General features: G+C 62.1%; 52 protein-coding genes, 1 tRNA gene and 1 other RNA gene (2 of these 54 only partly in view). 30 read left to right on the forward strand and 24 right to left on the reverse strand.

The features are described 5' to 3' along the window. Positions 1 to 207 carry the 5' end (the start) of a LysR family transcriptional regulator gene (locus tag K3555_RS07780; RefSeq protein ID WP_260008038.1) on the reverse strand. 729 nt of this gene lie to the left of the window's left edge, so only the first 207 of its 936 coding nucleotides appear in the window; the start codon lies at positions 205 to 207; the stop codon falls past the left edge of the window. A 120-nt stretch (positions 208 to 327) separates the two neighbouring features. Between K3555_RS07780 and K3555_RS07785 the strand changes: the two genes are divergently transcribed. The 4 genes from K3555_RS07785 to rnd all read left to right on the forward strand — a co-directional run bounded on the left by K3555_RS07785 (position 328) and on the right by rnd (position 4,305). Then, complete coding sequence (locus tag K3555_RS07785; protein WP_260008039.1) at positions 328 to 1,308, forward strand: MBL fold metallo-hydrolase; 981 nt, start codon at positions 328 to 330, stop codon at positions 1,306 to 1,308. 124 nt (positions 1,309 to 1,432) lie between these two features. Beyond that, positions 1,433 to 2,479 (forward strand): phosphoribosylformylglycinamidine cyclo-ligase, encoded by a 1,047-nt coding sequence (purM, locus tag K3555_RS07790; RefSeq protein WP_260008040.1) that lies wholly within the window; start codon positions 1,433 to 1,435, stop codon positions 2,477 to 2,479. Next, positions 2,476 to 3,072: a phosphoribosylglycinamide formyltransferase gene (purN, locus tag K3555_RS07795; RefSeq protein ID WP_260008042.1), complete on the forward strand. Its 597-nt coding sequence runs from the start codon at positions 2,476 to 2,478 to the stop codon at positions 3,070 to 3,072. Before purM ends, purN begins: the two co-directional genes overlap by 4 nt. A gap of 75 nt (positions 3,073 to 3,147) precedes the next feature. After that, positions 3,148 to 4,305 (forward strand): ribonuclease D, encoded by a 1,158-nt coding sequence (rnd, locus tag K3555_RS07800; protein ID WP_129371149.1) that lies wholly within the window; start codon positions 3,148 to 3,150, stop codon positions 4,303 to 4,305. 85 nt (positions 4,306 to 4,390) lie between these two features. On the opposite strand, the gene K3555_RS07805 is transcribed toward rnd, so the two are convergent. Beyond that, the gene (locus tag K3555_RS07805) at positions 4,391 to 4,903 is read right to left on the reverse strand and encodes a hypothetical protein (protein ID WP_260008043.1); all 513 of its coding nucleotides are present in this window, start codon (positions 4,901 to 4,903) and stop codon (positions 4,391 to 4,393) included. Between the two features lie 133 nt (positions 4,904 to 5,036). Between K3555_RS07805 and K3555_RS07810 the strand changes: the two genes are divergently transcribed. Further along, positions 5,037 to 5,447: a SufE family protein gene (locus K3555_RS07810; protein WP_260008044.1), complete on the forward strand. Its 411-nt coding sequence runs from the start codon at positions 5,037 to 5,039 to the stop codon at positions 5,445 to 5,447. A 61-nt stretch (positions 5,448 to 5,508) separates the two neighbouring features. Here the strand turns inward: K3555_RS07810 and K3555_RS07815 are convergent, their stop codons facing one another. Both K3555_RS07815 and K3555_RS07820 read right to left on the reverse strand, forming a co-directional pair. Beyond that, complete coding sequence (locus tag K3555_RS07815) at positions 5,509 to 6,219, reverse strand: DUF1638 domain-containing protein (RefSeq protein WP_260008045.1); 711 nt, start codon at positions 6,217 to 6,219, stop codon at positions 5,509 to 5,511. A 1-nt stretch (position 6,220) separates the two neighbouring features. Continuing rightward, the gene (locus tag K3555_RS07820; protein WP_129371145.1) at positions 6,221 to 6,919 is read right to left on the reverse strand and encodes a B12-binding domain-containing protein; all 699 of its coding nucleotides are present in this window, start codon (positions 6,917 to 6,919) and stop codon (positions 6,221 to 6,223) included. A 224-nt stretch (positions 6,920 to 7,143) separates the two neighbouring features. On the opposite strand from K3555_RS07820, the gene K3555_RS07825 reads away from it, so the two are divergent. Beyond that, entirely contained in the window at positions 7,144 to 8,223 is a 1,080-nt protein-coding gene (locus K3555_RS07825; protein WP_409201679.1) for a PA0069 family radical SAM protein, read from the forward strand. Positions 8,224 to 8,295: 72 nt separating this feature from the next. After that, entirely contained in the window at positions 8,296 to 8,574 is a 279-nt protein-coding gene (locus tag K3555_RS07830) for an acylphosphatase (protein ID WP_260008047.1), read from the forward strand. A 244-nt stretch (positions 8,575 to 8,818) separates the two neighbouring features. Here K3555_RS07830 and bmt read toward each other — a convergent pair whose 3' ends face one another. From bmt to K3555_RS07845, 3 genes are all read right to left on the reverse strand, one after another. After that, positions 8,819 to 9,838, reverse strand: coding sequence for a betaine--homocysteine S-methyltransferase (bmt, locus tag K3555_RS07835; RefSeq protein ID WP_260008048.1), 1,020 nt, complete (start codon positions 9,836 to 9,838; stop codon positions 8,819 to 8,821). A gap of 67 nt (positions 9,839 to 9,905) precedes the next feature. Next, positions 9,906 to 11,795 carry a phosphatidylglycerol lysyltransferase domain-containing protein gene (locus tag K3555_RS07840; RefSeq protein ID WP_260008049.1) on the reverse strand — a complete coding sequence of 630 codons (1,890 nt, stop codon included), beginning with the start codon at positions 11,793 to 11,795 and terminating at the stop codon, positions 9,906 to 9,908. Positions 11,796 to 12,024: 229 nt separating this feature from the next. After that, the gene (locus tag K3555_RS07845) at positions 12,025 to 12,342 is read right to left on the reverse strand and encodes a DUF1476 domain-containing protein (protein ID WP_259991696.1); all 318 of its coding nucleotides are present in this window, start codon (positions 12,340 to 12,342) and stop codon (positions 12,025 to 12,027) included. A 260-nt stretch (positions 12,343 to 12,602) separates the two neighbouring features. Between K3555_RS07845 and purC the strand changes: the two genes are divergently transcribed. From purC to K3555_RS07875, 6 genes are all read left to right on the forward strand, one after another. After that, entirely contained in the window at positions 12,603 to 13,364 is a 762-nt protein-coding gene (purC, locus tag K3555_RS07850) for a phosphoribosylaminoimidazolesuccinocarboxamide synthase (RefSeq protein WP_259991698.1), read from the forward strand. Positions 13,365 to 13,460: 96 nt separating this feature from the next. Further along, complete coding sequence (gene purS / locus K3555_RS07855) at positions 13,461 to 13,691, forward strand: phosphoribosylformylglycinamidine synthase subunit PurS (RefSeq protein ID WP_027258722.1); 231 nt, start codon at positions 13,461 to 13,463, stop codon at positions 13,689 to 13,691. Continuing rightward, on the forward strand, positions 13,691 to 14,359 hold the full coding sequence (gene purQ / locus K3555_RS07860; protein WP_260008050.1) for a phosphoribosylformylglycinamidine synthase subunit PurQ: 669 nt from the start codon (positions 13,691 to 13,693) through the stop codon (positions 14,357 to 14,359). The genes purS and purQ overlap by 1 nt, the downstream gene beginning before the upstream one ends. A gap of 36 nt (positions 14,360 to 14,395) precedes the next feature. Beyond that, on the forward strand, positions 14,396 to 16,168 hold the full coding sequence (locus K3555_RS07865) for an ATP-binding protein (RefSeq protein WP_134830032.1): 1,773 nt from the start codon (positions 14,396 to 14,398) through the stop codon (positions 16,166 to 16,168). 31 nt (positions 16,169 to 16,199) lie between these two features. Next, positions 16,200 to 17,537, forward strand: coding sequence for a sigma-54 dependent transcriptional regulator (locus K3555_RS07870; protein ID WP_259991703.1), 1,338 nt, complete (start codon positions 16,200 to 16,202; stop codon positions 17,535 to 17,537). A 585-nt stretch (positions 17,538 to 18,122) separates the two neighbouring features. Beyond that, on the forward strand, positions 18,123 to 21,197 hold the full coding sequence (locus K3555_RS07875; protein ID WP_260008051.1) for a ribonuclease E/G: 3,075 nt from the start codon (positions 18,123 to 18,125) through the stop codon (positions 21,195 to 21,197). 206 nt (positions 21,198 to 21,403) lie between these two features. Here K3555_RS07875 and K3555_RS07880 read toward each other — a convergent pair whose 3' ends face one another. Continuing rightward, a complete protein-coding gene (locus tag K3555_RS07880) occupies positions 21,404 to 21,637 on the reverse strand; it encodes a sulfurtransferase TusA family protein (protein WP_259992595.1) in 234 nt (77 codons plus the stop codon). 93 nt (positions 21,638 to 21,730) lie between these two features. Between K3555_RS07880 and K3555_RS07885 the strand changes: the two genes are divergently transcribed. The 3 genes from K3555_RS07885 to K3555_RS07895 all read left to right on the forward strand — a co-directional run bounded on the left by K3555_RS07885 (position 21,731) and on the right by K3555_RS07895 (position 25,198). Continuing rightward, positions 21,731 to 22,483 carry a cytochrome c biogenesis CcdA family protein gene (locus tag K3555_RS07885; RefSeq protein WP_259991707.1) on the forward strand — a complete coding sequence of 251 codons (753 nt, stop codon included), beginning with the start codon at positions 21,731 to 21,733 and terminating at the stop codon, positions 22,481 to 22,483. A gap of 112 nt (positions 22,484 to 22,595) precedes the next feature. Further along, on the forward strand, positions 22,596 to 23,846 hold the full coding sequence (locus K3555_RS07890) for a hypothetical protein (RefSeq protein WP_260008052.1): 1,251 nt from the start codon (positions 22,596 to 22,598) through the stop codon (positions 23,844 to 23,846). Further along, the gene (locus K3555_RS07895; protein WP_260008053.1) at positions 23,843 to 25,198 is read left to right on the forward strand and encodes a cytochrome P450; all 1,356 of its coding nucleotides are present in this window, start codon (positions 23,843 to 23,845) and stop codon (positions 25,196 to 25,198) included. The genes K3555_RS07890 and K3555_RS07895 overlap by 4 nt, the downstream gene beginning before the upstream one ends. Before the next feature lie 48 nt (positions 25,199 to 25,246). Here K3555_RS07895 and K3555_RS07900 read toward each other — a convergent pair whose 3' ends face one another. Genes K3555_RS07900 through fumC form a run of 4 tightly spaced genes read right to left on the reverse strand, consistent with a single transcriptional unit; the run spans position 25,247 to position 27,295 of the window. Continuing rightward, positions 25,247 to 25,474, reverse strand: a complete 228-nt coding sequence (locus K3555_RS07900) for an N-(5'-phosphoribosyl)anthranilate isomerase (RefSeq protein ID WP_260008054.1) — start codon at positions 25,472 to 25,474, stop codon at positions 25,247 to 25,249. Between the two features lie 23 nt (positions 25,475 to 25,497). Next, on the reverse strand, positions 25,498 to 25,716 hold the full coding sequence (locus K3555_RS07905) for a ribbon-helix-helix domain-containing protein (protein WP_129371131.1): 219 nt from the start codon (positions 25,714 to 25,716) through the stop codon (positions 25,498 to 25,500). Next, the gene (locus K3555_RS07910) at positions 25,713 to 25,901 is read right to left on the reverse strand and encodes a DUF4169 family protein (RefSeq protein WP_259991712.1); all 189 of its coding nucleotides are present in this window, start codon (positions 25,899 to 25,901) and stop codon (positions 25,713 to 25,715) included. Before K3555_RS07910 ends, K3555_RS07905 begins: the two co-directional genes overlap by 4 nt. Next, a complete protein-coding gene (gene fumC / locus K3555_RS07915; RefSeq protein WP_260008055.1) occupies positions 25,901 to 27,295 on the reverse strand; it encodes a class II fumarate hydratase in 1,395 nt (464 codons plus the stop codon). Before fumC ends, K3555_RS07910 begins: the two co-directional genes overlap by 1 nt. 218 nt (positions 27,296 to 27,513) lie before the next feature. Between fumC and K3555_RS07920 the strand changes: the two genes are divergently transcribed. Further along, entirely contained in the window at positions 27,514 to 28,080 is a 567-nt protein-coding gene (locus K3555_RS07920; RefSeq protein ID WP_311200030.1) for a hypothetical protein, read from the forward strand. Between the two features lie 72 nt (positions 28,081 to 28,152). On the opposite strand, the gene K3555_RS07925 is transcribed toward K3555_RS07920, so the two are convergent. From K3555_RS07925 to K3555_RS07950, 6 genes are all read right to left on the reverse strand, one after another. Then, positions 28,153 to 28,629, reverse strand: coding sequence for an SspB family protein (locus tag K3555_RS07925; RefSeq protein ID WP_259998769.1), 477 nt, complete (start codon positions 28,627 to 28,629; stop codon positions 28,153 to 28,155). 117 nt (positions 28,630 to 28,746) lie between these two features. Next, positions 28,747 to 30,018: a chromate efflux transporter gene (gene chrA / locus K3555_RS07930; protein WP_260008057.1), complete on the reverse strand. Its 1,272-nt coding sequence runs from the start codon at positions 30,016 to 30,018 to the stop codon at positions 28,747 to 28,749. Next, positions 30,015 to 30,830, reverse strand: a complete 816-nt coding sequence (locus tag K3555_RS07935; RefSeq protein ID WP_260008058.1) for a sulfurtransferase/chromate resistance protein — start codon at positions 30,828 to 30,830, stop codon at positions 30,015 to 30,017. The genes chrA and K3555_RS07935 overlap by 4 nt, the downstream gene beginning before the upstream one ends. Before the next feature lie 141 nt (positions 30,831 to 30,971). Further along, positions 30,972 to 31,535, reverse strand: a complete 564-nt coding sequence (locus K3555_RS07940; protein WP_260008059.1) for a nuclear transport factor 2 family protein — start codon at positions 31,533 to 31,535, stop codon at positions 30,972 to 30,974. Between the two features lie 167 nt (positions 31,536 to 31,702). Then, positions 31,703 to 32,055: a transfer-messenger RNA gene (ssrA, locus tag K3555_RS07945) on the reverse strand. A gap of 64 nt (positions 32,056 to 32,119) precedes the next feature. Further along, positions 32,120 to 32,851 (reverse strand): FadR/GntR family transcriptional regulator, encoded by a 732-nt coding sequence (locus K3555_RS07950; protein ID WP_260008060.1) that lies wholly within the window; start codon positions 32,849 to 32,851, stop codon positions 32,120 to 32,122. A gap of 168 nt (positions 32,852 to 33,019) precedes the next feature. On the opposite strand from K3555_RS07950, the gene K3555_RS07955 reads away from it, so the two are divergent. The 3 genes from K3555_RS07955 (at position 33,020) to acuI (ending at position 35,427) form a co-directional block, all read left to right on the forward strand. Further along, positions 33,020 to 33,160 (forward strand): hypothetical protein, encoded by a 141-nt coding sequence (locus tag K3555_RS07955; RefSeq protein ID WP_260008580.1) that lies wholly within the window; start codon positions 33,020 to 33,022, stop codon positions 33,158 to 33,160. Between the two features lie 76 nt (positions 33,161 to 33,236). Then, positions 33,237 to 34,331, forward strand: coding sequence for a dimethylsulfoniopropionate demethylase (locus tag K3555_RS07960; protein ID WP_260008061.1), 1,095 nt, complete (start codon positions 33,237 to 33,239; stop codon positions 34,329 to 34,331). 103 nt (positions 34,332 to 34,434) lie between these two features. Then, entirely contained in the window at positions 34,435 to 35,427 is a 993-nt protein-coding gene (gene acuI, locus K3555_RS07965) for an acryloyl-CoA reductase (protein WP_260008062.1), read from the forward strand. A 55-nt stretch (positions 35,428 to 35,482) separates the two neighbouring features. On the opposite strand, the gene K3555_RS07970 is transcribed toward acuI, so the two are convergent. Further along, the gene (locus K3555_RS07970) at positions 35,483 to 35,863 is read right to left on the reverse strand and encodes a VOC family protein (RefSeq protein ID WP_129372902.1); all 381 of its coding nucleotides are present in this window, start codon (positions 35,861 to 35,863) and stop codon (positions 35,483 to 35,485) included. Between the two features lie 243 nt (positions 35,864 to 36,106). On the opposite strand from K3555_RS07970, the gene K3555_RS07975 reads away from it, so the two are divergent. The 10 genes from K3555_RS07975 (at position 36,107) to K3555_RS08020 (ending at position 49,202) form a co-directional block, all read left to right on the forward strand. Further along, positions 36,107 to 37,330: an aminotransferase class V-fold PLP-dependent enzyme gene (locus tag K3555_RS07975; protein WP_260008063.1), complete on the forward strand. Its 1,224-nt coding sequence runs from the start codon at positions 36,107 to 36,109 to the stop codon at positions 37,328 to 37,330. Positions 37,331 to 37,354: 24 nt separating this feature from the next. Then, a complete protein-coding gene (locus K3555_RS07980) occupies positions 37,355 to 38,779 on the forward strand; it encodes a deoxyribodipyrimidine photo-lyase (protein ID WP_260008064.1) in 1,425 nt (474 codons plus the stop codon). 80 nt (positions 38,780 to 38,859) lie between these two features. After that, entirely contained in the window at positions 38,860 to 40,065 is a 1,206-nt protein-coding gene (locus K3555_RS07985) for a cyclopropane-fatty-acyl-phospholipid synthase family protein (protein ID WP_260008065.1), read from the forward strand. Positions 40,066 to 40,095: 30 nt separating this feature from the next. After that, the gene (locus K3555_RS07990; protein WP_259991738.1) at positions 40,096 to 40,536 is read left to right on the forward strand and encodes a TrgA family protein; all 441 of its coding nucleotides are present in this window, start codon (positions 40,096 to 40,098) and stop codon (positions 40,534 to 40,536) included. Between the two features lie 29 nt (positions 40,537 to 40,565). After that, positions 40,566 to 41,690 (forward strand): NUDIX domain-containing protein, encoded by a 1,125-nt coding sequence (locus K3555_RS07995; protein ID WP_260008066.1) that lies wholly within the window; start codon positions 40,566 to 40,568, stop codon positions 41,688 to 41,690. Between the two features lie 67 nt (positions 41,691 to 41,757). Continuing rightward, positions 41,758 to 42,792: a cysteine synthase A gene (locus K3555_RS08000; protein ID WP_259991741.1), complete on the forward strand. Its 1,035-nt coding sequence runs from the start codon at positions 41,758 to 41,760 to the stop codon at positions 42,790 to 42,792. After that, positions 42,789 to 45,257, forward strand: a complete 2,469-nt coding sequence (locus tag K3555_RS08005; protein ID WP_260008067.1) for a DUF3772 domain-containing protein — start codon at positions 42,789 to 42,791, stop codon at positions 45,255 to 45,257. Before K3555_RS08000 ends, K3555_RS08005 begins: the two co-directional genes overlap by 4 nt. Further along, entirely contained in the window at positions 45,244 to 45,969 is a 726-nt protein-coding gene (locus K3555_RS08010; protein ID WP_259991745.1) for an alanyl-tRNA editing protein, read from the forward strand. The genes K3555_RS08005 and K3555_RS08010 overlap by 14 nt, the downstream gene beginning before the upstream one ends. Positions 45,970 to 46,049: 80 nt before the next feature. Beyond that, positions 46,050 to 46,139 (forward strand) — tRNA-Ser (locus tag K3555_RS08015). An 828-nt stretch (positions 46,140 to 46,967) separates the two neighbouring features. Continuing rightward, positions 46,968 to 49,202: a Hint domain-containing protein gene (locus tag K3555_RS08020; protein ID WP_260008069.1), complete on the forward strand. Its 2,235-nt coding sequence runs from the start codon at positions 46,968 to 46,970 to the stop codon at positions 49,200 to 49,202. A 95-nt stretch (positions 49,203 to 49,297) separates the two neighbouring features. On the opposite strand, the gene K3555_RS08025 is transcribed toward K3555_RS08020, so the two are convergent. From K3555_RS08025 to K3555_RS08045, 5 genes are all read right to left on the reverse strand, one after another. Next, positions 49,298 to 49,879, reverse strand: a complete 582-nt coding sequence (locus K3555_RS08025; protein WP_260008070.1) for an NTP transferase domain-containing protein — start codon at positions 49,877 to 49,879, stop codon at positions 49,298 to 49,300. Positions 49,880 to 50,130: 251 nt separating this feature from the next. After that, positions 50,131 to 52,560 (reverse strand): FAD-dependent oxidoreductase, encoded by a 2,430-nt coding sequence (locus tag K3555_RS08030; protein WP_260008071.1) that lies wholly within the window; start codon positions 52,558 to 52,560, stop codon positions 50,131 to 50,133. 108 nt (positions 52,561 to 52,668) lie between these two features. Continuing rightward, a complete protein-coding gene (locus tag K3555_RS08035; protein ID WP_260008072.1) occupies positions 52,669 to 54,303 on the reverse strand; it encodes a hypothetical protein in 1,635 nt (544 codons plus the stop codon). Positions 54,304 to 54,316: 13 nt separating this feature from the next. Then, positions 54,317 to 55,627 (reverse strand): HlyC/CorC family transporter, encoded by a 1,311-nt coding sequence (locus K3555_RS08040; RefSeq protein WP_259991755.1) that lies wholly within the window; start codon positions 55,625 to 55,627, stop codon positions 54,317 to 54,319. A gap of 82 nt (positions 55,628 to 55,709) precedes the next feature. Continuing rightward, positions 55,710 to 56,367 carry the 3' portion of a site-specific tyrosine recombinase XerD gene (locus K3555_RS08045; protein ID WP_260008073.1) on the reverse strand. It continues 287 nt past the right edge of the window, so 658 of the gene's 945 nt are visible here — the last part of the coding sequence; its start codon lies beyond the right edge, outside the window; its stop codon occupies positions 55,710 to 55,712.

Below are 56,367 nucleotides of genomic sequence, written 5' to 3' on the forward strand. Positions count from 1 at the left end.
CGCGTGGCTGTAGATCAGATCGCCCGCACGGGTGGCATGAATGCCCTTGGCGGTGCGGTGCAGCAATTGCTGGCCTGTCAGGGTCTCCAGTTGCTTGATCTGCTGGCTGATTGCGGATTGGCTGATACCGCGGCGCTGGGCGGCCCGGTTCAGGCTGCCTTCGTCCAGGGCAATGGTAAATGTCTCAAGCAGGGTGAACCGGTCCATCGGATGCCTATCAGTGTTGCTTATAACTGCTATCGGATCTGCTGGGCTGTAAGTACCGGACCATCAGGGTTATTTCCGGCTCACAGGAAAATTCTCCTCAATTGGATATCGGAGTTTCTTATGACAATCAATCGCAGGGTATTTTTGAACGGGCTTGCGGCGGCTCCGGCGGCGGCACTGGCAGGCGGGTTTTGGGGCGGCGGCGCTGCTATGGCTGCGTCAGGGGCAGCAGAGGCGGCGCCAGTTACGCATTCTTTCACTTTGGGAGATGCCCGGATCACGGTTCTTCTGGACGGGCATCTTCCGCTGGGGACGCAGCTGTTCAATGATTACGACGCGGCTAAAGCCGAACCCGTTCTGGCGCAGGGGCTGCACCGGTTGCAGGACGGCGCGCTGCAGATCCCGGTCAACGGCTATCTGGTGGAGCGCGGCGGGCAGAAGCTGCTGATCGACACCGGCACTGCCCAGCTGATGGGGCCGGGGCTTGGCGCGCTGGGTGCTGGGCTGGCGGCAGCGGGCGTGACGCCTGAGAGCATCAATACGGTGCTGCTGACCCATATTCACCCGGACCATTCCGGCGGGCTGATCACCGCGGACGGAGCCGGGGTTTTTGCCAATGCCGAACTGGTGGTCGCGCAGCGGGAATGGGATTTCTGGCATGATGACGGGATCCTGGCCGGGGTGCCCGAGGCCAGCCGCGGCTTCTTTGACATGGCCCGCAATTCCGTGGCGCCTTACGCCGGCCGGCTGAAATTGCTGCAGGGAGAGGAAGAAGCGGCTCCCGGTTTCACTGCGCTGGAGCTGCCGGGCCATACGCCGGGCCACACCGGGTTCATGCTGGATGCGGGCGGCGAGGGGCTGCTGTTCTGGGGTGACCTGATTCACAGCGCCGCGCTGCAATTTGCCCTGCCGGACTGGACCGTCGCATTTGACACCGATCCGGCGCAGACGGCGGCGACCCGGCGGCGGATGCTGGACCGGGCGGCGGCGGATAATCTGCTGGTCACCGGCGCGCATCTGGATTTTCCGGCGCTGGGCCGGGTGCTGCGCCAAGGCGATGCCTATGCCTATCAGGCGGCACCCTGGCAGTTTGGTATCTGAGATTGGCGGTACTGTCGTGAAAACCACCCTGCTGCGCCGTCCGGGATGGCGCAGCAGATTCCCTAGTTCCCTTCTGATGCGCCTTGCGCTAAAGGCTGCGCAACCGATTTGAAGGAGCCAAGTGATGACCAGCGGCAAGAACGGCTTGACCTATGCAGACGCAGGTGTGGACATTGATGCGGGCAACGCCCTGGTTGACCGGATCAAGCCGGCCGCCAAGCGCACCAACCGCTCTGGCGTGGCCAGCGGGCTAGGCGGCTTTGGCGCGCTGTTCGATCTGAAGGCTGCTGGATACAATGACCCGATCCTGGTCGGCGCCACCGATGGTGTCGGCACCAAGCTGCGGATCGCCATCGACACCGGCGTGGTGGACGGCGTTGGCATCGACCTGGTGGCGATGTGCGTCAATGATCTGGTCTGCCAGGGCGCCGAGCCGCTGTTCTTTCTCGACTATTTTGCCACCGGCAAGCTGGAAACCGAAGTTGCGGCACGCATCATCGAAGGCATCGCCGAGGGCTGCGTGCGTTCGGGCTGCGCGCTGATCGGCGGTGAGACGGCTGAAATGCCCGGCATGTACCCGGAAGGCGATTTCGACCTCGCAGGCTTTGCTGTCGGCGCGATGGAGCGCGGCACGGCGCTGCCCGAAGGCGTGGCCGAGGGCGACGTGCTGCTGGGTCTGGCCTCTGACGGGGTGCACTCCAACGGCTACTCATTGGTGCGCAAGCTGGTAGAAGTTTCCGGCCTCGGCTGGGATGCGGACTGCCCGTTTGGCGAAGGCACCCTGGGCGCCGCACTGCTGACCCCGACGCGACTCTATGTCAAACAATGCCTGGCCGCGGTGCGGGCAGGGGGCGTGCATGCGCTGGCCCATATCACCGGCGGCGGCCTGACTGAAAACCTGCCGCGGGTTCTGCCTGAGGATCTGGGCGCCGACATCGACCTGAACGCCTGGGAGCTGCCGCCCGTGTTCAAGTGGATGGCAGAGACCGGCAATATCGCCGAAGCGGAAATGCTGAAGACCTTCAACTGCGGCATCGGCATGATCCTGTCGGTTTCTGCCGACCGTGCTGACGCGCTGACAGAAATTCTGGAAGGCGAAGGCGAGACCGTTGCGCGCCTGGGAACGGTCACCGCTGGTGCCGGCATGCGTTATACCGGCAAGCTGCTGTGAGCCATAAGAAGGTCGCCATACTGGTTTCGGGCGGGGGCTCCAACATGGTGTCCCTGGTTGAAAGCATGACTGGCGATCATCCGGCCCGGCCCTGTCTGGTGCTGTCCAATGATGCCGAAGCGGGCGGTCTTAAAAAGGCCGCCGCCGCCGGAATTGCCATCGCAGCTGTGGATCATAGGCCTTTCGATGGCGACCGTGCTGCCTTTGAGGCGGAGCTGGTGAAGCCGATTCTGGAGGCTGGTGCCGATATCGTCTGCCTCGCAGGTTTCATGCGGGTGCTGACCGCCGGGTTCGTGTCGCAGTTCGAAGGCCGGATGCTGAACATCCACCCCTCCTTGCTGCCGAAGTACAAGGGCCTGCATACCCATGCCCGCGCGCTGGAGGCCGGCGATGTTGCGCACGGCTGCACCGTTCATGAGGTGACGCCGCGCCTGGATGACGGCCCCATTCTGGGCCAGGCACGGGTGCCGGTTCTGGAAAACGACACGCCGGATGCGCTGGCGGCCCGGGTTCTGGTGCAGGAGCATCTTCTGTATCCGGCCGTGCTGCGCCGCTTCGCCGCGGGAGATAAGACGCCGGTTCAGCTGGGCTGAAGCCCGGCTGATTGCATTGCCCGGGACAAGCGCGTATCACGTCCCGGCCCACATGAGATTGAAAAGCCGGAATTTATGAAAACTCTGACCACCACCGAAGACCTGCAGGCCTTTTGCGAAACCGCCGCACAGTATCCTTATGTCACGGTGGATACCGAGTTTTTGCGGGAACGGACCTATTATTCCAAGCTCTGCCTGATCCAGCTGGCCTTTGCCGGCGACGGCGAAAATGATGCGGTTCTGGTTGATCCGCTGGCCGATGGTATTTCTCTGGAGCCGCTTTATACGCTGTTCCGTGACGAGAACGTGGTCAAAGTGTTCCACGCTGCCCGTCAGGATCTGGAAATCTTCTGGGTCGATGCGAACGTCTTTCCCAAGCCGCTGTTCGACACTCAGGTGGCGGCGATGGTCTGCGGCTTTGGCGATCAGGCGGGCTATGAAACTCTGGTGCGCAAGATCGTCAAGCTGGGCGTCGACAAGACATCGCGCTTTACCGACTGGTCGCGCCGCCCTCTGAGCGAGGCGCAAAAGACCTATGCGCTGGCCGATGTGACCCATCTGCGCAAGATTTATGAGTTCCTGGCCGCGGAATTGCAAAAGAGCGGACGCGCCCATTGGGTAACCGAGGAACTGCAGGTGCTGACCGATCCGGCGACCTATGACATTCAGCCCCAGGACGCTTGGAAACGGGTCAAAACCCGGACCTCCTCGGGCAAGTTTCTGGCGGTTGTGCGCGAATTGGCGGCGTTCCGCGAAACCTATGCGCAATCCAACAATGTGCCGCGCAACCGGGTGTTCAAAGATGACGCGCTGGTGGAGCTGGCCTCGACCAAACCGCGCAATCCCGGCGATCTGGGCGGATCCCGCCTGCTGCTGCGCGAGGCGCGCAAAGGTGCGATTGCCGAAGGCATCCTGGCGGCCGTGGCCAAGGGGGCTGACTGCCCGCCCGAAGACCACCCCAAGATGGACCGCAGCAAGGAAAAGCTGCAGGTAAACCCGGCGCTGGCGGATCTGCTGCGGGTGCTGCTGAAGGCCAAAACCGAAGCGGAGGGCGTGGCGGCCAAGCTGATCGCCCCCAGCGCGGACCTGGACGCAATTGCGGCGGGGCTGCGCGATGTCCCGGCCCTTAACGGCTGGCGGCATGAGGTGTTCGGCGCCGATGCGCTGCGTCTGTGTGACGGTAAGATCGGTCTCGCCGCCAAGGGTCAGGACGTAAAGGTTGTGGAACTGTAAGGCGCTATAGCCGCTGCAAGCAATCCGCTCAAAGAAAAACGCCCGCAATTCCTGCGGGCGTTTTTCTTATCGGTCGGTCTTGAAGTCAGCGGCGGCGGCTTTCGCGGGCATTCTGCGCGCCATTCACACGCACGGTGCGGATACCGGCCAAGTCCTGATTTGTGACCGTGCGGGCGGCATGGATGGTGCGGCTGAATTCACTGCCGGTTGCGGTGCTGGTTTCCGGGTAGACCACCCGGAAATCCAAGCTCAGGACGCCCTCTTCACTGCCGTCGGCGGGGCGCAGAACAACGTCATAGGCGCCCTGGCGGCTGGCAATGGCCGTTGCATAGATGATGGCGCCGGATGCGGTGCGTTCGATCCGCATTTCGGTGATCTGGCCGGCCAGGACAGTGGTGTCCTTGGGCTCAGGCCGGGCAAAGATGCCGCGGGCATTGCTGTCTTGCGGCAGCAGCGGGTTGGTGTTTTCCGCCACCGGCGCTTCGGCAGGCACGGAGCTGCCGAACCAGTTGGAGGGGTTGATCCGCGACTGTTTCCAGCCGCCGCAGCCTGCCAGCATCAGCGCGCAGGCCAATGTAAGAGCCAATGGTTTATGCATCTGTCCCCGCCCATTCAAAATGTCTTTGCAACGGATTACCCGATTGGCCGCGGCTTGAAAAGCGGTTGAAATGGGGCGGGCAGGGGCTTAGGTGCTGATCTGCACCGGATGCGGGTTTTGAGGATGGACGATAATGGCCACTGCCGCCTTTGAAGAGATCGTGGAAGACTTTGAGTTCATGGAGGACTGGGAGGACCGCTACCGCCATGTCATCGATCTGGGCAAGGCGATGCAGCCGCTGGACGACGCGCTGAAAGTGCCCGCAACCAAGGTCGACGGCTGCGCCAGCCAGGTCTGGCTGCATGCCACGATCGACGGCGGAGAATTCCGGTTCGACGGCGACAGCGATGCGATGATTGTGCGCGGACTGATTGCTGTGCTGCGCTGCCTGTACAATGGTCTGGGGCATAAGGACGTGGTGGCCGTGGATGCCAAGGCAGAGCTGGGACGGCTTGGGCTGAACGATCATCTGTCTTCGCAACGCTCAAACGGGCTGCGGTCGATGATCGAGCGGATCCGCGAAACCGCGATGGCCCAGGCCTGAGGCAGCAGGGCGAGGGGCCGGCCCCTCGCGCTCCCCGGAGTACTTCAGGAAAGATGAAAGGCTAGCCTGTCCAGCCTGAAAGCGTGGTTTCCAGATCGCCATAGCCGGTGTGGCGGTGTTCGAATTCCAGACCCATGCGGTCCGCGCAGTCGCGCGCCTTTTCCACCAGCTTGGGGTCGCTGATCTGCGACTGGTAGACCAGTTTAGTGTAATTGCCGAACACCATGTCCCGCAATTCGGGGTTCTTGTCTATGCCCATTGGGCGCCAGATAAAGGCATCGAATTGCTTGACCAGGAAATCGGTCAGGTAAAAGGCAGTGATTTCGCCTGCATCCGCATGGGCGGCGAAGGCCTCATTGCCTTCAAAAAAGGAATAGCAATGCGGGCCTGCCACCATTTCAACGCCCAGCTCTGCGCATTTGCGCTCCAGCGCGCCGCCGGTTCCGCAATCAGCATAGACCACGAAGATCTTGTCATAAACGGCTGAGTGTTTGGCTACGGCGCCGTCCACGGCATCGACAATCTGGTCCGGATAAAGGTGCAGCTTGGCGGGCAGGCAAGTGAGGTCGATGTGATCCAGCCCGTTTTTCTCCTTGATATCAAGGATCTCGCGCGCAAGCGCGCCGCAAGCGATCAGCAGGATGCGGCCGGACTTCTTTTCAGGGGCAGCCAGGCCCTGTTCGGTGAGGGATGTTTCCTCAAGTGTCCGCCCGGTGGGGGGGCGGAAGGCAGCCCGCTCGGTCAAGCGGGCTGCGCGTCCTTTACGTGCCAAATCAGGCGCTCATCGAGTTGTGCTTGCGTGCAACCATATCCTTGGCCATTTCCACAGCCACGGCGGCGTCACGGCAATAGCCGTCGGCGCCGATTGCCTTGCCGAACTCTTCGTTCAGCGGCGCGCCGCCAACCAGCACGATGTAATCATCACGCAGGCCTTGCTCGACCATGGTGTCGATCACCACTTTCATGTAGGGCATGGTGGTGGTCAGCAGAGCTGACATGCCAAGGATGTCCGGCTTGTGCTCTCCCAGGGCTTCCAGGTAATTTTCGACCGGGTTGTTGATCCCCAGATCGACAACTTCAAAGCCCGCGCCTTCCATCATCATCGAAACCAGGTTTTTGCCGATGTCGTGGATGTCGCCTTTGACGGTGCCGATTACCATTGAGCCGACCTGCGGGGCGCCGGTTGCAGCCAGTAGCGGTTTCAGGATGGCCATGCCGCCCTTCATCGCGTTGGCCGCCAGCAGAACCTCGGGGACAAACAGGATGCCGTCGCGGAAGTCGGCGCCAACGATGGTCATGCCGCCCACCAAGGCCTTGGTCAGAACATCATACGGCGCCCAGTCGCGCGAGAGAAGAATGCCAACGCCTTCTTCGATTTCCTCTTTGAGACCATCATAGAGGTCGTCAAACATCTGCTGAACAAGTTCCTCGTCATCGAGTTCCGACAGGATGATGTCTTCTTCGTCCGACATTCGCATATTCCTTGCTTACGGGGCGGCGTGCCTCGTGTTGGCCTAGTTTTGGGACTTTTGTGACAGAATGACGCCCCGGGACTGCATTGTTTGCGACATAGCTATTGTCCGAACCGACGTATAAGAGGAAATTCGATGATTTGGTAATGCGGATTATGCATGAAAATCTTCAGTTCTGCGCATTTGTTCTTTATATGTTCTTGTTGCGGGTGCATAGTGCGGCAATGCCTTATCATGACGGTTCCCAGCCCATGCGACGCAAAGCGCGTGCCAGCCTCAGCAATGCGGCAGGGCGGTTCGATTTGGACCGTTGCCAAGTAGATGATGGCTGGTTGCCAGAACCGGATACGGAGGTGATTCCCACTGAAGTGCGGCACGAGACGGCGCGGTCGCTGATCAGTTACAACCGGTCGCCGGATTTGCCGTTTGACCGCTCCATCAACCCTTTCCGGGGCTGCGAGCATGGTTGCATCTATTGTTTTGCGCGGCCCAGCCATGCCTATCTCGGCCTGTCGCCGGGTTTGGATTTTGAGACCCGGCTGGTCGCACGCCCCAATGCGGCTGCGGTGCTGCGCAACGAACTGTCGGCGCCGCGTTACAAGGCGGCCGTGCTGGCGCTAGGCACCAACACCGACCCGTATCAGCCGTGCGAGCGGGACCATCGCATCACCCGCAGTTGCTTGGAGGTGTTGCGGGATTTCAATCATCCTGTGGCGATCGTCACCAAGGGTGCGATGGTGGAGCGGGACCTGGATATCCTGGCGCCGATGGCAGCCAAAGGGCTTGTGCGGGTGGGGGTTTCCGTTACCACGCTTGACCCGGAACTGTCCCGCCGGATGGAGCCGCGGGCCCCTTTGCCAGCCCGCCGTCTGGCCGCCATCCGGCGGCTGACGAAGGCGGGGGTGCCGGTGCGGGTGATGACCTCCCCTGTGGTGCCGGGGCTGACCGATCATGAGCTGGAGGCGCTGCTGGCAGCCGGGGCGGAGGCGGGTGCGGATGCCGCCAGCTGGATCATGCTGCGGCTGCCGCGGGAGGTGTCGGAGCTGTGGCAGGAATGGCTGGCCAAGCACGAGCCTGGCCGTGCGGCCAAGGTAATGGCCCGGTTGCGGGAAATGCATGGCGGGCGCGACTACGACCCGCGCTGGGGCCACAGAATGCGTGGCGAGGGGCGTTATGCCGAAATGATTGCGCAGCGGTTTAAGGCAGCCTGCCGGCGGCTGGGGCTGAAGGAGCGGACACCGGATCTGCGATGCGATCTGTTTGCCAGGCCGCCGCAGCCGGGCGACCAGCTGGCGTTGTTTTGATCCGTCTTTGATCCTGAGGAGCGGCTTTTTGTGCTAAGCTGTGATCCTTCATGATTGAAAGGAAGGTGTGCTATGACTGCTGTCGCAGTAAAGGCACGTGTCACCGGCCGCGTGCAGGGTGTGGCGTTCCGCACCTGGACCAGGGCAGAGGCGTTGCGCCACGGCCTGTCCGGTTGGATCCGGAATGAGCCGGACGGGTCGGTGCGGGCGTTGCTGATGGGGCCGGCCGCCGGCGTCGCCGATATGGTGCGCCGGATGGGCCACGGGCCTGGCGCTGCCGCGGTGAAGGATGTGCTGACCGAACGGACAGTTCCCGACCCTGAAGTGAGCGGCTTTACAATCGTCCGCTAGGCCGGTGTGAACAATCGGCTGGCGTCACTTGCCGGGGCTTGCGGCGAAACCGATACGGGCGTTCACGCAGAAAACATGCGCGCGCCGTCAGGCCGTCCTGACGGTTTGCAAGGCGGGTTGGAGGCAAAAAAACAGGCTGAGCAATAAGTGCCGAGCGCCGCAAGGCAATTGCGGTGCTCGGTACTTTGCATTCCGGTGCTTCCACTGGCCGCGCTAAAGTTCGCGGTTGCGGTGGCCCGAAAGGTCAGGCGCGGCGACGGCGGCGCGAGCGGCGTTCACCGCCTGCGTTTGCGTCTTCACCGGTGCCGTCGCTGTCGGAGGTGAAAGGGCCAAGCACTTCGACGATTTTCTCAAGAGCCGGGCGGTCGCCGCGCGGGCGGTTGTCCAGGGCGTCGCGCATTGCGCGCAGATGATCCGGCATGGTGCCGCAGCAGCCGCCGATGATCCTGGCGCCCGAGTCGCGGGCCATCACTGCGTATTCCCCCATCAGCTCGGGCGTGCCGTCGTAATGGATGTGGCCGTCGACATATTTCGGGATGCCGGCATTGCCCTTGGAGATGATCGGGCGCTCGGTTCCCTGCGCGGCAAAACCAAGCACAGTACGCAGAATGTCCGACGCGCCGGTGCCGCAATTGGCGCCAAAGGCCAGCGGAGCATTGTCGAATTCCTCCACCAGCTGGGCGAGATCCGCCGAGGTCACACCCATCATGGTCCGCCCTGCGGTGTCAAAGCTCATGGTGCCGCACCAGGGCATGTCCGCCAGTTTAAAGGCCTCAGCCGCGGCGCGGAATTCTTCCGGTGCCGAAATGGTCTCCAGCCACAAAACGTCGGCGCCGCCCTCCTTCAGGGCGTCAGCCTGTTCATGGAACATCTCGACCGCCAGGGCATGGGACATGTCACCGATAGGTTCAAAGATTTCTCCGGTCGGGCCGACGGAACCGGCCACGGCGATTTTGCGTTCCGCCTTGTCTGCCACCTCGCGGCCCAGTTCGGCCGCAATGCGGTTCAACTCGCGCACGCGGTTCTGAGCGTCATGCAGTTTCAGCCGCGCGGCGGTGCCGCCGAAGCTGTTGGTCAGGAACAGGTCGCTGCCCGCATCAACCGAGCCTTGGTACAGCGCCAGAATTTTCTGCGGTTCGTCCACGTTCCACAGTTCCGGCGCATCGCCGGACTGCAGGCCCATGGCGAAAAGATTGGTGCCTGTTGCACCATCCGCCAGCAGAGCGTCTTTGGTTTCCAGCAACTGTTTGAAAGTGTTTGTCATCGGTTTCATCCCGTGTCAGCAGGCCGCCCGGGCGGGCTGGGCGGTAAATCGGTCTGTGTTCCCTGTCTCATGCCGGGCGGGCAAGGGCAATTTCATTTTCTTCATCTTCATTATGAGCGGGCGCTGCGGCGGCTGCGGGCTGCACGGCGGGCGGGCGGTGCACCAGGCGCAGCAGCTCGCCGATGCAAAGCGCCATCTGCAGCCAGCTGGGAGCTGCCATATAGCGCGGCTCCCACCTTGGCGCAAAGCTGGCCTTGAACCGGCGCAGGCCCCGGTCCACGCCCTTGGCCAGGCGGTGACCGGGCACGGCTGCCAGCGACAAGCGCGGGATACTTTCGGCTGCGGCGGCAGCTATGCCGGCCCGCACCAGCGCATGGCCGGTCCCGTCCGGAACATCAGGGCGCATCCGGATCAGATCCAGGCACCATTCGCGGGCGGATGTGTGAAAGCTGGCAAAGCCGATCAGCTGCCCGTCCCGGAACGCCAGAATCACCTCCTGGGCGGCCAGATAGCCGGGTTCAAACCGGCCCATCGTGGTGCCATAGGCGGCGCCATGTGCCGATTGCCAGGCTGCATCGGCGTCCCGCATCTGATCAAAGGGCAGCCGGGCCGCGGCGCGGCAGACCTCAATGCCTGCTTTCTCCGCATGACGCAATTTGCGGCGCAACTGGCGGCGGGAGGAACCGCCCTCGGAGAACTTAAGCGGGTTCAAAACCGCGTCTTCGGCGATCCGCAGGACGCGCCAGCCGGACTTGCGGGCGTGCAGCGCACTGCGTCCGCTGCATTTGTAATAGCAGGCGGCGGCGTTGCGGGTTTGGGCATGGCAGGCCAGCGGAGCAAAGGTTTCGGCTGCAAGGCCTGACAGCGGATCAAACAGCGCAATCGATGCCTGCGGGCTGTCCAGCAGTGCAATCCGGTTCAGGCCAAACATCTGCACATGGCCGCCGTTCTGCCGGATAATCCCGGTCTCAGAGCATGCCCTGCTACTGGGCAGGGCGGCTGGCGGCAGGCTGCGGCTGCCCATAAGGTCTGTATCGGCGATGGCTGCAGCCCTTGCCGGCAACAGTCCGGGAAAGATCATCAGCAAGGCGGCCAGAACCGCCGGCACTGCATAATAGACCAGACGGAAGGCCAGCAGCCCGGCGATCAGACTGTGGTCGGGGACCGCAGGCAGCAGCGCGCAAAGCGCCAGTTCAAACGGGCCGGCCCCGCCAGGGGCTGACGACACAACTGCAAACCCCAGCGCAATCGCATAGACCGTAAGCAGCTGCGCCCAGGAGGTATCAATTTCACCCGGCAGCAGCAGCCACAACGCTGTGCCGGCGGCGGCGACGTCGAGGGCCGCCCAGAACCCCAAAGCGGCCATTGCGGTCAAGGAGGGCCAGCGCAGCCGCAGCCGGAACAGCGGTGTTTGCGGGTGCAGAAAGCTGAAGGCCGAAACGCTGGCGGCGGCGGCCAGGATCACACCGCCAGCCCAGGCCATACCCGGCGACGGCGGCGCCAGGATCAGCGCGGCACCGCAGATTACCGAAAGTGCCGCCAAAAATGTGACAGCCACCAATGCTGTGAGCTGGCCCGCCTGCAGCGGCGACAGGCCGGGCAGCAGGCGCCAGCGGGCATAGCTGCCGGTAATCAGGCCAAACCCGGCAGTCTGCGAAAAAGCGATGGCGGCCATGCCTGCGCGCCGCGCTGCAGGACCATCCATACCGGTGCCAAGATGGCGGTGGGCCACGGAATCATAACGTCCCAGCGCCCAAAAGCTGAGGCCGGTGGCCAATACGGCAGCAACCCACTTCCAGGCGGGCAGACTGCCCAGGATGGCACCAAGCTCCCGCATCGGCGGCAATTCGGTCTGTGTTTGCAGCAGCCAAAGACAGCCCCCCATCACCAGAAAAGGCAGGGTCAGCCGGATCAGCCGCGCAGCCGGCCTGGGGGCGGTGGATTTTGAAAACAGCATGGCAATCCTTGGAAGGCAGCGCAAAAGGCCCTTGGTTGCCAGTGTACCGGGTGCTGTTTGCAGATCAGTTAACCGCTAAAACTGCGCTGATTACCGTAGTGGCCTTCCCTATCATTGGATAGGCAAGGCAGGCAGGGTGTTGCGGCAGCCGCATGGTGACGCTGCCGGCGGGCTCCGTGCCGGGAAGCGGCGGAAGGCGCCGGGCCGGACTGGCGGTCCGGCCGGGTGATCAGCTGGCTTCGCTCAGAATTTCTGCCTGCGCCTGCGGCATCAGTTCCTGCAGTTTGCCGCGGATCTGTGTTTCGCTTGCCTGAGAGCCGAGGTCGCCTGACAGCTTGCGCACGATATCCTCATGGCCGGCTTCCTCAAGATCAGCAGCAACGACGGACTGGGCGTAATCGGCGGCAGATGAGCCGCTTTTCCCCAGCAGCTCTGCCGCCCAAAGGCCGACCAGCTTGTTGCGCCGCGCACGGGCTTTGAACTGCATTTCCTCATCATGCGCGAATTTGGCCTCAAACGCCTGTTCGCGTTCGTCAAATGTAGTCATGACTGATCCTCATTAACCGTTTGCACCTGTCTAATGATAGGAGCATGATCCCTGCCGAGGGCAAGAAAAAACTGTTCTTGATAAAGCCTTTGTGCCCGGCGCAAGGCGGGCTGGCTGCCGCGGGCAGCGGTTGCCGCTAACCGGGGCCGCAGCTGCGGGGGCGCGATCCCGTGCAGCAAGCTTGCGGCTGAAGCCCCCTTGCACTATGAGGGCGGCACATCGCAGGGCCGGATTCCCGGCATTGACCCGAAAGGCTCCCAATGGCGCGTCGCAAGAAAATCTATGAAGGCAAGGCCAAAACACTGTATGAAGGTCCCGAGCCGGGCACCATCGTGCAGTATTTCAAAGATGATGCCACCGCCTTTAATGCTGAAAAGCACGACGTGATCGAGGGCAAGGGTGTGCTGAATAACATCCTGAGCGAGTTTTTCATGCTGGGCTTGGGGCAGATCGGTGTGCCGACCCATTTTCTGAAGCGTTTGAATATGCGCGAGCAACTGGTGCGCAGCTGCGAGATCATTCCGCTGGAAGTGATTGTGCGCAATTATGCTGCAGGCTCGATCTCCAAGCGTTTGGGCATCGACGAGGGCACCCAGCTGCCGCGCCCGATTGTGGAATATTGCTATAAGGACGACGCCCTGGGCGACCCGCTGGTCACCGAAGAGCATATCGCCGCCTTTGGCTGGGCCAGCCAGCAGGACATGGACGACGTCCTGAGCCTGGCGCTGCGGGTCAATGACTTTCTGTCCGGCGTGTTCCTGGCCGTGGGCATCCGTCTGGTGGATTTCAAGATCGAGATCGGCCGCGTCTATGAGGGCGATTTCCAGCGTCTGGTGATCGCCGACGAGATCAGCCCGGACAGCTGCCGCCTGTGGGACGTGAAGACCGGCCAGAAGCTGGACAAGGACGTGTTCCGCCGCGATCTGGGCAGTCTGACCGATGCCTACAGCGAAGTGGCGCGCCGCCTGGGCGTGATGCCGAACAACCCGCCGGCGCCGGGCAAGCCGACGCTGGTCAACTAAGACGGTCCCGCCCTGCGGACAGGGCGGGATTTTGAGTATTTTTGCAAAGAAGAAGCCTGGATGGGGCTTCGCCACCGAAACCTGAGGGATGATGCGATGAAGGCACGGGTGCATGTGATGCTGAAGAACGGGGTTCTGGATCCGCAGGGCGAGGCGGTGCGCCACGCGCTGGGGGCCCTGGGCTTTGACAAGGTTGAAGGTGTGCGGCAGGGCAAGGTGATCGATCTGGATCTGGCAGACGGCGCCACCGAGGCAGACGTGACCGCAATGTGCGAAAAGCTGCTGGCCAACACCGTGATCGAATCCTACAGCATCGAGCTGCAGTGATGAAGGCGGCGGTAGTAGTCTTCCCGGGTTCAAACTGTGATCGCGATTTGGCGGTGGCGTTTGAGCAGGCTGGTTTCGACGTGTCGATGGTCTGGCATAAGGACAGCGCGCTGCCGGAAGGCGTTGATATCGTCGGCGTTCCTGGCGGTTTCTCCTACGGCGATTACCTGCGCTGCGGTGCTATCGCGGCGCAATCGCCGATCTGCAAGGCTGTGGTCGCGCACGCAGATCGCGGCGGCTATGCCATCGGCGTCTGCAACGGTTTCCAGATCCTGACCGAAACCGGTGTTTTGCCGGGCGCACTGCTGCGCAACGCAGGTTTGAAATACATCTGCCGCACCGTGGACCTGAAGGTGGCGACGTCTGAGAGCGTCTTTACCCAAGAGTACAGCGCGGGCGATGTGATCGGTGTGCCGATTGCCCACCATGATGGCAATTATTTTGCCGATGCAGAGACCGTCAAGGCGCTGCAGGACCAGGACCGGGTGGCCTTCACCTATGCAGACAACCCCAATGGTTCGGTTGCTGATATTGCCGGTATCCTGTCGGACAACCGCCGCGTGCTCGGCATGATGCCGCACCCGGAACGGGCCGCGGATGAAGGCCACGGCGGCACCGATGGCACGGCAGTGTTCCGCGCATTGGCGGGCATGGTCACTGCGGCGTGACTTGAGGATGCGGGGCGGCCGCAATAGGTATAGTTTATGACCGCCCCGCGCTTTGATGTGACCAAACCCAAGCGGAAGACCGGCTCGCGCACGATTTCGTGGCGCGCGCGGCTGTCGCTTGTGCTGTTCATGCTGGTGGCGGCTGTCACCGTGTGGACCACAAACCGGGCGCTGACCCACCGTTTTACCGAAAGCACCCGCAACCGGGCCGAACTGCGGCTGGCGCTGTATTCGGGCAACCTGCTGAGCGAGCTGCGCCAGCATGCGATTGTGCCGCAGCTGCTGGCGCGCGACCAGACGCTGATTTCGGCACTGCAATCCAATGACTTTTCCCTGTCCACCCAGCGGCTGATCTCCTTTGTGGATGAGATCGGCGCAGCCTCGATCATGCTGCTGGCGCAGGATGGCCGCACTGTGGCCGCAACCGACCGCAACCGGCTGGGCGAGACCCATCGCAATGCTGCCTATTTTGTCGATGCGATCCGGGCCAAGTCGACAGTCTTTTCGGTGATCCCGCGGGAAGTGGGCGGCTACCGTTTCACCTATTCGCGGCGGATGATCGATGCGACCGGCGTCCTGGGCGCGATTGTGGTCGAGGTGGACCTGCAGAAGTTCGAACGGGCCTGGGCCGGGATTTCCGATGCGGTTCTGGTCACCGACAGCACCGGCAATATCATCCTGGCCACCGAGGCCCGTTGGCGTGGTCTGCAGGAGGGTGATGCGCTGACCTTGCAGACGCCCGAGGGCGCCATTCAGCGGGCAATCCGCGCCACCACTGACTGGACCGCGCTGCCGCCGGACGCCTATCTTCAGGGCGAGGCGGTGATGCGGCTGGAAACCCGGGTGCCGTTCCAGGGCTGGCGGATGGCGTCCTTCACCACTTATTCCTCGGTTCGTGAGCGGGTTAACGCGGTGCTGGCGCTGGAAATTATGGGATTCGCCATCCTGCTGGCGCTGGCGTTTTATGCGCTGAGCCGGAAAACCGCGCTGCGCATGGCCTTGTTCCAGCGCGAGTCGGCAGAGCTTCGCGTATTGAATGCGCGCCTCCAGCGGGAAATTGCCGAGCGCGAACGGATGCAAAAGACCCTGGCCGTGGCGGAACAGAGCCTGGCGCAAAGCTCGAAACTGGCCGCCTTGGGGGAGATGTCGGCTGCCGTCAGCCATGAGCTGAACCAGCCGCTGGCGGCGATGAAAACCTATCTGGCCGGCGCCCGTCTGCTGCTTAACCGCAACCGTCCGGATGAGGCGCTGGCCTCCTTTGGCCGGATCGATGATCTGATTGAGCGGATGGGGGCAATCACCCGGCAGCTGAAATCCTATGCGCGCAAGGGCGGCGATACGTTCAGCCCTGTAAACGTGGGCGATGCGCTGGCCTCCAGCCTGTCGATGATGGAACCGCAGCTGCGTCAGCGGCATGTGAAAATCACCCGGATTTTGCCCGAAGAACCTGTTATGGTGATGGGTGACCGGATGCGGCTGGAACAGGTCATGGTCAACCTCTTGCGCAACGCGCTGGACGCCACCAAATCAGTGGCCGACCCGGAGGTGGAAATCCTGCTGGCGGCGGGTGAGACGGCAACCCTGTCGGTGCGCGACAACGGGGTGGGGATCAACGACTTCGATGAATTGTTCGAGCCGTTCTACACCACCAAGCAGCCCGGCGACGGGGTTGGTTTGGGTCTTGCCATCTCCTCGGGGATCGTCAACGACCTTGGGGGACGGCTGACCGCCCGCAACGGCCAGAACGGCGGCGCGGTCTTTGAGATGCAATTGCCGGTCCTGGTGGACGGCATCGAGGCTGCGGAATGAGGCAGCCCCTGAAGATTAGGAGAGAACGCGCATGGCCCAGGCTATGAAAATCGCGATCGTGGACGACGAACAGGATATGCGGCAGTCGATCAGCCAGTGGCTGGCATTGTCGGGTTACGACACCGAGACCTTCTCCAGTGCAGAAGAAGCGCTGAAGGTGCTGGGGCCGGATTACCCGGGGATCGTGATCTCAGACATCAAGATGCCCGGCATGGACGGGATGCAGTTCCTGAAAAAGCTGATGGGCAGCGATTCTGCGCTGCCGGTGATCATGATCACCGGCCACGGCGATGTGCCGATGGCGGTGGAGGCGATGCGCGTGGGCGCCTTCGACTTCCTGGAAAAACCGTTCAATCCGGACCGGATGTCGGAACTGGCCAAGCGCGCCACTGGTGCGCGCCGCCTGACGCTGGACAACCGGGTGCTGCGGCGTGAATTGTCGGATGGCGGCCAGATCATGAAGAAACTGATCGGCCAAAGCCCGGTTATGGAACGCCTGCGCGAGGACATCCTGGATCTTGGCCAGGCGGACGGCCATGTGCTGATCGACGGCGAGACCGGCACCGGCAAAACCCTGGTGGCGCATGCGCTGCACGCGGTTGGCAGCCGCGCGGGCAAGAAATTCGTGCTGATCTCCTGTGCTGCCTTGGAAGAGGAAGCGCTTGCCAAACGCCTGTTCGGGCCGATGCAACCCGAAGACAGCATGCTTCCGGCAGTCGAGGAGGCCCGTGGCGGCACCCTGGTGCTGGAAGATATCGACGCGCTGTCTGAGACATTGCAGGCCAAGCTGCTGAGTGTGATCAACGAGCAGGGCACCCCGGCAGAAACCCGGATCATTGCAATTTCCAACCTGCAGGAAGCGGGCAAGACCTGCGAAGACGCGCTGCGCCCGGATCTGTTCTACCGCCTGGCAGCGCTGCGCATCACCGTGCCGCCGCTGCGCCAGCGCGGCGAAGATATCCTGACGCTGTTCACCCGCCTGTCCGAGCAATTCTCGGAAGAATACGGCTGCGAGGCGCCGCAGGTCAGCGCGCAGGAGGCGGCACAGCTGCTGCAGGCACCCTGGCCGGGCAACGTGCGTCAGCTGATCAACATCGCCGAACGCGCGGTCCTGCAGTCGCGCCGCGGCTCGGGCACCATTGCCTCGCTTTTGATGTCCGATCACGAGGAAATGCAGCCGGTGATGACCACCGAAGGCAAGCCGCTGAAGGAATATGTGGAAGCCTTTGAGCGGATGCTGATCGACAACACCATGCGCCGCCACAAAGGGTCTATTGCCAGCGTGATGGACGAGCTGTGCCTGCCGCGCCGGACGCTGAACGAGAAGATGGCCAAATACGGCCTGCAGCGGTCCGACTATCTGGCGTAACTGCCGCTGCCGCTGTTTTCGGCACGGGAACCGGCTGGGAAAACAATTGCTTGCGCGCCGGAGTTTTATTGGAACTCCGGCAGCCGGCTGAAAACTAACCACAATTTAACGCATTGTCTGCTATGGGCCGGCAGGTTTCATTTTCAATGCCTGTGGTGACGAATGTCCATTGTCATTACCTATCCACAGGCCTTATGCTGACCAAACGGGCCGGAAACCGGTGTATGGTTCCCCCGTTCTTATGAGTTTCGCTGACTGCGGTTTTTGTCCGGCATGATCCGAGAAAGCTGCAGTCAGACCGATTGGCCCTCTGAACTTTGGAGGGCAGTTTAGCGCCCAAGCCGGAATTTAAGCCGGTGCTGGGATAATGTGGCAGGGACGGGCAGCACCCGCCTGCCGGAGAAGAACCGCGATGACGCGCGCGAGAGCGAAAAGCACTGAGGCAGGAAGGCCGGGCATCGACCCCGGGACCACCTGCTGCACCGCGCCGTCCCAGATCGCCCTGACAAGACACCACCCGAAACGTGCGCGGCCGCCTGGAAACAAGAGGCTTGCGGACGCACAGGGCAGGTGCACCAAGGACACATGGCAAAGAAGATGCTTATCGACGCCACCCACGCGGAAGAGACCCGTGTTGTGGTTGTGGATGGAAACAAGGTTGAGGAATTCGACTTTGAATCCGAAAATAAACGCCAGCTTGCTGGCAATATTTACCTCGCAAAAGTAACCCGGGTCGAACCGTCGCTGCAGGCGGCGTTTGTGGAATATGGCGGCAACCGCCATGGTTTCCTGGCGTTTTCCGAAATCCACCCGGATTATTACCAGATCCCCGTCGCCGACCGTGAGGCGCTGATGGAGGAAGAGCGCGCCTATGCCGAGGCGATGCGTGCCCGCGACGAGGAAGACGACGAAAAACCGGCCAAGCCCAAACGGTCGCGCCGGTCCAAATCCGCCGCCAAGGCTGCCAAAACCTCTTCTGATGATGCGGTGGAAACCAAGGAGGTTGAGGCCTCTGAGGAGAAGACCGCTGAAATCGCCGGAATGGAGACCATCGACCTGAGCGACAGTGCTGAGGCCGGGGATGATCTGGCGGACGTGCCGGAAGGGTCCTCGCCGGTGGAACATGTCGCGGAAACGCCGGTGGAAGAGCCGGAAGACGATGATGTGTCTGCACCTGAGGCAGCCGAATCCGACGTGCCTGCCGGATCCGCTGAGACCGCTGGCGAAGAAGCACCTGCAGAGGCGGCAGCTGAGGCCGTCGTTGCCGAAGAGGCATCCGCAGAAGCTGCGGAAGAGCCTGCAGCCAAGGCTGAAGCCGGCTCCGAACCAGCCGCCGAAGCAGCTGAGGACGATGCAGAAGCGACCGCTTCGGAAGCCGCATCTGCCAATGCCGGTGCTGACTCCGCAGACAGCGGCGACAGCGATGAAGACGCGGGCGAAACCGGCCGTGCCGATGCAACCTCCAAAGATGACAGCATCGAATCCGTTGCCGATGAGGACGACAGCGAGGACATCCGTCCGCCGCGCAAGCCGCGTCCGCGCCGCTACAAGATCCAGGAAGTCATCAAAGTCCGCCAGGTCCTGCTGGTGCAGGTCGTCAAGGAAGAGCGCGGCAACAAGGGTGCGGCTCTGACAACCTACCTGTCGCTGGCCGGCCGCTATTGCGTGCTGATGCCCAACACTGCCCGCGGCGGCGGCATCTCCCGCAAAATCACCAACGCGGATGACCGCAAGAAGCTGAAGGATATCGCAACCGAACTGGACGTGCCGACCGGCGCGGGCCTGATCGTGCGCACCGCAGGTGCCAAACGCACCAAATCCGAGATCAAGCGCGACTATGAATACCTGCAGCGGATGTGGGAACAGATCCGCGAGCTGACACTGAAATCCATCGCGCCGGCCAAGATCTATGAAGAAGGCGACCTGATCAAACGCTCGATCCGCGATCTTTACAGCCGCGAGATCGACGAGGTTCTGGTCGAAGGCGAGCGCGGCTACCGCATCGCCAAGGACTTCATGAAAATGATCATGCCGTCCCATGCCAAGAACGTGAAAAACTACCAGGAAGGGCTGCCGCTGTTCGCCCGCTTCCAGGTGGAAAGCTACTTGGCAGGCATGTTCAACCCGACCGTGCAGCTGAAATCCGGCGGCTACATCGTGATCGGCGTGACCGAGGCGCTGGTGGCAATTGACGTGAACTCGGGCCGGGCCACCAAACAGGGTTCGATCGAGGAAACCGCGCTTAACACCAACCTGGAGGCGGCTGAAGAAGTCGCCCGCCAGCTGCGTCTGCGCGACCTTGCCGGCCTGATCGTGATCGACTTCATCGACATGGACGAGCGCAAGAACAACGCCGCCGTCGAAAAACGGATGAAGGACAAGCTGAAGACCGATCGTGCCCGCATCCAGGTGGGCCGGATCTCGGGCTTTGGCTTGATGGAAATGTCGCGCCAGCGCCTGCGCCCCGGCATGATCGAGGCAACGACCGCTCCGTGCCCGCATTGCCATGGCACCGGACTGATCCGCTCCGACGACTCGATGGCGCTGTCGATCCTGCGCCAGATCGAAGAAGAGGGCACCCGCCGCCGCTCTCGCGAAGTGCTGGTGCGCTGCCCGGTCTCCATCGCCAACTTCCTGATGAACCAGAAGCGCGAGCATATCGCCCAGATCGAAGCCCGCTACGGCCTGTCCGTGCGCATCGAAGGCGATCCGCATCTGGTCAGCCCGGATTTTGTGCTGGAGAAGTTCAAAACCGCATCCCGCGTGGTGCCTGCTGCGACTGCTCCGGTGGTGTCCGTTGATACCTCGATCATGGATCAGGTGGATGCTGAGGAAGCCAGCGAGGAAGAGGCAGAAGCTCCCGCAGCCGTAGAGGCCGCACCCGCCGCCGAAGAGGCTGAGCAGGACGACAAGCCCAAGCGCAAGCGCCGCCGCCGCCGCCGCCGGAAATCCGGCAATGGCGAACAGGGCCAGGATGGTGAAAACGGCGATGAGGCGTCTGACGAGCCGCAGCAGCAGGATGACGCTGCTGAGCCTGCGGAGGCTGCCGCCGAAGGTGAAGGCGCTGCCGCAGAAGAGGTGAAGGAAAAGAAACCTTCCCGCAGCCGCACCCGTACCCGGTCGCGCAAGCCGAAGGCCAAACCGGCTGAGGCAGAAGCCGCGGAGGAGGCTCCCGCCGCTGCGGAGACTGCCGAAGCTTCCGTGCAGGACGCCCCGGCCGCGGCTGACGCTGAAGATGCCCCTGCAGCGGAAACCGTTGCGCAGGCCCCGTCTGAAGACGCTGCAGAAGGCGCACCAGCCGCTGCTGCCCCGGATGCTGAGCCTGCCGCGGACAGTACTGCAGAAGCGCAAGATGCCGCTCCGGCAGAAGCCACTGCTCCGGCAGAAGTCACCGCTGTTGAAGTGGAAGCTGCCCCGGCAGAACCGGTTGCCGCTGAAGCCGAGGCTGTACCGGCGGAAGAGCCTGTAGAGGCAGCACCGGACGCCGCTGCCGAGGCGGTGGCAGAACAGCCTGCTGCAGAAGAGGCCGCCCAGCCGGAGCCCGCACCCTCGCAAGAGGAGAAGCAGCCGGAACCTGCAATGGCCGTTGCTGCAGCTGAACCGGAACCGGCGGCACCGCCCAAGCCGAAACGCCGCGGCTGGTGGTCGGTGGGCAGCTGATTGCTAAGTGATAACTAATGGGAGGCAGGCCAAAGCGCCTGCCTTTCTTTTTTTGGCGGTATTGCCAGCGAAGGAAACGCAGCCGGCGGCGTGTCAGGAAAGCGCATCCTAGGGCGGGGCTTCGTTCGGAAGCCACGCGGTATCAACTCCGGAAAGCGCGTCGAATTCCGCAGCTGTCCGGACAGGGCGCCAAGGCGCCTTTGGTTTTAGCTGCCCTTGCGGATCAGATAGGCTTGGTGGCCAGCGCCGTCGCTGTGGCCGAGGAATTCATGGCCCGCCTCATTGCAGAAATGCGGCACGTCAATCACCGCTGCCGGATCATCCGCCAGCAGTTGCAGCACATGGCCGGGCTGCAGCGATTTCAACCGCTTACGGGCCTTCAGGACGGGCAGGGGGCACAGCAGCCCGATGGCATCCAATGTCTCATTGATCTCGGTCATGGTGTGCAGATAAGCGGGATGTTTCATGCTGTCCACAAGGATGTGACCAACCCGCCCCGTGACGTTGGTCAATTGCTGGCATAAGTGTGGGACATGTTTGGAATCGAGATCATAGACGCAGGGCTGCTCCCTGCCATGCTGGTGGCGCTGCTAGGCGGCGTGATCAGTTTTCTGTCGCCCTGCGTCCTGCCGATTGTGCCGCCGTATCTGGCCTATATGAGCGGTGTCACCATTGGCGAGATGCAAGGCACCGGCGCAGCCCGGCGCAAGGCGGTCATCGCAGCTCTGTTCTTTGTGATGGGACTGTCCACGGTGTTTCTGCTGCTGGGCTTCACCGCCTCGGTGTTTGGTGCATTTGTGCTGAAAAATCAGGAGCTTTTTGCGCAAGTTTCAGGTGTGGTTGTAATCATATTCGGCCTGCATTTCCTGTCTGTGTTCCGCATTCCGCTGCTGGACCGCGAGGCGCGGATGGAGGCGGGCGAGTCCGGTGGTTCCGCCTTGGGGGCTTATGTTCTGGGGCTGGCCTTTGCCTTTGGCTGGACGCCTTGCATCGGGCCGCAGCTGGGCGCGATCCTGTCTCTGGCAGCCTCTGAAGCTTCGGTCAGCCGGGGCACAATCCTGCTCGGCGTTTATGCCGCAGGTCTGGGCATTCCCTTTCTGCTGGCGGCAATGTTTCTCACCCGTTCCATGGTGTTGATGAACAAGATGAAGCGCCATATGGGACTGATTGAAAAGGTGATGGGCGGGCTGCTGCTGGTTGTCGGCATCATGCTGGTCACCGGGTTGTTCACCACCTTCTCCTGGTGGCTGCTGGAAACCTTCCCGGCACTGGCAACGCTGGGCTGAGCCTGAGATGTTCAAAGGGGCCTTGGGGCCCCTTTTTCTTTTCCATTCCTGGCCTTACTCTTGCCGGAATGCACTGCTAGTCTGGCCGCAGAACAAAAATGCAGGCCAAGGCGTGACACAGCAGGAGCACGGTCAACAGCAGGTGCGCAAGCGGCGGGTATTCTACATACCCGGCTATGATCCGATTCATCCGCGCCGTTACCGCGAGCTGTACCGCAAGGAAGGCACCGCGCAGGCCGGGGTTTCCGGCTACAGCCTGGCACTGTCCCCCAAACAAACCAAAGGCCCCTATGGCTGGCACGTTGTGTCAGAGATGGATGGTCTTTGCACTGAGGCGGACATCGAGGTGCTGGTCTGGTCCGACATCGTGCGCGGCAGTATGGAGGCAACCATTCCCGGTACCTATTGGCAGCTATTGCGCACCGCCTGGATCTATATCTCCACAGGTGCACTGCGGCGGCTGATGCGGCTGCGCAAAGGGCCGGTGATCGCCGCACTTTACCCGGTGGGGATGCTGCTGTTGCAGGCGTTTCTGGCGCTGCTGCTGGCGTGGGGTGTTGCCTATGTCTTTGGGGCGGTGGCCGGTTCCGCCGGCCTTTCAGGTCCGGTAGCGCTGGCCATTGGCTGGGCCTTGGGTCTTGGTTGCGGCTGCGCGCTGCTGCGCTGGTTCAAAAAGCGGGACGGCAAGTTCTTCGCCTATTACCTGATGCATGATTATGCGCATTCCGCGGCCTCCCGCGGCGCCATCCCGCCGGAGATGGAAGCGCGGATGCGCGCGTTCCGCGCGCTGATCTCGGAGGCGCTGCAAGATCCTGATCTGGACGAGGTGCTGGTGGCGGGGCATTCCTCGGGCGCTCATGTTGGCGTGTCCGTCCTGGCGGATCTGATCCGCGCGGGTCTGCCGTTGAACCGGCCGGCGCTGGGGTTTCTGACCTTGGGGCAGGTTGTGCCCATGGTGTCCTTCTTGCCGCGGGCCGAGCGTTTGCGGGCTGATCTGCAGTATCTGTCCCAGCGGCAGGAGCTGGCTTGGGTTGATGTCACGGCACCAGGTGATGGCTGCGCTTTTGCACTGTGCGATCCGGTGTCGGTCAGCGGCGTCGCGGTTGAGGGCAAGCGCTGGCCGCTGGTGTTCTCCGCCGCCTTCACCCAGACGCTCAGCCCGGAACGCTGGCAACAGCTGCGCTGGCGGTTTTTCCGGCTGCACTTTCAGTATCTCTGCGCCTTCGACCGGCCGGGCGACTATGATTACTTCCGCATCACAGCCGGACCGCTGACGCTGGCGGAACGCTACAAGGACCGCAAACCGTCGCAGTCCCGGATTGATGCGGCAGTGTCGAAGTTCACGTCGGTGGCGGCTGAATGACCCAAGCCTTGCCGCCGAAACCGCCCGCACGCCCGGACCGCGTGTCGCTGTGGCGCTATGTGAAACTGTTCCGCCAGGATATTCTGTCGGCCCAGCCCGCGCGCCTGTACCGCGCCTGGATGGCCGAGTTCCGCACGCCGTTTTTCCGTTCCTTCCTGGTCAACCAGCCGGAGCTGGTGAAAGTGCTGCTGAAAGAGCGACCCGAAGATTTTCCCAAGTCGGACCGGATTGCCGAGGGGTTGAAGCCGTTGCTGGGGAACTCCGTTTTCCTGACCAATGGCGAGGCCTGGAAACGGCAGCGGCGGATCATCGATCCGGCCTTTGAAGGCGGACGGCTTAAGGACACTTACCCGGCGATGCGCGCCGCGGCAGAGGCCGCAGTGGAACGGCTGAAGGAACGGCAAGGACTTGTCGAGATTGAGGAGGAAACGTCGCACGCAGCGGCGGATGTAATCTTTCGAACGCTGTTCTCGATCCCGATCGAGCATCAGGTCGCAGGACAGGTCTTTAGCCGGTTCCGTGACTACCAGCGCAGCCAGCCGCTGTTGAACCTGGCAGCCTTTGTCCCATTGCCGCGCTGGATGCCGCGGTTTTTCCGCCGCGGCACCCGCCGGAACGCTGAGGTGATCCGCGAGCTGATTGCACAGCTGACCCGCGAACGAATGGATGCCATCAAGGCGGGCACGGCACCGGATGACCTGGCCACTAAGATCATGACCACCCGGGACCCGGAAACAGGCAGCACCTTTGATACCGCCGAAATGGTGGACCAGGTCGCGATCTTCTTTCTTGCGGGCCATGAAACCAGCGCCTCGGCATTGGCCTGGGCGCTGTATCTGATGGCGCTTTATCCTGGTTGGCAAGAGAAGGTGGCAGCTGAGGCCGAGGCGCTGGCGGATGAAAGCTTTGCCGCGGTTTCAAAGCTGAGGGTCAGCAGGGATGTGTTCCGCGAAACCCTGCGGCTGTATCCGCCGGTGCCGATGATGGTGCGCGAGGCAGCCTGTCCGGAGCAGTTCCGAGACCGCGACGTGCCAAAGGGCGCGCAGATGGTGCTCAGCCCCTGGCATCTGCACCGGCATGAGCGGCTGTGGGAGAACCCGGATGGGTTTGACCCTTCCCGCTGGCAAACGGAGAACGGCAAGCAGTGCCAGCGGGACGCGTATATCCCTTTCTCGGCGGGGGCACGTGTCTGTACCGGCGCTGGGTTTGCCATGGTGGAAGGACCGTTGATCCTGTCGATGATCCTGCGCGCGTTCCGCGTAGCTCCGGTTGCGGCGCAGGTGCCGGTGCCCGTGGCGCATCTTACGGTGCGGTCGAAGAATGGGATCTGGCTGCAGCTGTCGCGGCGTTAGCCAAGAAAATTCGAATTTTCTTGGCAAATTTCTTCGAAGAAATTTGCATCACTGGATGATGCGCACGGCGTCCTGATTGCAGAAGATGACAACCTGACCGGCGTTTTCGACGGCTCGAAATCCACGGCGCTTAAGTTCACAGTGAAAGCGGTCCCAGCCAAGCAGCCGTTCAATATCGCGCTTCTGGCGGCGGACAACACCGCCTTTTGCAGCAGCCTGGGACCGGAAAATCTGCTGTATCCAGGCATCAGCGGTGAGAGGAGCAGGCACAGGCATAGCAGCACGATGCCAAACCGTGGTTAACGTGCCCTTAACCGGTGCAGCACAAACAGCCTGATCGCTGAGGCCAATCCGCAATCCTCGCCGCGGGCTTCATCAATTCCGGCAGCCAAATCATTGATTGCACGGCCGTCTTGCGCGGCAATCTCGCGGAAGGCATCCCAGAAGTCATCCTCCAGCGACACCGACGTCCGGTGCCCGCGCAAGGTCAGTGAGTGCTTCTTGGGCCGGCTGTTCATTCGTCGCGCTTATGGTCGTCCAGGCGCCGGACGTCTTGCACATTGCGCGCCTTGTCCAATTCCTTTTCCGCCTTGGTCCGCCCGAAGGTCACGGCGTTCTGGTCTGCGCGGGCCTTTTTCCCGGCCCGCGCTTTTTCCTTTCTGTACCGGTTCAGATTGACCGGGCCTGAACCGGAGCCAGCCATCAGTCCTTGGGGCCGATCATCTGTTCGGGACGGACCACGGCATCAAAAGTCGCCTCGTCCACGAAGCCAAGCGCGACCGCCTCTTCCTTCAGCGTGGTGCCGTTCTTATGCGCGGTCTTGGCAACCTTGGTGGCGTTGTCATAGCCGATGGTCGGCGCCAGTGCAGTGACCAGCATCAGCGACTCTTTCATCAGCTTGTCGATGCGCGGCTCATTGGCCTGGATGCCGTTCAGCATCCGCTCGGTAAAGCTGTCCGCCGCGTCGCCCAACAGCTGGATGGATTGCAGCAGGTTGTAGGACATCATCGGGTTGTAGACGTTCAACTCGAAATGACCTTGCGAGCCTGCGAATTTGATCGCGGCATCATTGCCCATCACATGGGCGGCCACCTGGGTCAGTGCCTCTGCCTGGGTCGGATTTACTTTGCCCGGCATGATTGAGGAGCCTGGCTCGTTCTCCGGCAGGATCAGCTCACCCAGGCCCGAGCGCGGGCCCGAGCCGAGGAAGCGGATGTCATTTGCAATCTTGTAGCAGCTGCCCGCGATAGTGGCCAAAGCGCCGGACAGGAACACCATCGCGTCATGGGCGGCCAGTGCCTCGAACTTGTTCGGAGCAGTGACAAACGGCAGGCCGGTGATTTCGGCCATATTGGCAGCAACGGTTTCGCCCCAGCCTTTCTGCGTGTTCAGACCGGTGCCAACCGCGGTGCCACCCTGCGCTAGCTCATAGATGCCGGGCATCGCCGCTTGGACCCTCGCCAGACCCTGGCGGATTTGATGCGCGTAGCCGCCGAACTCCTGGCCCAGCGTCAGCGGGGTGGCGTCCTGGGTATGGGTGCGGCCGATCTTGATGATGTCCTTGAACGCCTCAGCTTTTGCCTCCAGCCCTTCGGCGAGCTTGGTCAGGCCCGGCACCAGCACGTCGCGAACGGACATCGCGGTGGCAATATGCATGGCAGTGGGGAAGGTATCGTTGGAAGACTGGCCCATATTGCAGTGATCGTTCGGGTGCACCGGATCCTTGGAGCCGATCACGCCGCCCAGGATTTCAATCGCGCGGTTGGCGATCACCTCGTTGGAGTTCATGTTGGACTGGGTGCCGGAACCGGTTTGCCACACCACCAGCGGGAAGTTGTCGTCGAACTTGCCCGCGACAACTTCGCCGGCTGCTTGAATAACGGCATCACCGATCCTGGCGTCCAGCTTGCCCGAGGCCTTGTTGGCCATGGCGCAGGCCTGTTTGATCACCCCCAGCGCGCGCACAATGGCGACAGGCTGCTTTTCCCAGCCAATGGGAAAATTCATGATCGACCGCTGGGTCTGGGCGCCCCAATACTTGTCTGCGGGGACTTCAAGCGGGCCAAAGCTGTCGGTTTCGGTGCGGGTTTCGGACATCCGTCTTCTCTCCGTTGAGTATGCGATTGTATGCCGTGTAGCCTGTGCCGGAATGCGGCGCAATTGGCCAGTTGCGCGCAGCATAGCCAAATGGCAGGTAAGGTATAGTGTCGAATTGGCGCAATCCAATCCATGCCATTGTCTCAATCCATGCTATGGTTACACTGCGTGGGACGGGGCGGGAGACGGGCAAATTTGTATCCGGAAAGGAATTGATCGTGCCAATCCGTCTGTGTGAAGTTCTGTCACTGAAATCCCTGGCCGTGCCTGCATTGGCCGCCTGTTTGCTGCTGTGCGGGGCGGTGCAGGGGATTGCTGCCGGTATTTCGCAGTTTGCCGGCGAATATTCCGGCAGCGTCGACGTCGTCAAGACAGATGGCGACACCGATCCCCGGGACATGAGCGTTATCATCCACGAGATGAAGAAGGGGTTCACCATCAAATGGACCTCGACCACCGAAAAGGATGACGGCAGCAAGAAGACCAAGACCTATGAAATCGAATTCCAGAAAAGCGGGCGCAATGGCGTCTACTCTGCGGCAATGACACGCAATGTGTTTGGTCATGCGGTGCCGTTGAACCCGATGGAAGGCGAACCCTTCGTCTGGGGCCGGCTGACTGGTGATACGCTGACGGTCTTTTCGCTGTTTATTCACCCGAACGGCGACTACGAGATGCAGCAGTATGACAGGACCCTGGCCGATGGCGGGCTGGATCTGGTTTACATTTCACGGTTGAACGGCGAACCGCGCCGGCGGCTCGAGACCTTCCTGGCCAGGCAATAGGCCAAGGAACAGGCCGGACATGAAAAAGGCAGCCGGACGGGCTGCCTGATACTGCGCGATGGGTAAGCCCGCCTATTTGCGGAAGCTGTCCAGCGACACGACATCCGCGTCTTTCTTGTCTTCTTCCGCTGGCTCCTCGGCGCCGTCTTGTTCCTCAGCCGCATCTGTGACCGCGGAAAAGCCTTCCGGCTCTTCATCGGCGGACTCAAACCGCAGTCCGAATTCCACCGACGGGTCCACAAAGGTGCGGATCGCGTCATAGGGAATGTAAAGCGGTTCAGGAGAATCGCCGAAGTTCAGCGTGACCGCAAAACCGTCCTCATCCACGGTCAGATTGTCGAACCAATGCTGCATGACAACGGTCATTTCACCGGGATACCGGTCGGACAGCCAATCGGCCAGCTCCACATCCGGGTGGGCTGTGTCGAAGGTGATGAAAAAGTGGTGGTTACCGGGCAAGCCATTGTCGGAGATATCCTGCAGCACGGTCCGGATCAGGCCGCGCATGGCAGAGTGCATCAGGTTGCCATAGTCGATTTCACGGGACATGCAGTCACCCTTTGTTCATTTGTCACCAGCATAGGAGATTCTGGCGGAAACAAAAGAGCAGCCTTTTCGCAGGATCAAATTTTATTGCGGCTGACGGTGCTTTGCGGGTATCGGCAGTCAGCTGATTGCAAACGGGAATTCCGCAACGACCAGGCCGGCTGCTGCCATCACCGCCAGCAGCAGCAGCATATTGCCGCGAACCATCCAGGCGGCAATCGGCGCCAGCAGAACCAGCAGAACCGCAGTGCTGTTCATACTGCTCCAGATCGGAACAGGCATGTGCAGAATGCCTGCTTCAAACACCTGCGTTCCGGCAAAACCCACATGCATCATGAACCACACGGACAGGTTCAGAATGACACCGGCCACAGTCGCCGTTACCGCCTTTAGCGCCATGCCAAGCCGCGGATGTGCGGCGATACGCTCCACATAAGGCGCGGCAGCAAAGATCCACAGGAAACACGGCATGAAGGTCGCCCAAAGCGCCACCGCGCCGGCGGCCAGGAACAGCCCGGACCCGCCCTGCGTCAGACCTGCCAGCATGGCGACAAATTGGGTGACCAGGATCAGCGGGCCAGGGGTTGTCTCGGCCAGGCCCAGGGCATCAATCATCTGCCCGGCAGTGATCCAGCCGAATTGGCTCACCACGGTCTGGCTGATATAGGCCAGCACCGCATAGGCGCCGCCAAAGGTCACAACGGCAAGTTTGGAAAAGAACCAGCCGATGTCCGCCAGAAACCCCGCTCCGGACAGCGAGAGGGCAATCAGCGGCAGCAGCCACAACCCGCCCCAGACTGCAATGGTGCGCAGCGTGCTGCCGTTGCGGGCAGGCGTGTGATGCGCGGGGGCACCGGTGCTGCCATCCTTGCGCAGTAATCCAATGCAGGCGGCGGCCAGCACCACCAGCGGAAACGGCAGGTTGAACAGGAACAGTGCGGCAAAGCCGAACCCCGCCAGCGCCCAGTCCAGCGGATGGTGCAGGGCCTTGCCAGCCAACCGCCGCAGCGCCTGCAGGATGATGACCACCACCGCCGCCTTGACCCCCAGAAATGCGGATTGCACCGCAGGCAGGGTGCCGTATTGCGCATAAAGCCAGACCAGCGCCGCAATCACCGCCGCCCCCGGCAGCACAAACAGCAGCCCGGCCAGCAGCCCGCCGGCAGTGCCGCGCATCCGCCAGCCGGTATAGGTCGCCAGCTGCATCGCCTCTGGTCCCGGCAGCAGCATGCAAAAGGAAAGACCGCGCAGGAAGCTGTCCTCGCTCAGCCACGGGCGGTCTTCAACCAGCTCCTTATGCATCACCGAAATCTGCGCTGCGGGGCCGCCAAAGCTCAGCACCCCGATGCGCCCGAAGACACGGAACATCTCCGTCCAGCTGGGATGGTTCATGCCTTGCGGTCCGCAGGCCAGTCGTGGCCTTCATTCTGGCCATCGCGGGCCCAGCGGTATAGCGCATCATATAGGGTCATGCCTGCCTCAAGCTGCTGATGGTCGTCTTTGTACTGGCGCGACAATCCGACCGAGAGGGCCAGAAGCCCCGCCGCCTCGGGTGCCAGATCATGCCGGTTGGTGTCGGCGCCTCTCACAACCAGGGACAGCCTGTCAAGCGCGGGCGTTCTGAGGCCGAACTCATCCAGCATGGTGTCAAAGGTGCAAAGCGGTCCGCGATGGGACCAGAACACACCCTCGACATCAAACGGCGTGGCGCCAAAGCGGTCCGCAACGCCGGTAACCTCAGACGGCGAGACAAACAGAATGCGCGCCGTCGGATCCGCAAAGCGGCGGATCAGCCAGGGGCAGGCGATGCGGTCGATCTTGGGCCGGTGGCGGGTCACCCACAGGCTGCTGCCGCCCACCGGCGCGGGCAGGATGCTGGCGGGAATGCGCGGCGCATCTTTCAGGGCGCGCCACGCAAACATGCCGCCTTGCAGGTATTCCGCCTCAATCCCGTCATTGCGCAGCCAGGCGGCCAGGCCTTGCGACAGTTTGATGCCCTTCTGGCAGATCACCACGCAGCGCCGCCCGTTCAGGCGGGCCTTGAGGCCATCAATATCCTGATGGGAATGGCGGAAAGAGCCAGGGATCAGAAAGGGATCCGCGGCAAAGTCTTCGTCAATGCAGATATCCACCAGAACCGACGCATTTGGTGTGCCGATCAGACGCAAGAGCTGGGCAGGGGTGATTTCATTCGGGGCAGCCATAAGCATGTCTCCTCGCAAGCGAAGGTTAACATGCGAACCTTGGGCTTGTCGCCTCACGGGGCGTTCGCGGTTGTCCCCATAGCTCCTAAGAACCGCATTTACGGCAGTCTTGTCAAGATTGCGCTGGCCGGCAATGCGCCGTCACTTCAACCGTTCGCCAGTCATGCAAACTGCCAGGGCCTCGGGCGGCAGCTGGCCCAGCTTCTCGAACATCCGGAAGTAATCCATGTTGGAATGCAGTTCTGCGATCTTGCCATCCGCCACCCGCGCCATCACCTGACCGGTGATCTGGAAGGGCATACCATCACTTGGGTTGCTGGTGCGTACCAAAAGCCGGACGGTCACCCAGTCTGCGGTTTCCATTGCGTGGGTGAAAGTGACAGTCATCGGCCCCAGCAGGTTGCGCAACGCTGCGACAACTTCACCATAGTCGCATTCCGGTTCCGCAAGGGCAGAGATTGCGCCGTAAATCAGCGTGTCCGGTGTCATCACCTCGGCAACAGCGTCCATATTGCCTTTGCACCAAACCTCTTCAAACCAGTAATGCAGCAGCCGGGTCAAAGGCATTTCAGCCGGGCATGCGGAGTCAAACGGGACCGCCATGGCCGGGGCGCACTCGGCTGAATGCTGCGGCAGATCGTGCGCAGGCGCCGCCCGGCGCGGGGATACTGCGGTAATCTCGGGTTCAATGATAGGTTTGGGCATTCAGTCCGGGGTGTGTTTGGGGCCGGGCAGGCGGCATCAAGGGCAGGCTGCCTGCAGACAGGCTGCTGTTCAGATGTGCCTGCTACAGGTGCTGCAAGCAGACTTAAAGCGCCAAAAAGGTGATTTTTGGCAGGGTGCCGTAACGGCAGCATAAACACAGGGCGGAAAGTGCAGGTTTCTGTTGCCAGGTACCTGCGAACCCCGCCTTACGCTGCTAGGCGCAAGGGCTTAGTTTCGGCGACATTAACAGCTTACGCTGCTACTGCCATTGCCGGAGCACGATTGTCATTTGCAATTGTACTTTTTGGGCCGGTACGGTGGCACCCCGCCGAGACAAAGCTAACCCCTTTAGACGTCCGTCGATCCTGTTTCGACCCCATGATCCCCAAATGAAGGATGTTTGGTGGAGTCGCCGGGTACCGCCCCCGGGTCCGATCCGTTTATTACGAGCGCGTTTATGTCCATAGTTCCACAAGGGAACACTGCGAATATAGGGGTGTATCAAAGGGAGTTAAAGGCCGAAAATCACACGGGCGGCATTTGGGCCGGGGCTGCTGTTGCGGATTTTGGCAAACAGGATGTGATCACCGCGCGGCTGCCCGTGCTGCAAACACATCTGCGGCCAGTTTCCGGGTCTCGGTTTCAAGATCCTGCAGGCCGGACACCGCGGCCGGGCCGTCTCCACGCTCAATCGCGTCGGCAATGCAGGCATGAAGCGCAGTGATTGCGGCGCGGTCCCGTGCGGTGAAGGTAATGATGTTCATCAGCGGCTGCATTGCTTCCACCGCGCCGGCCAATTGATAAGACAGCACCGGGTTATGCGCCCCGTCCACCAGCGCCCGGTGAAAAGAGACATCTGAGGCGCAGAAGGCCTCATCGGTCAGGCCAGGCTGGTTTTGCCGGAAGATCTCGGTCCGCATGGTGGCCAGCTGATCCGGGGTGCGGCGCTGCGCAGAAAGCGGCGCGCAAGAGCGTTCCAGCGCATAGCGGGCTTCGCAAGCGGTATCAAAGCTCACCGCGTTCATGCTTAGCAGCAGGGTTGAGGTGGTGATCTGCTGCGAATAGGCGTCCTCAAAGCTGAGCCGGTTTACAAACGCCCCGCCGGTCGCGCCGCGCTGGGTGCGGATCAAGGACTGCGCCGCCAATCGTTTAAGCGCTTCCCGCACGGTGGAACGGGAGACCTGAAACTTCTCCGACAGCTCGCTTTCAGACGGCAGCCGCTCATCCACGATCAATGCGCCCGAGATGATGGCATCCTTGATTGCCTGCGCTATCTGAACCGAAAGATCGGCGGAACTGTTGGGGTCAATCTTCATTCTCAGGGCCCTGACGCAGCACTACGCCGGAGGTGTCCCGGCAAAAAATCATTTGTCTGACATTTAAAAGTCTGACATTTAAAACGTAAGGCGTGAGTCGGGAGAAGGCAATGCTCGGATCATCCATGCGCAACGTTCTGTGGTTTGGGTTCCTTGGTGATGTACTCCATGAGCACCGGCATGGGGCCGGACATCATCGCGGCTACGGGCCTCAAATCGCGGGTGCGTGATTATGGCCGGGTTTGGAACTTTGGCGGTGAGTCTGCGGAAATCTGCCCGATTGACTGGTCCGGTTCCAAGCAATGGTGAAACCGGCGGGGGGCGGTTCCGGCCGGCTCCGCTGTTGGAAAACTATACTGTGTAACGCTCATATGGAGACTTGAGTTTGGCGAACATCTTTCCGTCCCGCCGCATCCGGCGCACACCCTTTTCCAAAGGGGTCGAGGCCGCAGGCGTCAAAGGGTACACTGTCTATAACCACATGCTGCTGGCAACAGTGTTTGAAAGTCTTGAATACGACTGCGCGCACCTGAAGGAGCATGTGCAGGTCTGGGATGTGTCCTGCGAACGGCAGGTCAGCATCAAAGGGCCGGACGCGCTGCGGCTGATGAAACTGATCAGCCCGCGCGACATGGACCGGATGGCAGACGATCAGTGCTATTATGTGCCGACGGTGGATCACAACGGCGGTATGCTGAATGACCCGGTGGCGGTGAAACTGGCGGCGGACCACTACTGGCTGTCGCTGGCCGATGGCGACCTGCTGCAGTTCGTGCTGGGGATCGCCATTGCCAAGGGCTTTGATGTCGATATCGTGGAGCCGGATGTGTCGCCATTGGCTGTGCAGGGACCCATGGCCGACGATCTGATGGCGCGGGTGTTCGGCGATGCGGTGCGCGATATCCGCTTTTTCCGCTACAAGCGTCTTGCGTTCCAGGGGGCCGAGCTGGTGGTGGCGCGCTCGGGCTGGTCCAAGCAGGGCGGATTCGAGATTTATGTCGAAGGGTCGGATCTGGGTATGCCCTTGTGGGATGCGCTGTTTGCCGCCGGGGAGGACATGCACGTCCGTGCGGGCTGCCCGAACACCATTGAACGCATCGAAAGCGGGCTGTTGAGTTACGGCAACGACATGACCCGCGGCAACACGCCGTATGAATGCGGACTGGGCAAGTTCTGCAATTCGCCCGAGGATTATATCGGCAAGGCCGCACTGGCAGAACAGGCTGCAAACGGCCCCGCGCGCCAGATCCGCCCGCTGGTGATCGGTGGAGAGATCCCGCCGTGCCTGGATGCTTGGCCGCTTATTGCTGACGGACGCCAGGTGGGGCAGGTCGGCTCGGCCGTTCATGCGCCGGAGTTTGGAGTGAATGCGGCGATTGGGATGGTGGACAGGTCCCATTGGGTGCCGGGCACGGTGATGGAAGTGGAGACCCCGGCAGGAATGCTGCCCGCAACAGTTCAGGAGAGGTTCTGGCGGTAGGAGCGGGGGCGCTGCCCCCGCCGCGGCAGGCCGCGGCTCCCCCGGGATATTTTTGGCCAGATGAACATGGGATCTGGCTGGGTTTTTGGAAAGGGAATGTGAAATGTTCAATGCATTGGTTGTGAACAAGGATGAAAACAGCGGCAAGACGTCTGCCGCGGTCCAGCAGCTTAGTTTGGAAGACCTGCCCGAGGGAGAAGTGACCGTGGCGGTGGAGTATTCCACCGTGAACTACAAGGACGGCCTGTGCATCGGGCCGGGCGGCGGGCTGGTGCGCAAATACCCGCATGTGCCAGGGATAGATTTTGCCGGTACTGTTGAGACGTCCTCGGATGACCGCTACAAGGCTGGCGACAAGGTGGTGCTGACCGGCTGGCGCGTGGGCGAGGCGCATTGGGGCGGCTATTCCCAAAAGGCCAACGTGCGCGCCGACTGGCTGGTGCCGCTGCCTGAGGGGCTGGATACCCGCCAGGCGATGGCAGTGGGCACTGCGGGCTTTACCGCGATGCTGGCGGTGATGGCGCTGGAGGATCATGGACTGGAGCCCGGGCATGGTCCCGTTCTGGTCACCGGCGCCGCGGGCGGTGTCGGTTCGGTGGCCACCGCGATCCTGGCGAACCTCGGCTATGAGGCGGCCGGCGTCACGGGCCGCCCGGAAACTGCGGACTATCTGAAATCCCTGGGCGCCACCCGGATTGTCCCCCGCGAGGAGATCAACGAGACCACCAAACGCCCGCTGGAAAGCGAAAGCTGGGCGGGCTGTGTCGATGCGGTTGGCGGCGCCATGCTGGCACGGATTCTGGGGCAGATGAAATACGGTGCCTCGGTTTCTGCCGTCGGCCTTGCGGGCGGCGCCGGGCTGCCTGCCACCGTTATCCCGTTCCTGCTGCGCGGTGTGAACCTATTAGGCATCGATTCCGTCATGCAGCCTTATGACAACCGCCTGCGCGCCTGGGAGCGGATCGCCAAGGATCTGCCGATGGACAAGCTGGAGGCAATGATCCAACCCGCCGCCCTTAGCGACCTGCCGCAGCTGGGGGCGGATATCCTCAAGGGCCAGGTCAAGGGGCGTGTTGTGGTTGACGTGAACGGCTGAGACCTGATCGGATGGCAACAAAAGGCCCCGGTGCTTTGCCGGGGCCTTTTGCGTGTCAGTCATTGTATTTGAAGAAACCCACCGAGTTGCCATCCGGGTCGGTGGCATAGAAGAACCGGCCGGGCGGGATCTCGATAGTGGGGGAGACTACTTTGCCGCCGGCATCCGTGACCCGCTCCATCACATCTTCCAACTCGCCCTCAGCGGTCAGATGCAGCGTCGGGCCGCGTCCGTCGCCTGCCGGTTTGCCGGGATACAGATGCAGGGCAACGCCGGTTGCCTGGTCCGCAGGCTTGAACATTGCCATCGGGTTGGGACCGCTGGTGTCGATGCTCAACGCGGCACCGGTCACCTTGGAGTAAAACGTCACTGCCGCGTCCAGATCGCTGACGGGCAGTTCGCCCCAGACCAGGAAATCCTTGGGGGTATAGGCCATATCAAATCCTCCGTTTTTGCCTGCGGTCAGCATGACAGGCGCTGTTGTCAGTTTCTGGCATCAACCTGCGGTCCGGAGCATCTCCGGCAGGCAGGTTTCATACACGGCGTTTTATTCGAAATTTCCAGCTTGCAGGGCCGCAAGTGTTCCCTCAATCCTTACGCAGGAGCGCAGCCTTGGCCGACCGCCTGCCAAGAACCGGGAACACCTGACCGGTGCGCGATTTGAGGAGACAGAAAAGCAATGACCGCATTGGATATTGATTTTGTCCGGGCCCAGTTCCCGGCCTTTGGCGAACCCGGCCTGCGGGATCAGGCATTTTTTGAAAACGCGGGCGGCTCCTATACCTGCCGCCAGGTGATTGACCGGCTGACCCGGTTCTATACCCAGCGCAAGGTGCAGCCCTATGCCCCCTATGAAGCCTCGCGCCTCGGTGGCGCCGAGATGGACGAGGCCCGCGCCCGTCTGGCCGCGCTGATGGGCGTTGCCGCTGAGGAGCTGAGCTTTGGCCCCTCGACCACCCAGAACACCTATGTGCTGGCGCAGGCCTTCCGCAGCTTCATGAAGCCCGGCGAAGCCATCATCGTCACCAATCAGGATCACGAAGCCAACACAGGCCCCTGGCGCCGTCTGGCCGAGGAAGGGATCGAGATCCGCGAATGGCAGATCGACCCGCAGACCGGCCATCTGGACCCGGCGCAATTGGAAACCCTGCTGGACGAAAATGTCCGCCTGGTCTGTTTTCCGCATTGTTCCAACGTGGTGGGCGAGATCAACCCGGTGCCCGAGATCACCGCCATGGCCCATGCCGCCGGCGCCTTTGTCTGTGTCGATGGCGTTTCTTACGCACCGCACGGGTTGCCGAATGTGGATGACCTGGGCGCTGATATCTATCTGTTTTCTGCCTACAAGACCTATGGCCCGCATCAGGGTATCATGGTGATCCGCAAGGCGCTGGGCGCGCTGCTGCCGAACCAGGCGCATTACTTCAACGCGGACACGCTCTATAAACGCTTCACCCCTGCAGGCCCGGACCATGCCCAGGTGGCGGCCTCGGCCGGTATGGCGGATTATGTTGAGGCCTTGGCGGCCCATCACGGCCATTCAGGCACGGCGGCGGAAACCGGCGCCTTTGTCCACGACCTGATGCGCGCGCATGAGGTTGCCCTGCTGCAACCGTTGCTGGATGCGCTAAAGGACCGTAACGATGTGCGCCTGCTGGGGCCCTCAACCGCAGAAAACCGCGCGCCCACCGTTGCCATTGCCCTGAACCGCCCGGCAGAACCGGTTGCCGCGGCCATGTCGGAATATGGCATCATGGCCGGCGGCGGCGATTTCTATGCTGTGCGCGCCCTTTCCGCCATGGGCGTTGATCCAAACGAGGGCGTGCTGCGTGTGAGCTTCACCCACTACACGTCCGAGGCAGAAGTGGCCAAGCTGATTGAGGTCTTGGACCGGATACTGTAACGCAGACAGGGCAAGGAAAGCGGCATGAACAGCAGTTCCCCGGTGATCTGGTGGATAAGGCGGGATCTCCGTCTTTGTGACAATCCGGCTCTGACGGCTGCTGCCGCGTCCGGTGCGCCCGTGCTTCCAGTCTATATCCTCGACGAACAGGACGAAGCGCTGGGCGCAGCGCCCAAGTTCCGCCTTGGGCTGGGGCTGGAGCATTTCGTACGGCAACTGGCCAGGGCCGGCTCCCGCCTGATCCTGCGCCGGGGCAAGGCGCTGGAGGTGCTGCAGCAGCTGGCCGTTGAAACCGGGGCAGGGGCCGTGCATTGGTCCCGCCTGTATGATCCGCAGGCCATTGCCCGCGACACCGCGGTGAAACAGCAGCTCTCGGCGCAGGGGATCACGGCCAAATCCCACGGCGGGCGGCTGTTGTTTGAACCCTGGACGGTCGAGACCAAGACCGGAGGCATGTACAAGGTCTACACCCCGTTCTGGAAGGCCGTGCGGGGCCGCGACGTCAACAGCCTGCTGTCGGCACCCGCCGCGCTGCCGGCACCGGAAAACTGGCCCGCCAGCGAAGATATCTCCGCCTGGAATATGGGCGCCGCCATGCGCCGCGGTGCGGATGTGGTCGCCCGCTACTGCCGTGTGGGCGAAGGTGCCGCGTTAAACCGTCTGGACGAATTCCTTGAATATTCTGTGGACGCCTACAAGGAGCGCCGCGACTATCCGGGCGAGGATGCCACCTCCGGCCTGTCGGAGAACCTTGCCTGGGGGGAAATCAGCCCGCACCGCATGTGGCACCTGGGCCGTGCGGCGATGGAGCGCGGCAGCCAGGGCGCAGAACATTTCCTGAAAGAGATCGCCTGGCGCGAGTTCGCCTATCACCTGATGTACCACTCACCGCATATGCTGACGGCCAGCTGGCGCGGCGAATGGCAGGCCTTTCCCTGGTCGCAGGACATCACGCGCCAGGTTCTGGCATGGCAGCGCGGACAGACGGGTTATGACTTCATAGATGCCGCCATGCGCGAACTGTATGTGACCGGCAAGATGCACAACCGGGCCCGGATGATCGTGGCAAGTTTCCTGACCAAGCATTTGATGACGCATTGGAAAATCGGGATGGACTGGTTTGCCGACACCCTGGTGGACTGGGATCCGGCATCCAACGCCATGGGCTGGCAGTGGGTGGCAGGCTCCGGTCCCGACGCCGCCCCTTTTTTTCGCGTCTTCAACCCTAGCGGCCAGCTGGAAAAATTCGACTCATCAGGTGCTTACACGCGACGCTGGATTGCCGAGGGGCAAGGCAATGCACCGCAATCCGCACTGGATTTCTTTGACGCTGCGCCGCTGTCCTGGGAGCTGTCGCCGGACACTCCCCGCGCCAAGCCGGTGATCAGCCTGAAAGAGGGCCGCGACCGCGCGCTTGCGGCTTATCACGGTGCCCGTGAAAACCGCTAACGTATAGTTTTCTTGCCGGAAGGCCCCCTGCGGCCTAGCTTTTTCCTTGTAGCCAGTCCGTGTCTCACAGGGGGAAGCGCATGAAGCACACGTCCGTTGAGGGCCAGAAAGATCTGCCGCGCTACTTTGCTGCGGTGTTTGCCAAGGTGAAGGCCATGGAGGTCGGGCAGCTGGATATCCACCTGCCGGACGGGCGCATATTTTCCGCAAACGGGCGCGATCCCGGCCCCACTGCCGACTTGCATATCCGTAATCCCGACTGTTTTGCCCGGCTGATCCGCGAGGGCGATCTTGGCTTTGCCGATGCGTACCTGGAAGGCTGGTGGAGCACATCGGACCTGCAAGCCTTTATGGATCTGGTGCATATGGGCGCCAATACCGTCTATGACGGTTTCCCGGGCCAGGGCCTGGCACGCGCTTATGAACGCTTCCGTTTCTGGCTGCACCGCAATCACCGCAAACAGGCGCAGAAGAATATCTCGTACCACTACGACCTGGGCAATGACTTCTACGGGCTGTGGCTGGATGACACGATGACCTATTCCAGCGCCCTGTTCCGCAGCGGCCAGGACAGCCTGGAGGCGGCGCAGACCGCAAAATACGCCTCGATGGTGGATCAGATGGGGGTGCAGCCCGGCGACCATGTGCTGGAGATCGGCTGCGGCTGGGGCGGCTTTGCCGAATACGCCGCCGGTCAGCGGGGGCTGAAAGTCACCGGTCTGACGATCAGTCAGGAGCAGTTGAGCTTTGCCCGGCAACGCATGGAAAAGACAGGACTTTCGAATCAGGTTGATTTGCGTTTGCAGGACTATCGCGATTGCCGCGGCACATTCGACGGCATCGCTTCAATCGAGATGTTCGAGGCCGTGGGGCAGAAATACTGGCCGGCGTATTTCAGCACCATCCGCGACCGGCTGAAACCCGGCGGCAAGGCGACGCTGCAGATCATCACCGTTGCCGACAGGCGCTGGGAGATTTACCGCAAAGGCGTCGATTTCATCCAGAAACACATTTTCCCCGGCGGCATGCTGCCGTCCCCGCATGTCCTGCGCAACCAGGTCGAACGGGCGGGGCTGGGCGTGGTGCGGTCGATTGAATTCGGCGACAGCTACGACCAGACTTTGCGGCGCTGGCACGACACGTTCAACGCCCGCTGGGACCAGATCGCCGGCTTGGGATTTGATGACCGCTTCCGCAAGATGTGGAACTTTTACCTCACTTCCTGCGCCGCGGCCTTTAAGACTGGCAATTGCGATGTAACGCAGATTACAGTTGCGCATCGCTGACTGAACTGGCCGCACGGATTGTAACCAGACATGCCCACCGGAGCCCGACTGACCGCCGCCTTTTGCCTTGCCTTGGTGGCGTTCTTTGTGTCCTTCCTGGTTATGCCGCTGATGCCCGAAGGCACCGATTTCGGCTATTTCGTGCATGTGAATGTGGCGCTGGGACTGCTGAGCGGCTGGATCTTCATGGGCAAACGCGCCGGCCGCGGGCTGGTGCCCGGTATCAACAATGGCCTCACGGGCATGGTGGTGATGGTACTGTGGGCGCTGTTCATCCAAGGCACCTGGGAAATGTTCCGCTTGGCCATGCGCCACCGCTATGGCGGCCCGTTTGAGGCACTGTCGCAGATCTTTGTGATTGCACTGGAGTATTTCTTTGTTATCGCTGTGCCATCTGTGCTGGTGCCATTGGCCGTGGGCGGGGTTCTTGCCGGTCTCGCGACCGAGAACGCCTCCCGCCGTTGGCGCTGAAACGTCTTCTTAACAACAGGTTGTAATCCGTGGCTGATCTCTTTTTCTTTGGCACGCTGCGCCATATCCCTTTGCTTGAACTGGTGCTGGGCCGCAGCGGTGCTGCGCTGAACGCGCAGGGTGCAAAATTGTCCGGCCATGGTGTCTATCAGGTGGTTGGCCAGCCGTTCCCAGCGATTGAGGCACGCGCCGGGGCCACGGCTGACGGTGTTCTGGTACAGGACCTGTCGCCTGCCGATCTGGATGCGCTCAACTTTTACGAGGGCGGCTTCGGCTATGCGCTGAAACCGGTTTCGGTTCAGCTGGAGGACGGCAGCACCGCCCCGGCGGAGGTCTATTTCCCCGAACCCGGCCTGTGGCAAACCGCTGAGCCGTGGGATCTGGCGGCCTGGGTACGGAAATGGGGCGCGCTGTCCCTGCGCGCCGCTGAAGAGGTGATGTCTTATCATGGCCGCATGACCGCCGAAGAGGTGGCCCGCTGCTTCCCCTCGGTCCGCCGCCGCGCTGCCGCTTGGCTGGAGGCGCAGGCGCGCCCCGGTGATCCGGAGCATGACCTGTCAAAGGACGTGATCGTCCACAGCCACAACCGCGCCTATCTGAATTTCTTTGCGATGGAAGAAATGAACCTGCAGTACCGCCGCTTTGACGGCAGTCTCAGCCCGGTCATGGAGCGCTCTGCCGCGATGGCAGGCCATGCGGCAGTGCTGCTGCCCTATGATCCGGTCCGCGATCAGGTGCTGCTGGTGGAGCAATTCCGCGCACCGCCCTTTATCATGGGCGAGGCGCACCCCTGGATGTGGGAGCCGGTCGCAGGCGTGATCGACCCCGGCGAGACGCCCGAGGACACCGCGATCCGCGAGGCGCAAGAGGAGGCAGGCGTCACTGTCCAGCGCCTGGAGCCGGTGGCGCAGGTTTATCCGTCCAGCGGCGCGCTGGCGGAATTCATTCATGTTTTCATCGGTATATCTGACCTTTCTGACGTCAATGGCGGCGGCGGTGTCGCCGGGGAGGGCGAGGATATCCGCAGCCAGGTCCTTAGCTATGACGAATTGATGCAGGGCGTGGATGCGCAGATCTATCAGGACATGCCGCTGGTCACTGCTGCACTGTGGCTGTCACGCCATCGTGAGCGGCTGCGCAACGCACCGTCCTGACCGCTTCGCGCCTTGTGAACGCCGGGGCGCTTAGTTACACCTTGGGGGAACGATCGAAAGGGATACCATGCGCATTGCACGCGATCTGGCTGATGCCATCGGCCACACACCTCTTATCCGCCTGAACCGCGTCAGCGAAGAGACCGGCTGCGAGATCCTGGGCAAGGCCGAATTCATGAATCCGGGCCAGTCGGTCAAGGACCGTGCCGCGCTCTATATCATCAAGGATGCCATTGCCCGCGGCGATCTGAAACCCGGCGGCACCATTGTCGAAGGCACTGCCGGCAACACCGGTATCGGTCTGGCGCTGGTTGGCGCCTCGATGGGGTTCAAGACGGTGATTGTGATCCCGGAAACCCAGTCGGAAGAGAAGAAAGACATGCTGCGCCTGGCTGGCGCCCAGCTGGTCCAGGTGCCTGCGGCCCCTTACCGCAACCCCAACAACTATGTGCGCTATTCCCAGCGTCTGGCAGAGAAACTGGCCAAGAGCGAACCGAACGGTGCGATCTGGGCCAACCAGTTCGACAATGTGGCGAACCGCCAGGCCCATGTGGAAACCACCGGCCCGGAAATCTGGGAACAGACCAGCGGCAAGGTGGACGGCTTTGTCTGCGCGGTCGGATCCGGCGGCACCCTGGCAGGGGTGGCCGAAGCACTGCAGCCCAAAGGCGTCAAGGTTGGTCTGGCCGATCCGCTGGGGGCAGCTCTCTATTCCTTTTACACCACGGGTGAGCTGGCCTCCGAAGGCAGCTCCATCACCGAGGGCATCGGCCAGGGCCGGATCACCAAGAACCTGGAGGGCTTCACGCCGGACTTCAGCTATCAGGTGCCGGATGCCGAGGCGGTGCCTTATGTCTTTGATCTGCTGCACGAGGAAGGCCTGGTGCTGGGCGGGTCTTCGGGCATCAACATTGCCGGCGCTGTGCGTATGGCCAAGGACATGGGTCCGGGTAAAACCATTGTCACCGTTCTGTGCGACTATGGCACCCGCTACCAGTCCAAGTTGTTCAATCCGGATTTCCTGCGGGAGAAGAACCTGCCGGTGCCAGAGTGGATGACCCACACGCCCGCGTCGATTCCAGGCGTATTTGAGGACGTATGACACCTATCATAACCGCTTTGCGGACTGCTTTGCTGGGGCTGGCCTTGATGGCCGGCCTCGCTTTGCCTGCGCTGGCTCAGCTGACTGCTGAATCCCGCGCCTATTATCAGGACTGGCTCAAGACCGCCAACCGTGCGGAAGAGGTCATCGACGCCAGACGGGCCTCCAGCGCCGCTATGGAAGCGCTGCGCAAAGAGCTTACCACCTACCGGCAGAATTTCCTGGCGGCGCGCACCGATAACGGCGACCGTATTCAGACGCTCGAAGGCCAGCTTGGCGCGCTTGGCCCGGCGCCCGGCGAGGGCGAGAGCGAGCCCGAGGATATCGCCCAGCTGCGCCGCTCGCTGGAACAGCAGCTGAAGGACCTCAAGGTTCCGCGTATCGTTTCGGAAGAGGCCTACAGCCGTGCCAACGGGCTGATCACCGAGATTGACAAGATCATCCGCGAGCGCCGCACCCGCAGACTGCTGGAACGCGGACCCTCGCCGTTCAACCCGGAAAACTGGGCCGGGGCGTTGCGTTCTCTGACCCGTTCGGGCAGCTCCTTGTGGAACGAAACCGCCTCCAAGGTGGGCAGCGCCACCACGGCTGAACGGGTGCAGAACAGCCTGCCGGCACTGCTGTTGCTGCTGCTGATCGCAGCATTGCTGGTGTTCCGCGGCCGGCCCTGGGCCCATGCGGCGGGCGACTACCTGCGCCAGTTCGGCAGCTCGGGCCGCGGTGTCTGGGGCTTTGTGGTCTCGCTGCTGGAGGTGATCCTGCCCTTTATCGGCATCATCTGCCTGACCGCAGCGGTGGACCTGTCCGGGGTGCTTGGCATCCGCGGGTCGATCCTGCTGGACTATGTGCCCGGCTGGGCGCTGCTGCTGCTGTCGTTCCACTGGCTGGGCAACCAGCTGTTCTCCAGCCGCATCGAGAACGATCTGGTTCCGGTGCAAGAGGGGCGGCTGAATGAAACCCGGCTGATGGTCGATATTCTGGCGGTGATCCTGGTTCTGCAGGATGCGCTGACCCAGCTGGAAAACATCGACAGCATCCCGGCTGAGGCCCATGCGGTGGCCAGCTTCCCGCTGATTATGGGCGCGGCCCTGGTTCTGCTGCGCCTGCACCGGATCGGTGCCAAGCGGCGTCAGCAGCAAAGCAGCGATGAGACCGAAGACGACGGCGCCATTGCTGCCGGTGCCAACCGGATCATGAATCTGGTGCGCCGTGCCACCTATTTGCTGGGGTTTGTGTCGCCGGTGCTGGCGGCCTTTGGTTATGTGAACGCAGCTGAGGCGCTGATTTACCCCGCTGTGTCCACCCTGGCGTTGTTGGCCGCGCTGCTGGTGCTGCAGCGCTTCCTGGGCGACCTCTACGGCTGGCTTTCCGGCAAAGGGTCCGAGGCGCGGGACTCACTGTTTGCGGTGATGATCGGCTTTGTGCTGGCGGCTTTGGCCTTGCCGCTGGTGGCGCTGATCTGGGGCGCACGGATCGCAGATCTGACTGAGCTGTGGTCGCAGTTCCTGGAAGGGTTCCAGATCGGCGACACAAAGATCTCTCCAACCGCTTTCCTGACGTTTGCGGTGGTCTTTGCCGTTGGCTATGCGCTGACGCGGCTGGTGCAGGGCTCCTTGCGCAATTCGCTGCTGCCCAAGACCAAGATCGACCCGGGCGGTCAGAACGCGATTACCTCCGGCCTTGGCTATGTCGGCATCTTCCTGTCAGCTGTTATCGCCATCTCGATGGCAGGGCTGGACCTGTCGTCGCTGGCCATCGTTGCCGGTGCGCTGTCGGTTGGTATCGGCTTTGGCCTGCAGACCATCGTGTCGAACTTTGTTTCCGGCATTATCCTGCTGATCGAACGCCCGATATCCAAAGGCGACTGGATCGAGGTCGGCGGGCTGATGGGCTATGTGCGCGACATCTCGGTACGCTCCACCCGGATCGAAACCTTCGACCGCTCCGACGTGATCGTGCCGAACTCGGACCTGATCTCGGGCACCGTTACCAACTACACCCGCGGCAACACCGTGGGCCGGGTGATTGTGCCGGTGGGCGTCGCCTATGGCACCGATCCGCGCAAGGTGGAGGCAATCCTGAACGAGGTCGCCAAGGCGCATCCGATGGTACTGCTCAACCCGGCGCCCAGCGTGGTGTTCCAGGGCTTTGGCGCCGACAGTCTGGATTTTGAGATCCGGGCAATCCTGCGCGATGTGAACTGGGTTCTGTCGGTGAAATCCGACATGAATTATGAAATCTCAAAACGGTTCGACGAAGCAGGGATCGAAATCCCCTTCATGCAGCGCGACATCTGGATCCGTAACCCCGAGGCGCTGACCCCGGACAAACCGGCAACCTCTGCCGCGGCGTCCGCTTCCGCACCTGCTGGCGCACCCGCATCTGCTCCGCTGAAGCCGGATCTGGCGGATGTGCAGCAGGACCCCGAAGAAGATGCTGATGGAGATGCCGATGCCGACAAGTGACCTGCTATTCCGCAAGGACGCCTATGCCCGGATGACCGAAGCCCTGGTGCTGGCCCATACGGAACAGGGCGGGCTGATCCTGGACCGGACCCTGTTCTACGCCACCGGCGGCGGCCAGCCGGGCGACAGCGGCCAGCTTTTGTGGGGTGATGGCCAATGCACCATTGCCACCACTGTCAAAGGTGAAGACGGCGCGGTGGTTCTGGTCCCGCATGAAGATGAACCATTGCCTGCCGAAGGCACTACGGTCACCCAGGTCCTGGACTGGGACCGCCGTTATGGCCACATGCGGGTTCACACTGCGCTGCATCTTTTATCAGTGGTGATCCCGCTGGAAGTGACCGGCGGCTCGATCAGCGCAGACAAAGGCCGGCTCGATTTCAACATGCCTGAGGCGCCCGCGGATAAGCAGGCGCTGCAGGACCAGCTGCAGGCGCTCATTGACCGTGATCTTGAAGTGACCGAGGACTGGATCACTGATGCCGAACTCGACGCCAACCCGCAGCTGGTGAAAACCATGTCCGTCTCGCCGCCGCGCGGGGCAGGGCAGGTGCGGCTTGTCCGCATCGGCACCGCTGACCAGCAGATTGATCTGCAGCCCTGCGGCGGCACCCATGTGAAACGCACTGGTGAAATCGGCAAAATCCGCCTTGGCAAGGTGGAGAAAAAGGGCAAGCAGAACCGCCGCGTCTACCTGCATTTGGAGACTTGAAAAAGAATGCGGGCCGGAGTGCATTTTTTGCCATTTCGGCCCTTGCATTTCCCCCTGTGATCCTTCAAAAGCCCCCTCACGGAGAGGTGGCCGAGTGGTCGAAGGCGCACGCCTGGAAAGTGTGTAGGCGGGAAACCGTCTCCAGGGTTCGAATCCCTGTCTCTCCGCCATAACCCACATTGTCAAAGAACATCAGTTGCTTCAGGCATGGCTTAGCAGGCAAAGAAAAGCGCGTTGCAGCGGCTGTTCTTGCATCTGGGGCAGGCCGGTCAGCGGACAGATGCCGGCGGATTGAATAAACTCTTCAGCGTTATTTACTTTTCCGCACGGCTGCGATGACCTTCCGCATAGGCCGTCTGATTCGAAAGACCTGCCCGGCATTCCGGCCGCATTGAGAAACAAACTTTGCAAACGGCAAGGATTGAAATCAATTCCACGCCATTTCCCTTAGGGCAGCTTGCTGAGGGAGCGGAAAACCGGTGGTGCCGCCGTATTTTGTCCTTGTTTCGGATTTGGAAACAATTTCACTCCCTCAAGCAACGAGTGCGGGAAATTTGTGCTGGAAGTGTAAGTTTGGCCCTCGGATTGTATCCGGTTTCCGAGACAATCATCATAATCCGGCACCGGCTTACGCCGTCTCAATTGCCCCGAATGGCGGAATGGGGGGAATTTTAGGCAATTTTTTGGCTTTGTGGCCGGAGGTACCTAACGTATGCATGTTCTAGCCCATTGGGGGGGCGAGTTCTGCGAGCTGCTGGACTGTGGTGGACTGCTAAAATTTAGCTTAAGTCCCTGGGCTGCTGATGCCTGCATACCACTGATCTAAGAGCTTTTGCTTATCGGCTGTGCGCTGTTCCGGCGTGCACTCCAGAGCGTTTGCGCGTTCTGGCCCTCTCTCCGCTTGGGCTGGTGTTTTGACTGCGAAGTTCCGCATGGCTGTGCGGCTGTCCGGCTGGCCCGAACGGTGGGTTTGGGGCCAGACCGGTGAGGAGAGAGTGATGGCGAAGAGTACCGATATGCCGAATGCGGCCTTAAACGGAATTGTTGAGGGCACCTCGGGGGATGACCTGATCAACGCGGCTTACACCGGCGATCCGGAAGGCGACATGGTTGATAACGCCGATGCCACCGGCCCGGCGGCGGGGCCGGATGATGATGTCATCATCGCAGGCAGCGGCAATGACAGCATCTATGCCGGCTCAGGCGATGATACTGTCGACGGCGGCAGCGGCGATGATCTGATCCTGGGCGATGGCGTCTCCGGCAGCAATGAACCGGTCAAGATCACCATCTCCTCGACCAGCGCGGCCTTCCAGAACAAGGTCTTTGCCTACACCATCGATCCGTCGACCGGCGAGATCAGCAATGTCGTGATGCTGTCGCAGAATGCAAATGCAGATGTCGGCGAGACCTTTAGTTACGATGCGCCCGAAGGCGCCTTTGTCGGCGTCGGCATCGTCAGCTCGCATGGCACCTATTACTCGTCCGGCTATGGCGCCAACGCCGGCCTGAACACGGACGGGCTGGACCACACCAAAGGGATCTTTGAATTCCCGGACGGCTCGGTTCAGCTGGGGTTCGAAGATACGCACAACCTTGGCGACAATGATTTCAATGACGTGAAGCTGATCATTGACCTGGGCAGCTCCGGCACAACGCTCGACAATGCGCATTTCGACTACTCATCGGATCCTTCTGATCCGGTTGTGCCGGGCGACGACAGCCTGACCGGCGGCGAAGGCGACGACACCATTCTTGGCGGCGGCGGCGATGACACCATTGACGGCGGTGACGGCTCCGACTCGGTTGAGGGCGGCGACGGCGATGATGTGATCGACACCTCCAAGGACAGCGGCATCCCGCTGCCGGACCGCGGCTTTCCGGGCTACACCGGCACCGATCCCGACATTCCCTTTATTCCGGCGGATGCCGATCCGTTCGACGACCGCGATACCGTTCTGGGCGGCGCCGGCAATGACACCATCTCTACTGGGGATGACGCTGACCTGATCGACGGCGGCTCGGGCATGGATGTGATTGATGGCGGCATCGACGATGACACCATCGACGGCGGCTCCCAGGCTGACGTTCTGACCGGCGGCGAAGGCTCCGACATCCTGCTCGGCGGCGGCGGCAGCGACACCATCTATGGCGGGCTGAACCCATCCTTCCCGGATGGGCTGAACATTACAGATGACGGCAGCGATGGCCGCCCGGCGGATCCGGACCCGACCAACGGCATGGACACGATTGACGGTGGTTCGGGCAACGACCTGATCTTTGGCCAGGACGACGACGACGACATTTCCGGCGGCTCCGGTCATGACACCATTGATGCCGGTATTGATGACGATATCGTCCGCGGCGGGGCGGGCAATGACCTGATCACCGGCGGCCAGGGCGCCGATACCCTGTCCGGCGGCGCCGGGCGCGATACCTTCCTGGGCGGCAATGCCGGCGACGAAGTTGACGGCGGCTCGGGCGGCGACGATTTCGACACCCTGGATCTGACCGGCAGCGGCCCGTTTGAACTTAGCGGTGTCACCGTTGACGCGGATGGCAACAGCATCTCGGGAACCGTCAACTTCCTTGATGGCGACGGGGCTGTGACCGGCTCCATGACGTTTGGCGAGATTGAGCAGATCATTCCCTGCTTCACGCCCGGCACGCTGATCGCCACGCCTCTGGGGGAACGCCGGGTCGAAGACCTGCAGGCCGGCGACCGGGTGATCACCCGCGACAACGGCATTCAGGAAATCCGCTGGATCGGTACCCGCACGCTGCAGGACCTGGAGTTGAACAGCGCCGCGCATTTGCAACCGGTACTGATCCGCCAGGGCGCCCTGGGCAATGGCCTGCCGGAGCGCGACATGATGGTCAGCCCCAATCACCGGGTGCTGGTCGCCAACGACAAGACGGCGCTGTACTTCGAGGACCGCGAGGTTCTGGTGGCGGCCAAGCATCTGACCGGGCTTACGGGGGTCGACACGGTAGAGACCACCGAGGTGACCTATATCCATTTCATGTTCGATCAGCATGAGGTTGTGCTGTCCGATGGCGCCTGGACCGAGAGCTTTCAGCCCGGCGATCAGTCCCTGCGCGGGCTGGACAACGCGCAGCGCAACGAATTGTTCGAGCTGTTCCCGGACCTTAAGTCGGAGAAGGGCCGGGCAGCCTATTCCGCGGCACGCCGGTCTTTGCGGAAACACGAGGCGCATCTGCTCGTGCATTGAGAAATGCTGCTGCTGTTTTGGGGGAAACGGCAGAGAAGAGCAAAGCGCAGGAAGGCAGGGTCTTGTGCCCTGCCTTCTCTGCATTCGCGGGGGTGTCAGCGGTGCAGGCGCCAAGCGGCCCAGTCTTCGGGCGTGTCCAGATCGGTCACCGCATGTTTCTTTGGCAGCGGCACCATCTGCACCGGTTCGGATGTCAGGAGGCTGCGGGCACCCTGGTCGCCGCTAAGGGTTTTCAGCGCAGCAAAGCAGCCGCGCGGAAACAGCACCGGGTGGCCCTGGATGCCGTCCTCGGAAGCGGCGCGCAGGACGGGGCTGTCCGCACCGTGAAAATGCGCAGCCAGATGCAGCATGTCCTGGGTTGTGATATCTGGCATGTCGGCGGGCAGGATCATCACGGCCTTAGTCTGTTCAGGCAGTGCTGCGATTCCGCGGCGGATCGAGGCGGCCATGCCCTCAGCCGCGTCGGGAACCGGGACCGGGATCGTGCTGCCGGTTGCGGCCGCACGGGGATGGGTTTCGCTGGGCAAGGTCACAAACACCGGCAGCCCGGTCAGCGCGGCACGGCGGCACATCAGAGCAAGCAGAGGCTGGCCGTCCACATCCTCCATCAGCTTGTCCCGGCCTTGCATCCGTGACGAGGCGCCGGCGGCGAGCAGGAGAATGGTGATGGCGGTCATGCAACCCGGTCCTTGGTTCTTGGCCGCAATGGCGGATGCCTCCGGCGGGAGTATTTTTGCAAAGAAGAAGGGCGGGGGCCAGTGAAAGCCGCATAGGTCAGCAGGGTTGACCGAATGTTTCGCGCGCGAAACATTCGGGTGCGGCCGTTGACCTATGTGTTGCGCGGGTTTCGCGGCGTTAGCGTGCGTTGCTGTGGCAACAGGGCGGATTCAGGTCAGGCGGGCTGACCTGAATCCGGTGCTTTTGGGCCTCAGCCCCGCATCCGGGCGCCGTCTGCGTCAAACAGTGGCTGGATGATCAGGCGGGCCTTGTACATCTTGCCGAGGATTTCGATCTCCACTTCCAGGTTTTCCTTGGCTGTCCCCGTGGGGACAAACCCCAGCGCGATGGATTTTTGCGCATGGTGCGAATAGCCGCCGGAGGTGCAGAAGCCTACAACCGCGCCGTCGAGCCAGATCGGCTCATAGGCAACCACATCGGCGTCGTCTGCTTCGACCTCGAAGGCGCAGAGCTGGCGCGCGGGGCCTGTGTCGCGTTCCGCCTCTGCCGCCGCGCGGCCGATGAAATCAACGGGTTTCTTGAAGGAGATGAAGCGGTCCAGCCCGGTTTCGGCGGCGGTGTAATCGGGTGAGAATTCCCGCAGCCAGGAGCCGAAGAACTTATCCAGGCGCAGCGACATCATCGCCCGCATTCCAAAAGGCTTCATGCCGTGCGGCTGACCTGCGGTCCACAGCGCATCCCAGAGGGCGCGTTGCGAAGGCAGGTCGCAGTAGATTTCATAGCCCAGATCACCGGTGTAGCTGACCCGCTGTACGATGCAATCAGCCATGCCCACGGTCAGGCGGCGCACATCCATGAAGCGCATGTCAGAGATATCGGTCCGGGTGCAGGCCTGCAGCACCTCGCGGGCTTTGGGGCCTGCGATCTGGAAGCCGTTGCGGGTGTCGGAAATGTTTTCCAGGGTCACGCCATCGTCCAGGTTCTGCAGGAACCAGCGCATGTGGTAGGCTTGGCTGCCGTAGGAGGCGGTGAGCTGGAATTCTTCTTCCGCCCCGGATTTTCCAAGACAGGAGATAGTGAAATCCCCGATCAGGCGGCCTTTGGGGGACAGCATCGGGGTCAGCGACAGACGGCCCGGTTTCGGCACCCGACCGGCCATGATGCGGTCGAGCCAGGCGCGCGAACCCGCACCTTTGATCAGGTATTTGCCGAAGTTGTGGACTTCGTTGATGCCGACATGTTCGCGCACGGCTTTGACTTCACGCGCGGTGGCCTCAAAAGCGTTGGAGCGGCGGAAGGACGGGGTCTCATAGCGCGGCTCATCGCCTTGGGCGAAGTAGTTCGGGACCTCCATGCCGTATTGCGCGCCCCAGACGGCACCCATGCCATCAAAGATGTCGTACATCGGGGTGGTACGGAACGGGCGGGCGGCGGGCAGCTCCTCGTTCGGATAGGCGATGGAGAAGCGTTTCTGATAGTTCTCAATGACTTTCGGGCGGGTGTAGCCCGGGGTAATCCAGCCGCCGAAGCGGGCGCAGTCCATCGCAAAAGTGTCGCGCTCGCATTCGCCGTTGATCATCCACTGGGCCAGCATCAGGCCGACCCCGCCGCCCTGGCTAAAGCCGGCCATCACTGCGCAGGCGGACCAGTAATTGCGCATTCCGGGCACCGGGCCGACCAGAGGATTGCCGTCCGGGGCAAAGGTGAAGGGGCCGTGAATCACCGATTTCACGCCAGCAGCCTCCAGCGCCGGAAAGCGTTTGTAAGCAAAGGCGATGGAGTCCTCGATCTTGTCGAAGTCGTCCTGAAGCAGCTCATGCCCGAAGTCCCAGGGGGTGCCGTCCACGGCCCAGGGTTTGCAGGGCTGCTCGTAAAAGCCGATGCAGAGGCCGCGGCCCTCTTGGCGCAGGTAGCTTTCGCCGGCCGGGTCCATCACATGCGGGTGCTCGCCGCCGCCGTCGATGATTTCGGCGATCATCGGTACTTCGTCGGTGACGATGTACTGGTGCTCCATCGGGTGCAGCGGCATGTAGACGCCGGCCATGGCGCCGACCTCACGCGCCCAGAGGCCGCCTGCGTTGACCACATGTTCGGCGTGGATGGTGCCCTTGTTGGTCACTACATCCCAGGTGCCGTCGGGGCGCTGGTTGGTCTCAATGACTTTGCAGTGGGTCTCAATCGTGGCGCCACCCATGCGGGCAGCCTTGGCATAGGCGTGAGTGGTGCCGGAGGGGTCGAGGTGGCCGTCAAGCGGATCGTACAGCCCGCCGACAATGCCGTCGATGTTGGTGACGGGAGCGATCTTCTTGATTTCTTCGGGGGAGACGATTTCGGTCTCTAGGCCCATGAAACGGTGTTTGGCGCGCTCTGCTTTCAGCATGTCGAAGCGTTCCTGGGTCTCGGCCAGGGTGACGCCGCCGACGTGGTGCAACCCGCAGGACATGCCGGTGATGGCTTCCAGCTCTTTATACAGCTTGATGGTGTAGCCCTGAAGCGCCGCCATGTTGGTGTCGCCGTTGAGCGTATGAAAACCGCCCGCCGCGTGCCAGGTGGAGCCTGAGGTCAATTCCGAACGTTCGATCAGCATGACGTCGGACCAGCCGAGCTTGGTCAGGTGATACAGGACTGAGCAGCCGACGACGCCGCCGCCGATAACTGCCACGCGGGTAGTGGTTTTCATGTGGGCCTCCCTGAATAGGTGTTGCCCGCATTCTGTACAGAAGTGAACAGTAGTCCAGCAGAAAAACGGCACCGTATGCCGCTTACAGGCAGCCAGGCTGCGGTTTCGTTACTCGGAGGTGCGGAAGCGGCTGTTCTGAATGACGAATATTGCGGTCAGCGGTGCCAGGAGGAGGATTGCTCCAACGGTGATCAGCAGCATGCCCAGCTGGGAATAATCGGCGGCTGTGGTGATGGTGCCTGCCGAATCTGTCACCTCGCGGGTCACTTGGAAGATTTCGTTCAGGTATTTGGTGCCGAGACTGGAGGCCGACAGCGCCAGATTGGTAAAGGAGGCCATGACCGCAAAGAAGGTGGCTTTCAGCCCCGAGGGCGCGTTGCGGGCGATCCAGGCGAGCATCGGGATCATCGCGACCTGGCCCAGCGGGGATTCCACGGCGGTGTCGACCATGGCGATGAAGCGGGCGTCGACCACGCCGCCGGTTATCGCGGCGGTCCAGTGGTGGGCGCCGTAATAAAGCGCGATGTTGGGCAGGCTGAGGACGGCCTCGGTGATCGCCAGAAAGGCGACGATCCAGGTGATCGGGCGGCTGGCCATCATCGGGCGGAAGATCAGCATGCCCGCCAGGGTCAGCAGCGAGGTGATCAGGGCCAGGACTGACAGGAACTGCTGGTCGAACCCCAGCACGTCGATTTCAAACCAGGTGGCGCCGGGGCCGCGCAGGGGCGTGGCGCGGTAGACAAAAATGATGATGGCAGTGCCGATCAGGGCGCGGGCCTGGTCCGTTGGCAGCACCGAGACCAGCTGCCTCATCAGGAACAGCACGATGGCCATGGAGCCGGCAAAGACGATTTCCTGCGAATAGGGCACATCGCCCAGTCCCACAGCCAGCGACAGCGCGACAAAGGCGCCGCCGCCGATGAAGTACCAGCGGTTGGGGGCGACCGGTTCGCGGGGCAGCTCGATGCGGGTGCGGATCTCAGCCTCGGCCACACCGGCGCGGCGCAGCAGGGCAGCCTTGCGCCATTTTTGCCAGATTGCCAGCGCCACCCCTGACAGCGAGATAACCGGGATCAGCAGGGCGAGGCTGAAAACAAAGCCGTAAAGCGCGCCCTTTGCCGCTTGCGGCAGCGCATCGGCACCGTCGAAGAGGGCAACGTTCAGCGCGGCAGCGGCGCTGGAGCCGCCGATCAGCGCGATGCGGCCAAAGGTCTGCATGGTTGTGTGCAGGGATTTGGTTTCAGCCTCGGGCAGGGGGCGGCCGTGGTCATCCGTGTGGGGCACGGCCTCGACCGACATCGCGTCGGCCACCACATCCTGCAGCACATATCCGCAAGGGGCCAGCAGCGCGGCGGTGACATACCAGGCGCCCAGCGGCATCACGGTGCCCATCACCGCAGGTTCCAGCACGATGGCCGCAAGGATGCCATAGCTGCCGGCCATCAGCCCGGCCCCCAGCAGGATCAGCAGGTATTTCCAGCGCCAGATCAGATCGACCAGATGCCCCAGCGGCATCTTCAGGGCCCAGGGCAGGCCGACCCAAAATGCCAATCCCGCCAGAAAAGCGGCGGAAAAGTCCAGGTATTCTTTAACGAAAAACGACGCGGTGACGGTGGTGATGCCCTGCGCGCCATAGGCGAAATAGATCAGCAGCGGCGGCAGGAAGGACCAGCGCAGCTGGCGGAACAGGTCCAGGATGATGCTGTCGAACCAGCCCCAGGCCAGCACCGCCGCACGGGTCATGCGTGGATCCCGGTCACGATAAGGGCCGGATCTTGAGACCGGTCACCCGGTTGCCTTCCCGCTCGGTCACTTCAAAGCGGAACCCATGGAAGGAGAACACCTGGCCTGTGGTCGGAATCATCTGAGCCTCGTGGATGACGAGGCCGGCAATGGTATTGGCCTCCTCATCGGGCAGGTTCCAGTCGGTGGCGCGGTTCAGGTCGCGGATGGTGGTGACGCCATCGACCAGATAGGAGCCATCTGTGGTTTTCTTGACGATGCTTTCCTCGTCGGGGTCGAATTCATCGGTGATCTCGCCGACGATTTCTTCCAGAATATCCTCCAGTGTGATCAGCCCCTGCAGCGCGCCGTATTCATCCACCACCAGCGCAAAATGCGAGCGCATCCGCAGGAATTGGCGCATCTGCTCGTCCAGCGTGGTGGTTTCGGGCACAAAATACGGGGCCTTGGCGACCCCGGAGATATCAAAGAACTTGAGCTTGCCTGCATCGCCGTCCGCACCGCCGGCTTGTTCATACATCGCCCGGAACAGGTCCTTGGCGTGAACCACGCCGATAATGTTTTCCTGCTCGCCGCGAAACACCGGCAGCCGGGTGTGGGGGCTTTGCAGGCATTGCTCCAGGATAGTGTCCGGCTCGGCGTTGGCGTCGATCATCTCGATATGGGAGCGGTGCAGCATGATTTCTTCGACAAAGCGGTCGGAAAGATCCAGCGCGCCCAGAATGCGGTCTCGGTCCTCTTTTTCGACCACACCTTCGGAGTGGCCCAGATGCAGCGCGCCCGCAATTTCCTCGCGCACCGCCATGATGTGGCTGTCGGGATCAATCCGCACGCCGAAGACAAGCAAGACACCGCGCACCAGCAGCCGGACCAACCCCACCACCGGCGCCAGCAGGGTGACAAGCACGCCAATCACCGGCGCTACGGCGGCGGCGGCTTTTTCGGCGTTGGAAATGGCATAAGTCTTGGGCAGCACCTCGGCAAAGACCAGCACCAGCACGGTCATCACCAGGGTCGCCAGGGCGACGCCGCTTTCGCCAAAAGCCCGGGTAAACAGGGCAGTCGCCAGCGAGGTGCCCAGAATGTTGACAAGGTTATTGCCCAGCAGGACCGAACCGATCAGCTTTTCGCTGTCTTCGGTCACGCTGAGCGCCCTTTGCGCCCCATGCGAGCCTTTATCGGCCTGGCTGCGCAGTTTCCCGCGCGAGGCAGCTGTCAGCGCAGTTTCCGAGCCGGAGAAGAAACCGGACAGGACAAGCAGCAGCACGATGGCCCCGGCAGTGGTCCAGAAGGCGCTGTCGAGTACGGTGGAGGCAGTGTCCATGAGAGGTCCAGAGATCCGGTCAGTTGAAGGTTCGCTGCATTTATGGGGGTTTGCCGCAGGCGCTTCAAGTTCTAGCGGCGCGTCAGCGCGTATCCTTGGCCAGCGGGTGATGCTCCAGCACCAGTTCCTGCAGGCGGGCGTCCAGCACATGGGTGTAAATTTCGGTGGTGGCGATGTCGGCGTGGCCGAGCAGCGCCTGGATTGCGCGCAGGTCGGCGCCATTGGCCAACAGATGCGTGGCAAAGGCATGCCGCAGCGTGTGCGGCGTGACCTTGTCCGGAGACACGCCGCCGGTAACCGCCAGTTCCTTGATCAGCAGGTAAAAGCGGTGCCGGGTCAGGTGGCCGGACTTGCCGCGGGAGGGGAACAGGAACCGCGAGGCGGGCTTGCCCTTTGCTACATGCGCTGCCTCGGTATCGTCGCGAGTGGCCAGCCAGACGGCCAGCGCGTCGCGTGCGGGCGGCGACAGCGGCACCATGCGCTCCTTGCCGCCCTTGCCCATGATCAGCAGCATCCGCGGGTCGCCGCGGGCGGCGGAAACCGGCAGCGAGACCAGCTCGGTAACCCGCATTCCGGTGGCATAGAGCAGCTCCATCAAACAGGTGTTGCGCAGCCGGTCTGCGGTGCTGCGGCCGGTTTGGCGCGCGGCATCCAGCAGCCGGTCAACCTCGATGACCTCCAGTGTTTTGGGCAGGCGTTTTTCACGTCCAGGGCCGCGGATCTGGATTGCCGGATTGTCT

This window comes from Leisingera sp. M527, assembly GCF_025141525.1.
Lineage (GTDB): Bacteria > Pseudomonadota > Alphaproteobacteria > Rhodobacterales > Rhodobacteraceae > Leisingera.

Excerpts from the sequence above, each read along its gene's own strand:
- K3555_RS07785 (WP_260008039.1), top strand. The coding sequence starts at position 328 with ATGACAATCAATCGCAGGGTATTTTTGAACGGGCTTGCGGCGGCTCCG.
- purM (WP_260008040.1), top strand. The coding sequence starts at position 1,433 with ATGACCAGCGGCAAGAACGGCTTGACCTATGCAGACGCAGGTGTGGAC.
- rnd (WP_129371149.1), top strand. The coding sequence starts at position 3,148 with ATGAAAACTCTGACCACCACCGAAGACCTGCAGGCCTTTTGCGAAACC.
- K3555_RS07805 (WP_260008043.1), bottom strand. The coding sequence starts at position 4,903 with ATGCATAAACCATTGGCTCTTACATTGGCCTGCGCGCTGATGCTGGCA.
- K3555_RS07810 (WP_260008044.1), top strand. The coding sequence starts at position 5,037 with ATGGCCACTGCCGCCTTTGAAGAGATCGTGGAAGACTTTGAGTTCATG.
- K3555_RS07820 (WP_129371145.1), bottom strand. The coding sequence starts at position 6,919 with ATGTCGGACGAAGAAGACATCATCCTGTCGGAACTCGATGACGAGGAA.
- K3555_RS07825 (WP_409201679.1), top strand. The coding sequence starts at position 7,144 with ATGCCTTATCATGACGGTTCCCAGCCCATGCGACGCAAAGCGCGTGCC.
- K3555_RS07830 (WP_260008047.1), top strand. The coding sequence starts at position 8,296 with ATGACTGCTGTCGCAGTAAAGGCACGTGTCACCGGCCGCGTGCAGGGT.
- bmt (WP_260008048.1), bottom strand. The coding sequence starts at position 9,838 with ATGACAAACACTTTCAAACAGTTGCTGGAAACCAAAGACGCTCTGCTG.
- K3555_RS07840 (WP_260008049.1), bottom strand. The coding sequence starts at position 11,795 with ATGCTGTTTTCAAAATCCACCGCCCCCAGGCCGGCTGCGCGGCTGATC.
- K3555_RS07845 (WP_259991696.1), bottom strand. The coding sequence starts at position 12,342 with ATGACTACATTTGACGAACGCGAACAGGCGTTTGAGGCCAAATTCGCG.
- purC (WP_259991698.1), top strand. The coding sequence starts at position 12,603 with ATGGCGCGTCGCAAGAAAATCTATGAAGGCAAGGCCAAAACACTGTAT.
- purS (WP_027258722.1), top strand. The coding sequence starts at position 13,461 with ATGAAGGCACGGGTGCATGTGATGCTGAAGAACGGGGTTCTGGATCCG.
- purQ (WP_260008050.1), top strand. The coding sequence starts at position 13,691 with ATGAAGGCGGCGGTAGTAGTCTTCCCGGGTTCAAACTGTGATCGCGAT.
- K3555_RS07865 (WP_134830032.1), top strand. The coding sequence starts at position 14,396 with ATGACCGCCCCGCGCTTTGATGTGACCAAACCCAAGCGGAAGACCGGC.
- K3555_RS07870 (WP_259991703.1), top strand. The coding sequence starts at position 16,200 with ATGGCCCAGGCTATGAAAATCGCGATCGTGGACGACGAACAGGATATG.
- K3555_RS07875 (WP_260008051.1), top strand. The coding sequence starts at position 18,123 with ATGGCAAAGAAGATGCTTATCGACGCCACCCACGCGGAAGAGACCCGT.
- K3555_RS07880 (WP_259992595.1), bottom strand. The coding sequence starts at position 21,637 with ATGACCGAGATCAATGAGACATTGGATGCCATCGGGCTGCTGTGCCCC.
- K3555_RS07885 (WP_259991707.1), top strand. The coding sequence starts at position 21,731 with ATGTTTGGAATCGAGATCATAGACGCAGGGCTGCTCCCTGCCATGCTG.
- K3555_RS07895 (WP_260008053.1), top strand. The coding sequence starts at position 23,843 with ATGACCCAAGCCTTGCCGCCGAAACCGCCCGCACGCCCGGACCGCGTG.
- K3555_RS07900 (WP_260008054.1), bottom strand. The coding sequence starts at position 25,474 with ATGCCTGTGCCTGCTCCTCTCACCGCTGATGCCTGGATACAGCAGATT.
- K3555_RS07905 (WP_129371131.1), bottom strand. The coding sequence starts at position 25,716 with ATGAACAGCCGGCCCAAGAAGCACTCACTGACCTTGCGCGGGCACCGG.
- K3555_RS07910 (WP_259991712.1), bottom strand. The coding sequence starts at position 25,901 with ATGGCTGGCTCCGGTTCAGGCCCGGTCAATCTGAACCGGTACAGAAAG.
- fumC (WP_260008055.1), bottom strand. The coding sequence starts at position 27,295 with ATGTCCGAAACCCGCACCGAAACCGACAGCTTTGGCCCGCTTGAAGTC.
- K3555_RS07925 (WP_259998769.1), bottom strand. The coding sequence starts at position 28,629 with ATGTCCCGTGAAATCGACTATGGCAACCTGATGCACTCTGCCATGCGC.
- chrA (WP_260008057.1), bottom strand. The coding sequence starts at position 30,018 with ATGAACCATCCCAGCTGGACGGAGATGTTCCGTGTCTTCGGGCGCATC.
- K3555_RS07935 (WP_260008058.1), bottom strand. The coding sequence starts at position 30,830 with ATGGCTGCCCCGAATGAAATCACCCCTGCCCAGCTCTTGCGTCTGATC.
- K3555_RS07940 (WP_260008059.1), bottom strand. The coding sequence starts at position 31,535 with ATGCCCAAACCTATCATTGAACCCGAGATTACCGCAGTATCCCCGCGC.
- K3555_RS07950 (WP_260008060.1), bottom strand. The coding sequence starts at position 32,851 with ATGAAGATTGACCCCAACAGTTCCGCCGATCTTTCGGTTCAGATAGCG.
- K3555_RS07955 (WP_260008580.1), top strand. The coding sequence starts at position 33,020 with ATGAGCACCGGCATGGGGCCGGACATCATCGCGGCTACGGGCCTCAAA.
- acuI (WP_260008062.1), top strand. The coding sequence starts at position 34,435 with ATGTTCAATGCATTGGTTGTGAACAAGGATGAAAACAGCGGCAAGACG.
- K3555_RS07970 (WP_129372902.1), bottom strand. The coding sequence starts at position 35,863 with ATGGCCTATACCCCCAAGGATTTCCTGGTCTGGGGCGAACTGCCCGTC.
- K3555_RS07975 (WP_260008063.1), top strand. The coding sequence starts at position 36,107 with ATGACCGCATTGGATATTGATTTTGTCCGGGCCCAGTTCCCGGCCTTT.
- K3555_RS07980 (WP_260008064.1), top strand. The coding sequence starts at position 37,355 with ATGAACAGCAGTTCCCCGGTGATCTGGTGGATAAGGCGGGATCTCCGT.
- K3555_RS07985 (WP_260008065.1), top strand. The coding sequence starts at position 38,860 with ATGAAGCACACGTCCGTTGAGGGCCAGAAAGATCTGCCGCGCTACTTT.
- K3555_RS07990 (WP_259991738.1), top strand. The coding sequence starts at position 40,096 with ATGCCCACCGGAGCCCGACTGACCGCCGCCTTTTGCCTTGCCTTGGTG.
- K3555_RS08000 (WP_259991741.1), top strand. The coding sequence starts at position 41,758 with ATGCGCATTGCACGCGATCTGGCTGATGCCATCGGCCACACACCTCTT.
- K3555_RS08005 (WP_260008067.1), top strand. The coding sequence starts at position 42,789 with ATGACACCTATCATAACCGCTTTGCGGACTGCTTTGCTGGGGCTGGCC.
- K3555_RS08010 (WP_259991745.1), top strand. The coding sequence starts at position 45,244 with ATGCCGACAAGTGACCTGCTATTCCGCAAGGACGCCTATGCCCGGATG.
- K3555_RS08020 (WP_260008069.1), top strand. The coding sequence starts at position 46,968 with ATGGCGAAGAGTACCGATATGCCGAATGCGGCCTTAAACGGAATTGTT.
- K3555_RS08025 (WP_260008070.1), bottom strand. The coding sequence starts at position 49,879 with ATGACCGCCATCACCATTCTCCTGCTCGCCGCCGGCGCCTCGTCACGG.
- K3555_RS08030 (WP_260008071.1), bottom strand. The coding sequence starts at position 52,560 with ATGAAAACCACTACCCGCGTGGCAGTTATCGGCGGCGGCGTCGTCGGC.
- K3555_RS08035 (WP_260008072.1), bottom strand. The coding sequence starts at position 54,303 with ATGACCCGTGCGGCGGTGCTGGCCTGGGGCTGGTTCGACAGCATCATC.
- K3555_RS08040 (WP_259991755.1), bottom strand. The coding sequence starts at position 55,627 with ATGGACACTGCCTCCACCGTACTCGACAGCGCCTTCTGGACCACTGCC.